General features: G+C 65.2%; 53 protein-coding genes and 1 riboswitch (2 of these 54 cut by a window edge). Of the genes, 14 read left to right on the top strand and 39 right to left on the bottom strand.

Features of this window, described 5'->3' with window-relative positions; all coding sequences use genetic code 11:
* The 3 genes from M9921_07125 to M9921_07115 all read right to left on the bottom strand — a co-directional run.
* Positions 1 to 129: the beginning of a DUF302 domain-containing protein gene (locus M9921_07125; GenBank protein MCO5296611.1), read on the bottom strand. The gene continues 339 nt to the left of window position 1, outside the view; 129 of the gene's 468 nt are visible here — the first part of the coding sequence; its start codon is at positions 127 to 129; the stop codon falls past the left edge of the window.
* A gap of 41 nt (positions 130 to 170) precedes the next feature.
* Positions 171 to 1,277 (bottom strand): hypothetical protein, encoded by a 1,107-nt coding sequence (locus tag M9921_07120; GenBank protein ID MCO5296610.1) that lies wholly within the window; start codon positions 1,275 to 1,277, stop codon positions 171 to 173.
* A gap of 491 nt (positions 1,278 to 1,768) precedes the next feature.
* A complete protein-coding gene (locus M9921_07115; GenBank protein MCO5296609.1) occupies positions 1,769 to 2,992 on the bottom strand; it encodes a hypothetical protein in 1,224 nt (407 codons plus the stop codon).
* Positions 2,993 to 3,337: 345 nt separating this feature from the next.
* Between M9921_07115 and M9921_07110 the strand changes: the two genes are divergently transcribed.
* The gene (locus M9921_07110; protein ID MCO5296608.1) at positions 3,338 to 5,854 is read left to right on the top strand and encodes a hypothetical protein; all 2,517 of its coding nucleotides are present in this window, start codon (positions 3,338 to 3,340) and stop codon (positions 5,852 to 5,854) included.
* 22 nt (positions 5,855 to 5,876) lie between these two features.
* Positions 5,877 to 7,331, top strand: a complete 1,455-nt coding sequence (locus M9921_07105) for a hypothetical protein (GenBank protein ID MCO5296607.1) — start codon at positions 5,877 to 5,879, stop codon at positions 7,329 to 7,331.
* Between the two features lie 7 nt (positions 7,332 to 7,338).
* On the opposite strand, the gene M9921_07100 is transcribed toward M9921_07105, so the two are convergent.
* The 10 genes from M9921_07100 to M9921_07055 form a co-directional block, all read right to left on the bottom strand.
* Positions 7,339 to 7,920 carry a hypothetical protein gene (locus tag M9921_07100; protein MCO5296606.1) on the bottom strand — a complete coding sequence of 194 codons (582 nt, stop codon included), beginning with the start codon at positions 7,918 to 7,920 and terminating at the stop codon, positions 7,339 to 7,341.
* 2 nt (positions 7,921 to 7,922) lie between these two features.
* On the bottom strand, positions 7,923 to 8,462 hold the full coding sequence (locus M9921_07095) for a DUF1697 domain-containing protein (protein MCO5296605.1): 540 nt from the start codon (positions 8,460 to 8,462) through the stop codon (positions 7,923 to 7,925).
* Between the two features lie 19 nt (positions 8,463 to 8,481).
* On the bottom strand, positions 8,482 to 9,024 hold the full coding sequence (locus M9921_07090) for a GNAT family N-acetyltransferase (GenBank protein ID MCO5296604.1): 543 nt from the start codon (positions 9,022 to 9,024) through the stop codon (positions 8,482 to 8,484).
* Position 9,025: 1 nt separating this feature from the next.
* Entirely contained in the window at positions 9,026 to 9,400 is a 375-nt protein-coding gene (locus tag M9921_07085) for a VOC family protein (protein ID MCO5296603.1), read from the bottom strand.
* 9 nt (positions 9,401 to 9,409) lie between these two features.
* Entirely contained in the window at positions 9,410 to 9,826 is a 417-nt protein-coding gene (locus M9921_07080) for a DUF1801 domain-containing protein (GenBank protein ID MCO5296602.1), read from the bottom strand.
* Between the two features lie 7 nt (positions 9,827 to 9,833).
* Positions 9,834 to 10,892, bottom strand: a complete 1,059-nt coding sequence (locus M9921_07075; GenBank protein MCO5296601.1) for a GNAT family N-acetyltransferase — start codon at positions 10,890 to 10,892, stop codon at positions 9,834 to 9,836.
* A gap of 5 nt (positions 10,893 to 10,897) precedes the next feature.
* Positions 10,898 to 11,284, bottom strand: coding sequence for a glyoxalase superfamily protein (locus tag M9921_07070; GenBank protein ID MCO5296600.1), 387 nt, complete (start codon positions 11,282 to 11,284; stop codon positions 10,898 to 10,900).
* Between the two features lie 246 nt (positions 11,285 to 11,530).
* Entirely contained in the window at positions 11,531 to 12,496 is a 966-nt protein-coding gene (locus M9921_07065; protein MCO5296599.1) for a hypothetical protein, read from the bottom strand.
* Positions 12,497 to 12,522: 26 nt separating this feature from the next.
* Positions 12,523 to 13,035 carry a class I SAM-dependent methyltransferase gene (locus M9921_07060; protein MCO5296598.1) on the bottom strand — a complete coding sequence of 171 codons (513 nt, stop codon included), beginning with the start codon at positions 13,033 to 13,035 and terminating at the stop codon, positions 12,523 to 12,525.
* A 54-nt stretch (positions 13,036 to 13,089) separates the two neighbouring features.
* On the bottom strand, positions 13,090 to 14,442 hold the full coding sequence (locus M9921_07055) for an FAD-binding oxidoreductase (GenBank protein MCO5296597.1): 1,353 nt from the start codon (positions 14,440 to 14,442) through the stop codon (positions 13,090 to 13,092).
* A gap of 127 nt (positions 14,443 to 14,569) precedes the next feature.
* Here M9921_07055 and M9921_07050 point away from each other — a divergent pair, with 127 nt between their 5' ends.
* Positions 14,570 to 15,400, top strand: coding sequence for a hypothetical protein (locus M9921_07050; protein MCO5296596.1), 831 nt, complete (start codon positions 14,570 to 14,572; stop codon positions 15,398 to 15,400).
* On the opposite strand, the gene M9921_07045 is transcribed toward M9921_07050, so the two are convergent.
* From M9921_07045 to M9921_07035, 3 genes are all read right to left on the bottom strand, one after another.
* A complete protein-coding gene (locus tag M9921_07045; protein MCO5296595.1) occupies positions 15,397 to 16,011 on the bottom strand; it encodes a hypothetical protein in 615 nt (204 codons plus the stop codon). The two genes, M9921_07050 and M9921_07045, sit on opposite strands and share 4 nt — an antisense overlap.
* Positions 16,012 to 16,176: 165 nt before the next feature.
* Positions 16,177 to 16,560 carry a DUF302 domain-containing protein gene (locus M9921_07040; GenBank protein ID MCO5296594.1) on the bottom strand — a complete coding sequence of 128 codons (384 nt, stop codon included), beginning with the start codon at positions 16,558 to 16,560 and terminating at the stop codon, positions 16,177 to 16,179.
* A gap of 90 nt (positions 16,561 to 16,650) precedes the next feature.
* Positions 16,651 to 17,352, bottom strand: coding sequence for a PEP-CTERM sorting domain-containing protein (locus M9921_07035; GenBank protein MCO5296593.1), 702 nt, complete (start codon positions 17,350 to 17,352; stop codon positions 16,651 to 16,653).
* Positions 17,353 to 17,662: 310 nt separating this feature from the next.
* Between M9921_07035 and M9921_07030 the strand changes: the two genes are divergently transcribed.
* Positions 17,663 to 18,733, top strand: coding sequence for an HD domain-containing protein (locus tag M9921_07030; protein MCO5296592.1), 1,071 nt, complete (start codon positions 17,663 to 17,665; stop codon positions 18,731 to 18,733).
* Positions 18,734 to 18,854: 121 nt separating this feature from the next.
* On the opposite strand, the gene mgtA is transcribed toward M9921_07030, so the two are convergent.
* The 8 genes from mgtA to uxuA form a co-directional block, all read right to left on the bottom strand.
* Positions 18,855 to 21,383 (bottom strand): magnesium-translocating P-type ATPase, encoded by a 2,529-nt coding sequence (mgtA, locus tag M9921_07025; protein MCO5296591.1) that lies wholly within the window; start codon positions 21,381 to 21,383, stop codon positions 18,855 to 18,857.
* Positions 21,384 to 21,555: 172 nt separating this feature from the next.
* On the bottom strand, positions 21,556 to 22,053 hold the full coding sequence (locus M9921_07020; GenBank protein MCO5296590.1) for a GNAT family N-acetyltransferase: 498 nt from the start codon (positions 22,051 to 22,053) through the stop codon (positions 21,556 to 21,558).
* Positions 21,987 to 23,591 (bottom strand): FMN-binding glutamate synthase family protein, encoded by a 1,605-nt coding sequence (locus M9921_07015; GenBank protein MCO5296589.1) that lies wholly within the window; start codon positions 23,589 to 23,591, stop codon positions 21,987 to 21,989. Before M9921_07015 ends, M9921_07020 begins: the two co-directional genes overlap by 67 nt.
* A gap of 13 nt (positions 23,592 to 23,604) precedes the next feature.
* On the bottom strand, positions 23,605 to 24,507 hold the full coding sequence (locus M9921_07010) for an aminoglycoside phosphotransferase family protein (GenBank protein ID MCO5296588.1): 903 nt from the start codon (positions 24,505 to 24,507) through the stop codon (positions 23,605 to 23,607).
* A 20-nt stretch (positions 24,508 to 24,527) separates the two neighbouring features.
* Positions 24,528 to 25,109: a TMEM175 family protein gene (locus M9921_07005; protein MCO5296587.1), complete on the bottom strand. Its 582-nt coding sequence runs from the start codon at positions 25,107 to 25,109 to the stop codon at positions 24,528 to 24,530.
* 41 nt (positions 25,110 to 25,150) lie between these two features.
* Positions 25,151 to 26,044: an endonuclease/exonuclease/phosphatase family protein gene (locus tag M9921_07000; protein MCO5296586.1), complete on the bottom strand. Its 894-nt coding sequence runs from the start codon at positions 26,042 to 26,044 to the stop codon at positions 25,151 to 25,153.
* 73 nt (positions 26,045 to 26,117) lie between these two features.
* Positions 26,118 to 26,399 carry a hypothetical protein gene (locus M9921_06995; GenBank protein MCO5296585.1) on the bottom strand — a complete coding sequence of 94 codons (282 nt, stop codon included), beginning with the start codon at positions 26,397 to 26,399 and terminating at the stop codon, positions 26,118 to 26,120.
* 483 nt (positions 26,400 to 26,882) lie between these two features.
* On the bottom strand, positions 26,883 to 28,040 hold the full coding sequence (uxuA, locus tag M9921_06990) for a mannonate dehydratase (protein MCO5296584.1): 1,158 nt from the start codon (positions 28,038 to 28,040) through the stop codon (positions 26,883 to 26,885).
* A 71-nt stretch (positions 28,041 to 28,111) separates the two neighbouring features.
* Between uxuA and M9921_06985 the strand changes: the two genes are divergently transcribed.
* The 3 genes from M9921_06985 to M9921_06975 are packed head-to-tail and all read left to right on the top strand — an operon-like array spanning position 28,112 to position 31,349.
* Positions 28,112 to 30,739, top strand: a complete 2,628-nt coding sequence (locus tag M9921_06985; GenBank protein MCO5296583.1) for a hypothetical protein — start codon at positions 28,112 to 28,114, stop codon at positions 30,737 to 30,739.
* Between the two features lie 35 nt (positions 30,740 to 30,774).
* Positions 30,775 to 31,008 (top strand): ribbon-helix-helix protein, CopG family, encoded by a 234-nt coding sequence (locus M9921_06980; protein MCO5296582.1) that lies wholly within the window; start codon positions 30,775 to 30,777, stop codon positions 31,006 to 31,008.
* Positions 31,005 to 31,349 (top strand): type II toxin-antitoxin system PemK/MazF family toxin, encoded by a 345-nt coding sequence (locus tag M9921_06975; protein ID MCO5296581.1) that lies wholly within the window; start codon positions 31,005 to 31,007, stop codon positions 31,347 to 31,349. The genes M9921_06980 and M9921_06975 overlap by 4 nt, the downstream gene beginning before the upstream one ends.
* A gap of 47 nt (positions 31,350 to 31,396) precedes the next feature.
* On the opposite strand, the gene M9921_06970 is transcribed toward M9921_06975, so the two are convergent.
* The 3 genes from M9921_06970 to M9921_06960 all read right to left on the bottom strand — a co-directional run bounded on the left by M9921_06970 (position 31,397) and on the right by M9921_06960 (position 33,167).
* On the bottom strand, positions 31,397 to 31,852 hold the full coding sequence (locus M9921_06970) for a YdeI/OmpD-associated family protein (protein MCO5296580.1): 456 nt from the start codon (positions 31,850 to 31,852) through the stop codon (positions 31,397 to 31,399).
* 51 nt (positions 31,853 to 31,903) lie between these two features.
* Positions 31,904 to 32,560, bottom strand: coding sequence for a DUF4272 domain-containing protein (locus tag M9921_06965; protein MCO5296579.1), 657 nt, complete (start codon positions 32,558 to 32,560; stop codon positions 31,904 to 31,906).
* A gap of 106 nt (positions 32,561 to 32,666) precedes the next feature.
* On the bottom strand, positions 32,667 to 33,167 hold the full coding sequence (locus M9921_06960; protein ID MCO5296578.1) for a hypothetical protein: 501 nt from the start codon (positions 33,165 to 33,167) through the stop codon (positions 32,667 to 32,669).
* A 194-nt stretch (positions 33,168 to 33,361) separates the two neighbouring features.
* Between M9921_06960 and M9921_06955 the strand changes: the two genes are divergently transcribed.
* Positions 33,362 to 34,150, top strand: a complete 789-nt coding sequence (locus M9921_06955; GenBank protein ID MCO5296577.1) for a class I SAM-dependent methyltransferase — start codon at positions 33,362 to 33,364, stop codon at positions 34,148 to 34,150.
* Here the strand turns inward: M9921_06955 and M9921_06950 are convergent.
* Positions 34,132 to 35,571, bottom strand: coding sequence for an FAD-binding oxidoreductase (locus M9921_06950; GenBank protein MCO5296576.1), 1,440 nt, complete (start codon positions 35,569 to 35,571; stop codon positions 34,132 to 34,134). The genes M9921_06955 and M9921_06950 overlap by 19 nt on opposite strands.
* An 84-nt stretch (positions 35,572 to 35,655) precedes the next feature.
* Complete coding sequence (locus tag M9921_06945; GenBank protein MCO5296575.1) at positions 35,656 to 36,216, bottom strand: hypothetical protein; 561 nt, start codon at positions 36,214 to 36,216, stop codon at positions 35,656 to 35,658.
* A gap of 15 nt (positions 36,217 to 36,231) precedes the next feature.
* Positions 36,232 to 36,308, top strand: a riboswitch (S-adenosyl-L-homocysteine riboswitch).
* Between the two features lie 18 nt (positions 36,309 to 36,326).
* Between M9921_06945 and ahcY the strand changes: the two genes are divergently transcribed.
* A complete protein-coding gene (gene ahcY, locus M9921_06940) occupies positions 36,327 to 37,733 on the top strand; it encodes an adenosylhomocysteinase (GenBank protein MCO5296574.1) in 1,407 nt (468 codons plus the stop codon).
* Between the two features lie 30 nt (positions 37,734 to 37,763).
* Here ahcY and M9921_06935 read toward each other — a convergent pair whose 3' ends face one another.
* Complete coding sequence (locus tag M9921_06935; protein MCO5296573.1) at positions 37,764 to 40,418, bottom strand: hypothetical protein; 2,655 nt, start codon at positions 40,416 to 40,418, stop codon at positions 37,764 to 37,766.
* 162 nt (positions 40,419 to 40,580) lie between these two features.
* On the opposite strand from M9921_06935, the gene M9921_06930 reads away from it, so the two are divergent.
* Positions 40,581 to 41,234 carry a class I SAM-dependent methyltransferase gene (locus M9921_06930; GenBank protein ID MCO5296572.1) on the top strand — a complete coding sequence of 218 codons (654 nt, stop codon included), beginning with the start codon at positions 40,581 to 40,583 and terminating at the stop codon, positions 41,232 to 41,234.
* On the opposite strand, the gene M9921_06925 is transcribed toward M9921_06930, so the two are convergent.
* The 3 genes from M9921_06925 to M9921_06915 all read right to left on the bottom strand — a co-directional run bounded on the left by M9921_06925 (position 41,231) and on the right by M9921_06915 (position 45,703).
* A complete protein-coding gene (locus tag M9921_06925) occupies positions 41,231 to 41,944 on the bottom strand; it encodes a ThuA domain-containing protein (protein MCO5296571.1) in 714 nt (237 codons plus the stop codon). The genes M9921_06930 and M9921_06925 overlap by 4 nt on opposite strands.
* 80 nt (positions 41,945 to 42,024) lie before the next feature.
* Positions 42,025 to 43,353: a DUF1552 domain-containing protein gene (locus tag M9921_06920; GenBank protein MCO5296570.1), complete on the bottom strand. Its 1,329-nt coding sequence runs from the start codon at positions 43,351 to 43,353 to the stop codon at positions 42,025 to 42,027.
* A gap of 22 nt (positions 43,354 to 43,375) precedes the next feature.
* The gene (locus M9921_06915) at positions 43,376 to 45,703 is read right to left on the bottom strand and encodes a DUF1592 domain-containing protein (GenBank protein MCO5296569.1); all 2,328 of its coding nucleotides are present in this window, start codon (positions 45,701 to 45,703) and stop codon (positions 43,376 to 43,378) included.
* Between the two features lie 82 nt (positions 45,704 to 45,785).
* Between M9921_06915 and M9921_06910 the strand changes: the two genes are divergently transcribed.
* On the top strand, positions 45,786 to 47,909 hold the full coding sequence (locus M9921_06910) for a tetratricopeptide repeat protein (GenBank protein MCO5296568.1): 2,124 nt from the start codon (positions 45,786 to 45,788) through the stop codon (positions 47,907 to 47,909).
* A 141-nt stretch (positions 47,910 to 48,050) separates the two neighbouring features.
* Positions 48,051 to 50,249 carry a hypothetical protein gene (locus M9921_06905; GenBank protein MCO5296567.1) on the top strand — a complete coding sequence of 733 codons (2,199 nt, stop codon included), beginning with the start codon at positions 48,051 to 48,053 and terminating at the stop codon, positions 50,247 to 50,249.
* A gap of 52 nt (positions 50,250 to 50,301) precedes the next feature.
* Here M9921_06905 and M9921_06900 read toward each other — a convergent pair whose 3' ends face one another.
* From M9921_06900 to M9921_06885, 4 genes are all read right to left on the bottom strand, one after another.
* The gene (locus M9921_06900; GenBank protein MCO5296566.1) at positions 50,302 to 50,658 is read right to left on the bottom strand and encodes a VOC family protein; all 357 of its coding nucleotides are present in this window, start codon (positions 50,656 to 50,658) and stop codon (positions 50,302 to 50,304) included.
* Positions 50,659 to 50,717: 59 nt separating this feature from the next.
* Positions 50,718 to 51,134: an AraC family transcriptional regulator gene (locus M9921_06895; GenBank protein MCO5296565.1), complete on the bottom strand. Its 417-nt coding sequence runs from the start codon at positions 51,132 to 51,134 to the stop codon at positions 50,718 to 50,720.
* 52 nt (positions 51,135 to 51,186) lie between these two features.
* Positions 51,187 to 53,736, bottom strand: a complete 2,550-nt coding sequence (locus M9921_06890) for a hypothetical protein (protein MCO5296564.1) — start codon at positions 53,734 to 53,736, stop codon at positions 51,187 to 51,189.
* A gap of 113 nt (positions 53,737 to 53,849) precedes the next feature.
* Positions 53,850 to 54,527 carry a peptidylprolyl isomerase gene (locus M9921_06885; protein MCO5296563.1) on the bottom strand — a complete coding sequence of 226 codons (678 nt, stop codon included), beginning with the start codon at positions 54,525 to 54,527 and terminating at the stop codon, positions 53,850 to 53,852.
* Between the two features lie 65 nt (positions 54,528 to 54,592).
* Here M9921_06885 and M9921_06880 point away from each other — a divergent pair, with 65 nt between their 5' ends.
* Positions 54,593 to 55,516, top strand: coding sequence for a hypothetical protein (locus M9921_06880; protein ID MCO5296562.1), 924 nt, complete (start codon positions 54,593 to 54,595; stop codon positions 55,514 to 55,516).
* 153 nt (positions 55,517 to 55,669) lie between these two features.
* Here the strand turns inward: M9921_06880 and M9921_06875 are convergent, their stop codons facing one another.
* Positions 55,670 to 55,942, bottom strand: a complete 273-nt coding sequence (locus M9921_06875; protein MCO5296561.1) for an acylphosphatase — start codon at positions 55,940 to 55,942, stop codon at positions 55,670 to 55,672.
* A complete protein-coding gene (locus M9921_06870; GenBank protein ID MCO5296560.1) occupies positions 55,939 to 56,802 on the bottom strand; it encodes a hypothetical protein in 864 nt (287 codons plus the stop codon). The genes M9921_06875 and M9921_06870 overlap by 4 nt, the downstream gene beginning before the upstream one ends.
* A 62-nt stretch (positions 56,803 to 56,864) precedes the next feature.
* Here M9921_06870 and M9921_06865 point away from each other — a divergent pair, with 62 nt between their 5' ends.
* Positions 56,865 to 57,125, top strand: the beginning of a protein-coding gene (locus tag M9921_06865) for a dipeptidase (GenBank protein MCO5296559.1). The gene runs 810 nt beyond the window's last position; the window shows 261 of its 1,071 coding nt (coding positions 1-261); it begins with the start codon at positions 56,865 to 56,867; its stop codon lies off the right edge, out of view.

Genomic DNA, 57,125 nt, shown 5'->3' with positions numbered 1-57,125 from the left:
GCGCTGAACCGTCTTCTCGAAGCTGTGCGGCGAGCGCACGTGAAGTTCGGGTCGCAAGGAGGCCTGTGGGGCCCAGCCGAACGACGGGGCGGCGAGAATGAGAAACGGCAAGAGCAGCGATCGATTCATCGACCTAGGCTACCAAACCGGCGGACAGGGCTGCGGGCGCCTCAGTACCAGGAGTAGAACAACCGCTCGGGGATGTCCCCCACGCCATAGGCGTCCTTCTGCAACACGCGGAGCGAGCCGTCCATCATGACGCGCATCACCGGTCCGGCATCGGTGGGATCCCCGTGGTCTTCCAATGTCGATGGGCTGATTGGGGTGAGCGCCCCCGGCATCGAGTGCTGGGACGGATCTCGAAGGTAGCAGTGTTGCTCGTTGGCCAGCAGGCCGAAATCGGGGTCGGCGCGGATCTCTTCCCAACTTCTTTCTGAGACCAAGGTGCGCTCGAACGAGCGGGCGTACGCATAGCTCACCCGGAACGGGGCGTAGTGCGCGTACTCGCGCTTTCGGAAGACGTAGAGATCGGCCGGGTAGCCGTCGGGGTTGCGGCGCGGACGGCTGTCTTTCGGGGATTGGAGTTGGCGCTCGTCGAGGTAGCCCGGGACGAGGTTGGGCAGGCTCTTCGGTGCCTCCCCGTCGTGATCGGCCTCGTAGAGGACGATCGCGCGGTACGTGGACGCGAGGTGCTGGCGATCGACGCGGAACGCCACCCTCCCGTCGACATAGTCGGCGGCGACCGGATAGGCAAACACGGCGCCCACCGCGCCCGCGGCGAGGGCGGCCATGACGAAGCGTCGGGGCCGCGAAAGCCAGACTTCCACGACCTCGAGGGCCGGCTCGAACAGGGTGAAGGTCAGGCCGGCTGCGGCGGCGATGGCCACGACCCGAATGACCCAGGGCCAGAATGCGAAATCGTGCAGCACGGTCGTCGGTGCAAAGGTGGCCCATCCGAACAGATATCCGGCAATAGCTCCAAGATAAGCAGGCACTCTCCTGGATGGCGCCACAAACGTGAGAATCGCAAACGCCACGAAGGGAACCCAGTAGAGGTGATAAAACGGGCTGATGTCAGCTGCGGGATCGGAATAGAGAATGCGCGGGTTTGCGAGAGTCCGCAACCTTTCAAAGGACTCTGGTTTGCGCAGCAGCAAATCGGCGAAGACCGTCTGCACCACCGTGGCAACGAAATGAAGTAATAGAATCGATACTGGGATGCGCAAGACGACCGACACGATCTTGCGTCGTGCGGCGAGGCCCTGTCCGTCGGTCAAACCCAATCCAACCCCCCGGGATTCCTGCGAGGAAACCCGAAGCTATTGTAACTCGGATTTTGCCGGGTGGAAGCACGAGAGGCGTTGATGCGCGGCCCGTCGCCCCCTTCGGGCCACGGCTTGAGCATTCGTCCGCGTGTCGCAGGGTTCGCACCTCTACTTCTCGGGCGGGGAGGGGCACCCTTCGATAGGTTTAGGGCCGCTTCGGGGGCAGCAGTCGGCCGTAGGGAACAGTTGGCAGGTCGTCATGTCCAACTGGCGTCCCTGTTGCCAACTCTCCGGGCAGCACCAGGACTCGCACACTCCCTTATATAAGTGAGGTCTGCCGGGCAATCCGCTGCAGTTCCCGTCGTAACACACTTCCACATGCACGGACATCTCCGAATAGGACCCGAGGCATAGCGGCTTCATCGGAAGGCCCGCCACCACCAGGGCCGACACGGAGGCCAGACAGGCGCCCGTGGCGATCAGTTTCAAATACGTTGTCATCACTACTCCTTTTCCAGGCGCACTCTTGACGCCTCAAGCTTGTCCAAGAACTTCTTCTGCCACTCGTCGCCGAACGTCCAGCCCTTCTCCTCCACCGCGATCGTCCCCGACTTGTCGGCCACCAGGAACGCCGGCGTCGTCGCGATCCAGTGCGGATCGGGAATCAGGCTGGCGAACGACTGGTAGGCCGGCGGCACGCGGTCCGTGAAATACACTTCGATGTCGACCTCGGGGTGGCGCCCCAAATACTCCAACACCCCGTGGCACAACCGGCACTCGGACATCGCGACGAAGATCAGCCGGGCGTGGCCGTTGGGCTGCAAACCCAGGTCCTGGATGCGGTAGCCCGCGAGACTGGGCGGGGGCGGCGCGTGGGGGGTCGCCGCACGGCCCTGCGAAGCGAACTGGGACGCCCCGATGGACGCCGCCAACGCCAACGCCAATCCAACCGCCGTGCGTCGGACACCCCACGCCCGGCTCGGGGCGACCCGCCGCAGACCGTGCGCCAGCGCAGAAACCGAAAGCGCCGCGTTCAGGCACGCGATCCCGGCGCACGGACCGCAATCGGTCCCCGTGACCAGAGCGGCGATCGACTGCCAGGCCAGCACCCCGGCCGCCAGCGGAGCGGCGACCCAAGCCGCGCCCGCGTCCCACCGGCGAGAGGCCAAGGCGATGCCGAGCGCTCCGTACAGACATGCCCCAAGAATGGAAACCGGCACGCCGGCCAGCCGCAGCGAAGGACACGTGGGGCAGGCCGTCATCCACTGGTACGCCGCAAGCCCCATCGCCGCCAAAGCGCCAAACCGCAGCATGGCCGTGCCAAAGCGAAGCCACACCCCCAACAAAACGCCTCCCAATACCGCCATGGGGATCTTGCTGGGCTCCGACGATCGGCGCTCCCGGTCCGCCCGAACCAGTGCGGCTCCAAGCGGATCTTTCCCCGAACCCAGGCGGTTGATCAGGCAGTTCGTCCCCTCGAACACCACGATCCCCCGCGCCTTTGCCTCGGCCTCGGACAGACCCACGCCCCCGAGCAAGGTTCTCACAAACTCCGTTTCGCCGCGCGTGTACCGGACGGCCGTGACTCCGTCCAACCGTGTGGCAAGGGCCAAATCCTCGCGGACCGGCCGCCACGAAGCGATCAAGTACTGAGTGGGATCCTGGCGGACCGAGACCGCCGCTTCCACGCGGCCTACAGTCCGAAAGAGCGCCACGCCACACGCCACAACGAGACAGAGTAGTACGAATACCACTCGTAAATTCACAAGATATCGATTGTCAAACCTAGAACAACTAGCCATGCCCACTCAATGAAACGTCAGGATCTCGAATGGTTCATGATATGAGAGCCTGATCCTCAATGGCCCTGTTGGGAAGCACAGGTTCAATCAAACCTGGCGATCCTAGGAGTGCCGCCCCTCTCAATGGGACCAAACTATCCCATTACTGTTACCTGTCAATCGAATAGTTGACGATGTCAAACCGGTGTGCCGGCCCCCTTTCCGCGGCGGCAAGTTAAGACTTGGTCCGGGGGTTTCCCCGATCAACAGCTCCGCGCTATGATGGGATCGATGCTCACCGCTTCCCTCCTCGCCCTCGCCACTCTCGCGCCCCAGGTCGGACCTCAAGGCGATTCCCCGGCGCTTCCCACGGGCCGGATCATCCATCCCGCCGGTTCGGTTCTGGAGGTACCCGGCCGACCGGTGGACCTCGCCCTGTCGCCCGACGGCTCGACCGTCTTCGTCAAGGACAACACCGGCTTGCGCATCCTCGACGCGAAGGGCTGGACCGAACGGCAAGCCCTGACATCCCCAGAAGGCACCTCGCTCACCGGCCTCGCCGTCTCGCGCTCAGGACGGCGCGTACTGCTCTCCTCGTCCGGAAACGCCGTGCACGAGTACGCGACGATCGACGGCACGACCTACCGACTGCTGCGCAGCTTTCAGGCAGCCGGCCCGAAAGGAGAAGGGGCCTCCTTTCCGTGCGGAATCGCCCTCTCGCCGGACGAGACCCTCGCCTACGTGTGCCTTTCGCGCAACAACACCCTCGGCGTACTCCGCCTGCGCGACGGCGAGTGGCTCGCGCAGATTCCCGTCGGCGTCGCGCCCTACGAGGTTGCCTTGGACGGCAACGTCGCCTACGTGACCAACCAGGGCGGCGACAAGCCGAAGGCGGGTGCACCGACAGCGCCCAGTGCGGGGACCGAGACCGAGGTGGACGAGCGCGGCATCGCCAAGGGAGGCTCCCTCTCCATCGTCGATCTCGAAGCTCGACGCGAAGTCGCCACCGTGCCGGTGGGCCTGCAACCCGCGGGGCTGGTGGCCCTTCCCGAGGAAGGACTGGTCCTCGTGGCCAACGCGAACGACGACTCCGTGAGCTGGGTCGATGTGCGGACGCGCAAGGAGCTTTCGCGGCTGATCACCAAGCCCGACTCCAAGCTGCCGTTCGGATCCATGCCCAACGCGCTGGCGCTCTCGAGCGACCATCGAACCCTCTATGTGGCGAACGCGGGCAACAACGCCGTCGCCGTCGTCGACCTGTCCAACGCTCGCCGACCCCAAATCCGAGGGTTCGTCCCTGCGGGCTGGTACCCGACGGCGCTCGCCGTCGACCAGCAAACACTGCTCGTGGCAAGCGCGAAAGGAGTCGGTTCACGAACGGTTCGGCGCAACCCCGAGGAGGGGTGGAACTCCCACGACCACAGCGGCACGGTCCAACGCATCGATCTCGCGGGAGACCTCCGAACCTGGACTCAAACGGTCAAGGCGGACCTGCACGTGCCGCAGATCCTCGCCTCCTACGAGCGACGATCCGCGGCCGGAATCGCAGCTAGCCCCGTCCCTCAGCGCCTGGGCGACCCGTCGGTCTTCAACCACGTGATCTATGTGATCAAGGAGAACCGCACGTACGACCAGATGTTCGGCGACATGCCCAAGGGCGATGGCATGGCCGCGCTCTGCACGTTCAAGGAGGAGAACGCACCGAACCACCGCGCGCTCGCCAACGAGTTCGTGCTGCTGGACAACTACTACTGCAACGGCGTGCTCTCGGCGGACGGCCACTCCTGGGCCACCGAGGGCAACGTAACCCCCTATCTCGAACGCGCGTTCGGCGGGTTTTCGCGCTCCTACACGTTCGGCGACGATCCGCTCACCTACTCGTCCACCGGATTCCTTTGGAACCACGTGCTGGCGGGCGGGCTCTCGTTCCGGAACTACGGCGAAATGGACTACGCCGAACCGCCCCAAGGAATGACCGGAAAGCAGGTGTGGGAGGAGTACGTGGCGGGCAAACGCACGGTCTTCTCCCAGAACATGGGCATCGAGCACCTGCGCCGCTACTCGTGCCGGGACTACCCCGGGTGGAACATGAACATCCCCGACCAGCTGCGCGTGGACCGGTTCCTCGAGGAGTTTCGCGAATTTGAGAAGGACGGCAAACTGCCCAACCTCCTCCTCGTCTACCTCCCGCAGGACCATCTGGGCGGCGCGGCCACCGCGCGTTCGAACATGGCCGACAACGACCTGGCCGTCGGCCGGCTGGTCGAAGCGGTCAGCAAGAGCCGTTTCTGGAAGGACACGGTGATCTTCATCAACGAGGACGATCCTCAGAACGGCTACGACCACGTGGACGGGCATCGCTCGATCTGCCTGGTGGCCAGCCCGTACACGAAGCGAGGCTCCGTGGTCAGCGAGTTCTACAACCAGACCGCGGTGCTACACACGATCCTGCAGATCTTTGGACTACCGCCCATGAACCAGCAGGACGCCTCGGCTCCCCTGATGACCACGTGCTTCACCGACACGCCGGATTTTCGCCCCTACACCGCGCGCCCCAACCAGGTCCCGCTCGATGAGTTCAAAAACCCGTCCACAATGTCCGCCCAGGAGCGCTACTGGGAGCGGATTCTCGCGAAGATCCCTCTGAACCGCACCGGCACCAAGACCCTGGAGGATATGGACAACCTCAACCGCATGATGTGGCACGCCATGCGCGGATACGACACGCCCTATCCCGCCGAATGGGCGGGCGCACATGGACGAGGATTGGCGAAACGGGGGCTCAAAGTCGTGGAAGACGGAGGCTGATCGGAGGCCATACTGGGACACCATGGCAGAGAACCCGAAGGCCCCCGACGAGAAGAAGCCCGAAACCTACCCCCTCGATACCGAATCCGAACCGATCGTCACCCACCACAAGATCGAGATCGACGGCAAGCCGTTCGAGTACACGGCGACCACAGGCATGTTGCCGCTCAAGAGCGACACCGGCGAGGTCGAAGCGGGGGTGTTCTTCGTGGCGTACCGCAAGAAGGGCGGGCGGTCCTCCAGGCCCCTCACGTTCTCGTTCAACGGCGGTCCGGGCTCCTCGTCCGTGTGGCTGCATCTGGGGGCCGTCGGTCCCAAGCGCGTGAAGATGTTGGAGGACGGCGGCCTCCCTCCTCCTCCCTACGAACTCGTGGACAATCCGCACACGTGGCTTCAGCACACCGACCTCGTGTTCATCGACCCGGTGGGCACCGGCTACAGCCGGCCCGCGAACAAGGAGTTGGGCGAGAAGTTCTGGGGCCTGAAGGGGGATGTCGAGTCCGTCGGCGAGTTCATCCGTCTCTTTCTGTCGCGCTACGAGCGGTGGGCTTCTCCGCTGTATCTCGTGGGCGAGAGCTACGGCACGACCCGCGCCGCCGGACTGGCGGGCCACCTGATCGATCTCGGCGTGGCGTTCAACGGCATCGTGCTGGTCTCGTCGATTCTGAATTTCCAAACAGCCCGATTCAACAAGGGCAACGACCTGCCGTACATCCTCTTCTTGCCCACCTACACCGCCACCGCCTGGTACCACGGCCGGCTGACGCAGGATCTCCAAACGGACCTCGCGGCGACTCTGAAAGAGGTCGAGGCGTGGGCGGCAGGCGAGTACACCCTGGCTCTGGCCAAGGGCGACACGCTGACCGATCGCGAGCGAACCTCCATCGCGAAGAAGCTCGCCCGCTACACGGGCCTCAGCGTGGATTACTGTCTGTCCACCGACCTGCGGATCAACATCCACAAGTTCTGCAAGGAGCTCATGCGCCACGAGCGCCGCACCGTCGGGCGCCTCGACAGCCGCTTCAAGGGCATCGATTCAGACGCCTCCGGCGAATCGCCCCAACACGATCCGGCGATGAGCGCGATCCGTCCGCCATACACGGCGATGTTCAACGACCACGTGCGGCGCGACCTCGGCTACAAGACCGACGCGCCCTATCACATCCTGGGTGGCGAGCGGAAGCTGTGGGAGGTCTGGGACTGGGGCAAGGCGGGCGACGGCCACCCGGACACGAGCGAGGCGCTTCGGGCGGCCTTCAGCAAGAACCCCTACATGCGCGTGTTCATCGCGTCAGGTTTCTACGACCTCGCCACGCCCTACTTCGCAACGCAGTACACCCTGGCGCACATGGGCCTCGACCCCTCGCTTCGGGACAACATCTCGACAGGCGAGTACGAGGCGGGGCACATGATGTACATCCACGAACCCTCCCTCGAACGGCTGCAAGAGGACGTGCGCAAGTTCTACCGGGGCTGACACGGGCTCAACCCGATTCGGCAAGGGGGGTGTACCGCGACCCGCCCGCGCCGAGTCGGCTCTCAAAGAGCACGAGTCGATCCAACGCGAACGACCATTTGGGGGGCTGAGGCGGGCTCGTGACCGAGCCCCCGGGGGCCAGCCTGGCGATCGTCACGTGCCAACGCATACCTCGCCGCAGTGTCCGGCGAAAGCGCTCCATCTCCGCATCTCCGAGCCGGCAAACGAGTTGGCACAAGGGATCGTCGGGAGACACGCGCCCGCCCATTCGATCCAGCAGCGCCCGCTCGACCTCCTCATCGGGCTTCAGCACCAGTGCCAGAGCGGACATCGAGAAGCGCTCGACCGGGCCTGAGGCCACCCCGATGGGCGCCCAAACGGTCTCGCGAACCAGGCCGGACAGAAAGGGGAGATCGGCATCCGACACGCTCGGATAGAACAGAAGCGTCACGTGCAGCCGCTCGGCGGGGACGAGCCGCGCCTCCGGCCCCAGCCCGGCGCCGACTGCCCATCGATGCACCTCGGCGGCGATGCCCGATGGGAGGGGGCACCCCACGAACAGCCGATGGCATCCGGAGGCGACGGCCATGGCTAATCGCCACCTAACATCGCCAACACTCTCTCGAGGGTCGGAAGCCCCCGCATCGTCGCCCGGTTCCCAAGAACCCTCTCGAGCACCGCGTTGGAGAACTTGGAATCGCTTTGCCGAGTCGCGCACAACCAGTAAAGCTCTCGCCCTCGGACGACCAAGCGATCGGCATCGGACTCAAGCCCCTCGAGTCGCGCTTGCACCTCGGGCTCGGGCTCCTCGTGCAAGAACGCGATCACGTAAGCGCCCGAGCCTTCGATCTCGGACGCCGAGAACGGGCACGCTGCGATGGCGCCCCTCAACTCCTCGGGCGTTCGCACAAAGGTGTCCGCCACCCAACCCACGGCGTCGTGAAGGGCCCTCTCGATCCTCACCTCGATTCGTTTGACGTTCGAGTCGTCGGTCTCGAACACGACGTTGCCGCTCGCGATGACCGTGCGCACATCCCGCAGTCCGAGCGACTCCAAGATCGCCTTCAGCCGAGCCATGGGCACGTTGCGCCCCCCCACGTTGATGGCTCGAAGGAACGCCGCGTACCTCATGTCCTATCATGCTCCGGAACTACGCCAGTTTCGCGAAGATCAGGGTGTCCGAGAGCGTTCCGTCGTTGGCCACCCGCTCGCGTCGGAGCGTCGCCTCGTGTTCGAACCCTGCCCTTGTCGCCACCCGCGCGCTGGCGACATTGTTCGCATCGCAACGAATCTCGAGGCGTCGGGCGCCCATCAGCCCCAATCCGAGAGCCGCCAGGGCGTTCACCGCTTCCACAACGTAGCCGTTTCCTTGGAGCGAGGATCGGCACCAGTAGCCGATCTCGTACGAGGGCACGTCGCGGTCCCTTGGGTGCAGGCCGGTTCCGAGCACAAACCGGCCGCTCTCGCGGAGGAAGCCGAGGACGATGTAGTTCTCGTCCGCTTCGAACTGCCGCTCGGACCGGGCCAGGAAGTCCAGCGTCTCCTCAAAGGTCTGGAGTTTCACCGCCCAGGGCATCCACGGGTGGAGCGCTTCGAAGGACTCCTCGATCGCCTCCTGAAGAGCCGGGGCGTGATCTGGCGACGGCGCCCGTAGCACCAGACGGTCGGTTTCGAACGGCAGTCCGGGACCCACGTCAGGAACGACCCTCCAACGAGTGGCCGATCATGATCCGATGTCCGTCTGGGGTTCGAATCCCGAACTCGCGCATGTCCCATGGCTTGTCCGCAATGCGTTGCGTGAACTCCACACCTTTCGCGCTCAGCGCTTCGAACCAAGCGTCCGCGTCGTCGACCTGCAAGTACGCGAAGTAGCTGTGGCACCCCAACTCATGGGCCGGCATATCGTCGGGGCACTCGCCCAACATGATCATCACCGAGTCAAGCTTCACGAAGATCCAGCCCGGCGGCTCCAAATGCACCTCGAAGCCCAACTTATCGACGTAGAACGCTGCCGACCGCTTGACGTCGTGGACCGCCAGCACGTAGTGGTTCTGAAGAATCGCCGCCATAAGTCCAGCCTAACCGTAAAGGGATCGGACGTGGGTGATCGAGGCCCTGATCAGGCGCTCCAGGACCTTGCGATCGACAGCCTCAAGCGACTTCACATAGAGGCAACCCTTGCCCGTCTTGTGCTTGCCGAGCTTCGCCATCAGCTCCCCGTGAGGCTCGAAGCCGCTCATGATGTAAAGCGTGAGGTCGTTCTTGCGCGGCGCGAATCCGGTCACGAACCAGTCGCCCTCGCGCCCGCTCGCGTACTTGTAGTGGTAGCTGCCGAACCCCACGATGCTCGTGCCCCACATCTTGGGCTTTTCCCCCGTGATGGCGCCCATCAGCTCGACGAGATCTCGACAATCCGCACGACGCCTCTCGTCCTCGATCGAATCGAGAAACGCTCCGACGCTGGCTTCATTCGGCTGGGTCTTCAGTTCGGCCATGCGGGACTTATACCCGTGCGAACACGCGCCAACCTGGCTTGGGGCCCACGGCACCGAGCTGCTTCATTCCCGCGGATTCGAGGATGGCCGCCTGCCGATCGGTTGCGGGAAACAGAGGTCGGTCGAACGCCCACTCGGATTCGAGCCACGTCTCCAAGACCTCGAGCAGATGGGATTCCAGCCCGTTGGCTTGGGCGTCGCTCCGAATCCAGAACCCCACTTGCACCGGCCGCTCCGCTCCAGCCGCCAGCGGCCAAAGGGGCGGAGGCAGGGGCTGGAGATACACGCACCCGAGGCAGGTCTCCCCTTCTGGGGCAACCACCGTGAAAGTGAACGCTTCGCGCGAAACGTGCTCCCGCTCGTGCCGCTCCAAGTCCTCGAGGTTCTCGCCGATCGTGAAGTCGTCGGCCGGCCACGGGCTGCGGCTCCACTCGCGCAGCATGGGCGCGCTGGCCATCACCGCCTCATAGTCCCGCACGACGTCCGACGCCAAAAGCGGCCGAAGCGCGAGGCGCCCTGTCCGCGTCTCGCCTGGCACGGACTGGTCGGGAGGGTAGAAAGCCCTTCGCAAGCGCTCCATCACCAGCTCGTCGCTCGTCTCCAAGCCTGAGGCGACGGGAAACTCGCGGCGCCCGACCACTCGGAACCCGTAGCGCTCGTAGAGCTTGCGGGCGCCGGGATTGTGCTCCCAGACCTCCAGCGTGATTCGCCCGGCTTCGCGCATCCCGGGATGGGCGAGGGCTGCTTCGAGCAACCTCGTGCCCAAGCCCTGGCGCTGGTGTTCCTGTCGGACGTAGAGCCGGTGGAGCACCCACTCCCGACCGTCGCGCGAGGACGCGCCGCACTGCACGTAACCAACCAGTCCCCCTCGCGATTGGGCAACCCAAACCACGGTCTCTGCGAGCCACCGCGCCACACACGCATCCGACAGGTGCGCATCGAGGTGCGCCTGCAGATCGGCGCCTTCGAAACTGTGTCCAAACGCCTGGGCATAGGTCGCCCGGGCAAGGTCCGCCAACGGCCGGACGTCGGCGTCTTCTGCAGCCCGAAGAACCGGTTCCAGCATCCCCGTCACTGGGCGGGTTCTTCGACCCGCACCGAGTTGCCGCTGGGGTCTTCCAACAAGAAGGCCCGAGCCCCCCACGGTTCGGTCTCGATCCCGCGCACCACTCCAGAGCTTCTTGCGCCGGAGTAGAGGCTCTCCACGTCGCGAACCTGCAGATAGAGGTAGCCCCGCCCCGCCCGCAGCCACTCCGGTTGCGGCCTCGGGTCTTCGTCCAGGATGAGGTGGACCTGCACGCCGTCGCGCTCCAAAACCGCGTAGTTGGGCGGCAGCTCGCCACCCTCCTTGAGCCATCGCAGCTCAAAGCCGAGGGCGCTCTTGTACCAGCCGGCCGCTTCCACCACGTCCGTGACGGGCATCACGGTCACCGTGCGGAGGATCGTCTCATCGGCCATCGCCCGACCCCCTTGGCTCCCGAACCATCACAAGCATCCGTCTTGAACGGTGTCTCCGAATGGACCACCCCAATGTGCCTTTGGCGAGCGTGTTGCTGACGACCGCGCCCGGTTGAACGTGGACGAGTCCATTGGCGTCGGTGGGCGCTCCGATATCGGTGTTGGCCATTTCCGCCCTTATACCCGGGGCCAAGCGGGGGATGAAGGGCTCCCGCTCAACGGGCCTGCAGAGTCGTCGTCCTCGTTTCACGCATTGTCCACCTCCCACTCTGCCGCCAGGCCAGGATCTCTAAGCTCTGCAAACCACGACAGGTGCTCGATCAGATCTAAGGGCATTCGAACGGCTACGAGGTGGGAAGTGTCGCCTCGCACGACCCGCACCGCTGCCTTTTGGTTCCCAGCATTCAGGGGATTCGGCAACGCCCCGATGAAGAGGAAACGATCCGGGCCAGAACCGACCGGGCGGCTCACAGACACATCTAAGAGGCGGCCTAGAGCCTCGTAACCTTCGACTCCAAGTCGAAATCGATACAGCTTGGGTTGCTCGTCGAAAAGTGCCCGCACGGTGGCAAGGAACACTCCATTGGACGCCTCAGCGCCCAGGATTTCAAGTCTCGCTCGCGCGCCCCACGATCGACTCGCCTTGGTTCTATTGGCCTGGATGCTCCTCCACAAACTCCTTGCGCGCGCGACTCGCGACTTCCGCTTCCAGTCTCCAGGATCAAAGGGCCTCCGAAGGTTCTCGCCCCAACGCGTGCTAACCTGGGATAGGAACCGATTTTCCTCGGCTCGACAGATGCGCTCGATTCGGAGTCGGTTCCTTTTCGTGTAGGGCAACCCTCTTGCATAGAGAGTCCCATGCGTCGCCTCGTGAATGATCGAAGAGGCATACATCGGCAAGAGCCATTCAGGTTGCCGCGCAACCTCGAACTTCGTGAAGTCGACATTGCAGATCCTCCCGGCAGTGTAACTCGCCAGACTAGACAGTTCGGTATCGACGATGTAGTCGAGTTCCCTTTGGATGCGCGCCATTCTCCGCGGGTCCGCTGATTCGACGAGATCAAGCGCGAGCTTCGTCCAAAAGACAAACTCGTCAGGACAACCGCCGCCGGCGATCAGCTGGCACAGTTTGATCCCGCGATATTCCACTGCCACCCCGCCCTCGACGAGCCACCTCTGAAACCTGGCGTGGAGCGAGCGAATCACACCCATTGCTGAATGCGAGTGTACTTTGGACCCTACAGCCTCTCTTCAAACTCCCGCGTAAGGTCCTGAAAGACCACCCCTTTGGGCATCGCATAGATCTCCTCCTCTTGATCGCAAAAGACGGAGGTCAGTGTGAGTACCACATGGTTCTGGATCCGACGGCGCGCACCCATCTTCCCTCCCAGCGGGATGTTGCGGGCCACCGATAGGTACGCGACACCACCGTCCGCGAGGAGCGCATCGACATCCGCAAAGAGTTTCTGGCGCGCAAATCGTGTGAGCACGTTCGCGACGTGGTTCACCACGATCGTATCGTAGGGGCCGGTAGGCGGCGTTGGGCGGTAGTACGGGTCGAACGCGCCCCAACCGTGAGCGTCCGCGTCGAACCCGTGACCGCACCCGTAGTCCAGTACCCGCCCGCGCACGAAACCCTGTTCAAGGAGCACACGGGCGGTCTTGCTAAGATCTGAGCGCCGAGCCGCCCCCCCGAGTTCTTTGAAGAACACATATCCACCCCGGCCCTTCGTTCGTTTCGCCTTGGCCATCACTGCACCTTCCGGCGAGGCCCCTCACCCCCGGCGGGGCGAGGGGCTCGCGTGTTACGCCGGTTGGATGTTCTGGTTCGTTCGGAACAGGTTCTCCGGGTCGTACTCGCGCTTCACCCTGGCGAGGCGATCGTAGTTCGCGCCGTAGGCCGCCTTCACCCGGTCCGTCTCTTCCTCGGTCAGGAAGTTGACGTACACTCCGCCGTCCGCATAGGGTTCGGCGGCCCTGAAGAACCCTCGGGCCCACGCGATGCACCGCTCGTCGTCTGCCGCCGCATCCCACCGTCCGTGCACGTTCATCACGTACTGTGCGTTGCGGTGCGGGTAGGCGGTCGCATCCACGGCGGGGGTTGCCGTCGCTCCTCCGATGCCTCCGAAGAAGATCTCGCACTGGGGCGAAGGCAGGTTCAAGATGGCGTCCACGACCTCGTCGAACAAGCCATCGGCGAGCGTCGCGAAGTTGTGCGACTTCCAGTAGTTGCGGGCGCCGGGCGTGAGCAACGGGTCGAAGGCCTGCTGCCAGTTCACGTACGGTTGCACTCCCACGAACGCGCCAACCGACGTCCCGAAACTGTGGAGCGGGGCGATCAGGCGCTCCCCCTCCTCGGGGTCTCCCATGTAAGCGAAGGCGAGCACGATCACTTCCGTGCCGTGCACCTCCTCGGGAAGGAACGGCAACGGAGGGGCCTGCCGCAACACGGTCCAAACAGAAAGTTCGTTCGGCGCGCCCGCGACGAAATCCCTGTACTGCTGGAGCACGGACTTCGCCTGCGCGATCGGATAGACGATCAATCCCGTGAGGATGTCCGGCCCGACTGGGTGCAACTCGAACTCGAACCGCGTGACCACGCCAAAGTTGCCACCTCCGCCGCGCAAGGCCCAGAAGAGGTCCGGATGGGCCTCGGCGCTCGCCCGCACCACCCTTCCGTCGGCGGTCACGACCTCTGCCGCGACAAGGTTGTCGACGGTCATCCCGTGTTTTCGGCTCAGCCAACCGAAGCCTCCGCCGAGGGTGAGCCCTGCGACGCCCGTCGTCGAATTGATGCCTACCGGCGTGGCCAAGCCATGCGCCAAGGTCGCGGCATCAAGGTTGCCCAGCGTCGCGCCCCCCTCGACTTCGGCTCGCCGGAGCGTTGGATCGACATGGACCCCGCGCATTTTGCTGAGGTCGACGACGAGCCCCTCGTCGCAAAGCGCGCTTCCCGCGATGTTGTGCCCGCCTCCGCGGACCGCCAGCGCCAACCCGTGTCGGCGTGCGAAATCAACCGCTTGAACGACGTCGGCCGTGCCGCTGCACCGCACGATGACCGCGGGCCGTTTGTCGATCATGGCGTTCCAAATCGTTCGCGCTTCGTCGTAGGTTGAATCGCCCGGTTGAATCACCTCTCCGGCGATCTCGCCTTTCAACGAACGAATGTCATTTCCTTCCAATAGCATGGGGATCTCCTCCAATCAGAGTCTGATGGCAGTGTAGGAGGTCGACCCCGGTAAATCAATGGGGGCCAGGAAATATGCTCCGATCCCATAATGGGAAATGTCCCCACCCCTGCTCATCGTCGATGGCGACAACCTGGCCCACCGCGCCTACCACTCCACACCCAAATCGGTGGCGGGCAAGGACGGCGAACCCCTCAACGCGATCGTCGGGTGGGTCAGCATGCTGCAGCGCGTTTGGAGCGAAGAGCGACCGCGCGGAGTGTTCGTAGCCTGGGACACGCTGGGAGTAGACACCTACCGCAGCGCGCTGTGGCCCCCCTACCAAACCGGGCGCGAGTTCGAACCGTCCATCGTCCATCAACTCGGGCAACTTCCCGATCTGTGCCGCGCCTTTGGGTTCGGAGTCGGCAAAGCGGCGGGATATGAGGCGGACGATCTGATCGCCGCGGCCGCAGCCGCCGAGGTGGACGCCGGCGGGTCGTGCCTCGTCTTCACGATGGACAAGGACGCCTACCAACTGGTCACCGACCAGGTGACGGTGCTCGCTCCGAAACGCGGCACCCCCGTGTTGGACCGTATCGATCCCGCCGGAGTCGTCCGGCGCTTCGGCGTCTTGCCTGAGCAGGTGCCCGACTTCAAGGCGCTCTGCGGCGACCCCTCGGACAAGATCCCCGGCATCCGCGGCATAGGACCAAAAGGCGCGGCGTCTCTCCTCCTTCAGCACGGAACGCTGGAAGGGGTGATCGCGAACTGGTCCCGACCCGAAGATGCCGAACGCGCGCTGCTTTTCCGCGAGGTCGTCAGGATGCGCTCCGAAGTCGCCGTGTCCCTTCCAAACAAGGGGCCCGACTGGCGCTCGGGCGCGCAAGCGCTGCGGGCTCTCGGAGCCGACCGAATCGCGGACCGAGTGGAGGCCTTGGAAGACTAAGCCGACCGACGGCGGGCGATGCGTCGCCGCATCACCGGGATCACCAACGCCGCGAAGGCAAGGGTGCACGGCTCGGGTACCGGTGCCGAAGTGCCCGTGTAAAACTGGCCGAAAAACTCATTGTCGATTCCACCGATCGTCTCGCGGACCTGGACACGGTCGAACGCCGCGTCGGCCCAAACTCCAACAAACTCAGCCGAGTCGTTCGGCCGGGCAAACTGAAAAGAGTCGACAGTCGAGGCCCCGTTCAAAAGGGTCACCGTAAAGGTCGACTCCACAAAGGTCGCGTTGACGTTGGGATCGTTCTCGGGCTCGACGAAATCGAAGCCGAAGGAGTAGACCAGGCCGGAGTTGACCGTGACGTTGAACTCCTCGGTGCCGCTGATGGCCAACTCGTGGTCGGCAAGACGGGTCGTCCACTCGTCGACGATGAAGTTGGAGGCGCCACCGGCCAAGGCAAAGCTCAGCGATCCACTCGAGAAGCCCGCTGAAGTCAGCGTCGACGAAGGAATCGTCGTCGCGGCCGACGCACCGGTGTCGTTGAGGAAGTCCGTCTTGTTGCTGTAGAGGCTCAGGGCCGCCGAAGCCGGCACCGCACAAGCCAAGACCATGCTTGCGCAAACCAAAACCCTCCCAACTCGACAACGTTCAGTTCCCATTTCTTTCAAGCTCCAAACGGTCGCCATTCGCCGACCAACCAAAGTCTCCTCCAATTCTAAATGAACTGCACCGCCCTGTAAAGGGCTGGGACCTGGCAAAAATGATAGGTTCTTCCCCTATTTGGCCTCGTCCACCATCTGAATCGTCTGCTCCTCAACTTCGCGTGCGACCGTCGCCAACGCGGGATCGTCGGACAACGCGGCGAGCATGGCCACCGGCTTGATCAGCCCGATCTTGGTCCGTCCCCCCTCGGAAAACACCGAAATTCGGCACGGCAGGGCCATGTTGATCCGCATGTCCGCCGCCAACACCTTCGACGCCTGCACCGGGTTGCACACCTCGAAGACCCGGCACTCTTCGGCGAACTCCACGCCCTTGCCCCGCAAGGTGTTCCCGAGGTCATGGACGTGGAGCACCCCGAACCCGTGGCGCTTCACGGCGGCATCCAGATCGGCGGCCGCTTGCTCGAACGACTTCTCCGAATCGACGATGTAGTACATGGCACCCCCATTCTGGACGAGCACGACCACCCAAAAACCAAATGGGCCGCCCCCCAAAAGGGGGACGGCCCGACAGGCGCGAGGTCGACCTTACTTGCGGCGGCGACGGGCGCCGATCGCAGCGAGGCCGAGGCCGAGGGCGAGCATGCTGGCAGGCTCGGGAACGGGCGTCGCATCGACGTTGAGCGTCGGGTGCGGGGCGCCTGTGTTCGTGTACCCCGTGTACGTGGCGGCCACCCCATCCTCGCCTGGGGTCACCAGGAGGCGGATCGTCCCTCCACCATTGATCTGCGAGACGAGGTACGCCTTCGATGACGCGTCCAGCGTCAACGAGTAGGACAGCAGGTCTCCCAACGTCCCGGGCGTGTAGGTCCCGCTTCCCAACGCGTGGAGCGGGTTGAGCTGATTGCCGACGCCGTCGGGCAGCGATCCCGCGTCAAAGATCAGCGGGCTCGACCCGGGCTGGATGTCCACGCCGGTCGCTTCGGTGAGCCAGAAATTCACGTTCCCGGCGGCCGAGAATCCGGCGGGGGCATCGTAGAGGTCCAGGCTCAAAGCCGTCACGTCGGACACCGAACCGCCGATGCCCAGATCGTTGGCGTTGAAGTCCAAGACGCCGAAGCTCGCAAACGTCCCGTTGTTGTTGCCTTCGATGTTGAGGAAGGCCTTCCCGCTTGATCCGCCGCGTGGCCCCGCGGGTTGGACCGTGGCGTTGTCGAAAGCCTCGGCCGAGTACTGGGCCTGAGCGGCGCAAGCCGCGATGGCAAGTAGTGGAATCCAGATGGTCTTCATGCTTCTCCTCCTTTTTGCGCGGGATGCCCGCTGGATTGAAACATACCCAGCACCATTGCTAAGGGGGCGTTATGGCGGATGCCGTCCCGCTGGGCACCCGGCTCAAAAGCCAGTAAATTTGCCAGGGTGACGGGTTAGTTCCCGGGATATCCGGGAATGTTCTTTCCAAGAACGATGTCCCGATCCACGTGCCAAACGCCCTTCTTGTCGCGGAGCGGGGTGGCGAGTCCGCGGCTCTCCCTCGGTATCTGGACCCTCCCTACCGATAATGACTTTGGACTCGGCGCCAACCGAGCAAGACGACGTTCAAATGAAACACCTTCTTACGGCCGAGTTCCTGGAACGGGCCCTCGACCACTGCGAACTCGGTATCGTCGTCACCGATCTCGATGGATCCATCCTCTCGGTCAGCGAGAAGACCCTGGAGTTGACGGGCTATCTCGGCAAGGAGCTGATCGGCGCTTCGCCCCGCACCTTCAAAAGCGGACACACCTCCGAAACGGTCTACCAGAACCTCTGGAACACCATCCGGACGGGGCACACCTGGAAGGGCGCCCTGCTGAACCGTCACAAGGACGGCTCGCTTTTCCTCGATCGCGAGACCATCCTCTCGGGAGTGTTGCCCTCCGGCAAGGCCTGCTTCGTCGCCCTGCACCAGAGCGCGAATACCGAGATGGAGCTCAGGGTGAAGATGGCCAAGACCGAGGCCAACCTCGCCAACGCCCTCGGGAAAATCGACCAGGCCAAATCAACCATCGAGTCGCTCGTGACCCAGACCAACCGCCAACTCGGCTGCACCGCCAACGCGCTGAACGCCGCGGTGGAGGCAAGGGACACCTACACGGCGGGACACGGCGCTCGGACCGCGTTGATGATGGACCTCGTCGGAGCCAAACTCGACCTCTTCACCCGCTACTCGCGCGACGCCATCCGCATCGGAGCGACGCTCCACGACATCGGCAAGGTCGGCATCCCCGACACCATTCTGTGGAAACGCGGCCCCCTGACGGAGCCCGAGTACGAGGTGGTGAAGACCCATCCCGTGATCGGTTTCGACATCCTCAAACCCGTTTACATCCAAGAGGAAGTGCTGCGCATCGTGCGCAGCCACCACGAGCGCTTGGACGGCTCGGGCTACCCCGACGGCCTCAAGAGCCACGCGATCCCGGACTACGTCAAGGCGTTTTCCGTGTGTGACTGCTACGACGCGATGACGTCCACCCGCGGCTACCGGCCCGCGATGTCGCCAGAGGACGCGTTCTCCATCCTGGTCGACGAGGCGCTCTTGGGACGCCTCGACATGTCGGCTGTCAAGGCGTTGAAGCGCCTCTACGCCGATGGGGTCCTCAACGACCTGAACGACCTCTGCAACGCCGCGTGACGTTCGGCGGCGTTCCTCGTTCAGTAGCCAATCGACCGCGTCGTCGCGCCGTTCGAAGGTGCGCATGCTCCCCGAGACGAACCAGGAACCCACCTTCCAACGCCGATAGGGCCCGTCTCCTTCAACGGCCCGAGCGCCGATAGAACCAGCGCTTGGCCAACTCGGCACTCGCCACGTAGCCCACCACGATCCCTCCCATCAGGAGAAGGAAATCCCAAGAAAGCGGGACGAGGCCGAAGAGGCTTCCGAGGGGAGTGAAGGGCAGCGCGGCCGTACCAAGGGCCACGCACACCGTCGCGGCCAGCAGGGGGCGGGATGGACGGCTGGCGACCATCGGCCCGCGCGTTCTCACCACGAGGACGATCAGCGTCGCCGAGACCACGGACTCCACGAACCAACCCGTGCGAAACTCGCTCGGACCCGCGTGGAGCAACCCGATCAGCACGCCAAAAGTGAGGTAGTCGAACACGGAGCTGACAAACCCGAAGGTGAGCATGAAGCGCCGGATGAAGGCAATGTTCCAGCGGTGCGGACGCTCCAACCAATCGGAGTCCACGCGGTCCGTCGCAATCGTGAGTTCGGGAGCGTCCGTGAGCAGGTTGGTCAACAACACCTGCTTGGGCAGAAGCGGAAGGAATGGCAGCAGCAGCGAGGCGCCCGCCATGCTGAACATGTTGCCAAAATTCGCACTCGTGGCCATGAAGACGTACTTCAGCGTGTTGGCGAACGTCGCCCGTCCTTCCCGCACCCCCTCCATGAGGACGGCCATGTCGCGCTCCAGCAGCACGATGTCCGCGGCGTCCTTCGCGACGTCCACCGCTTCCTGAACGGAGATGCCGACGTCGGCCGCATGCAGTGCCGGCGCATCGTTGATCCCGTCCCCCATGTAGCCCACCACGTTGCCCGCCTTGCGAAGGGCGCGGATGATGCGCTCCTTCTGGTTGGGCTCGATCTCGGCGAATACATCGGTGGCCTGGGCGCGTGCAGGAAGGGCGTCGTCGCTCAATCGCTGCAGTTCGGCGCCGGTCAACACCCGGGGCTCCCTCAATCCCACCTGGGACGCGACGTGGCCCGCCACCAGCGCGTTGTCGCCCGTGATCATCTTGAGCCCGACCCCCAGCGATTCCAACCCCCGAATCGTCGAATCGATGCCCTCCTTGGGCGGGTCGGCAAGCGCGAGCATCCCCAGAAACGTCATCTCGGATTCGGAGTGACGATCGATGGGGATTGAAGTGGCCATCGTCTTGATCGCGACTCCGAGGGTCCGGAAGCCGCTGGCGCTCAAGGAGGCGAACGCCGACTCGGCCTGGGGCCTGGCGACCGCCATGGAAAGCACGCTCCCATCAGAGCCGAGGGCCGTCGTGCACACGTCGAGCACGTTCGCCAAGGCCCCCTTGGTGACCAACACGACCTCTCCCCCATGGTCGGCCAAGACACTCAGACGTTTGCGCTCGAAGTCGTAAGGAACCTCGTCGAGCTTCATCCAGCCGTCCAGGGGACGCGCCAGGTCGGACCGAATGGCCTCGTCGATCGGATTGGCGAACGCGGTCTCGAAGGACGCGTTCACGAAGGCGTGCAGTTTGACTGTGTCGGAGTCGTTCCCTTGGGCATCGAGACCCGCATGGACCCGAACGCGCCCTTGGGTCAGCGTCCCGGTCTTGTCGGAGCACAGCACGTTCATGCTCCCGAAGTTCTCGATCGCGGCCAGCCGCTTGACGATCACCTGGTGGTCGGCCATCCGACGCGCCCCCCGCGCGAGGTTGACGCTGATGATCGCAGGAAGCAGTTGGGGGGTGAGCCCGACGGCCAGCGCGAGGGAGAACAGAAACGATTCGAGAACGGGGCGCCGCAGGTACACGTTGAACGCGAAGATCGCAACCACCATGAGCAGGGTCAACTGCATCAGCAGGTACCCGAACTTCCGCACTCCTGTCTCAAACTCCGTCTCTTGCGGGCGCACGCGGAGCCTCTCCGCGATCGCTCCGAACTGGGTGGACCGACCCGTGAGGACCACCACGGCCCGGCCGCTGCCGCTCACCACATGGGTTCCCAGAAAGAGGGCGCAGTCGCGCGCCGCCGGCGGTGCTTCGGCCGGCACGACGCCCGGGCTCTTGTCCTGCGGATAGCTCTCCCCCGTCAGCGCGGCCTCGTTGACGAAGAGGTCCTGCTCCTCGAGCAGCCTGCAGTCCGCGGGAATGCCCGATCCCGCGGTCAGCAGCACGACATCGCCCGGCACGATCTGCTCCACCGGAAGCTCTTTTTCAAGTCCGTCGCGGACGACACGGACCTTCAGCGCAACCTCGGCCAGGAGCTTTTCGACCGCGGTCGCCGCGCCTCGCTCTTGCCAGAACCCCAACAGACCGCTGATGAGCACGATGCCCAGGATGATCGCGCCATCGGCGACGTCTCTGAGGCTGAACGAGAGGACCGCCGCCACGATGAGGATGAGGACGATCGGGCTCGTGAACTGGCGCAGAAGCAGCGCGGGCACGTCCGAGCGCCGGCGCTCGCCAAGCACGTTCGGCCCGATCGCCTCGAGCCTATTCGCCGCCTCGGCCGCGGTCAGTCCCGTCCGCGAACTGGCGAGTCGGTCCAGGAGGTCGGATTCCGAGAGGCTCCAGAAGCGTTCGAGGCCGGAGGGTGCGCTCATCGTCGGGGTTAAGGCGCAGTGTACGCCCAAGCCCGCAGCCGTAGGTCGCCATCGCCTGTTGCACGTGGGACGCCTCGGTCGTTCCGGGAACGAACCGGTGACTCGGCGCGAGGATTTCAGCCGATCCGGTTCATGTGCTCCGGCACTTTCGCGGTGAGGGGCCCGGACCTTCCTACGCAGGGCTCCCGGGGAGGACCCTTTCCTGGTGCTCGTAGTTCCTCAAAGCCATCCCCACGCATCGACGGAAACCCCTCGACTCGTAGAAAGCAGCCACGTCCTCGTCGCACAGGACATCGACGGCGTAGTGGCCCTCCAGGGTCTGGGTCATGCGCCGTAGAAGCTCCGAGCCGATGCCGCGGCCCTTGTACTCGGGAAGCACCTCCAAGAGGGGGATGTGGGCATAGAACCCACCGTCCGAGAGGGCGTTCACGAAGCCGACGCAACGATCGCCGTCCATCGCCAGCCAGACCGCGTGGCTTCCGCGGAGGATCTCCAGATGCGCGGCCGGATCCGGGTGCTTGGGCCATCCGGCAAAAAAGCCGGACAACTGCGAAGGTCTCAAATAGGAAAGCTCGTCGGTGTAGGAGATGCCCATGGGTCTGTTCAGCGGCGGGCCGCCGCCGGGATTCGGAATCGTTCGGAAGAGGCGCTGCGCCACAGCGGACCCCATCGCCCGGGGGGCCCTTCCTCCAAGAGCGCGCCGGGCGCGAGGGAAAGGAAGAGCTCCGCATAGCTGCGGACCGTGGTGCCGTCGATGCGCCGCATCAGCAGATCGGGCCCGAGCTGCGCAGGGCCTTCCAGGCCCATGGCTGCCACCAATTGCATCAGGTCTGCAACCGTGTTGCGCTGGAAATTGCAGACGCGCCGCGCCTTGTCCTCGACGACCAGCCCTCTCACGCGGCGTGGATCCTGCGTGGTGACTCCCACGGGGCACGTGTTGGTTTGGCACCGCTGGGCCTGAATGCAACCAAGCGCGAACATCATGGCCCTCGCGGCGTTGCAGTAGTCGGCACCCTGAGCGAGGCGCTTGGCCATCTCGAACGCCGAGGAGACCTTGCCGCTGCAGCCGAGCCGGATCTGGTCTCGCAGTCCCACGCCGACCAGCGCGTTGTGGACGAATTGCAGGCCCTCCGTCAGAGGGGTCCCCACATGGTCCTCGAACTCGAGGGGGGCGGCTCCGGTTCCTCCCTCCCCACCATCCACGATGATGAAATCGGGGGTGCACTCCATCTCCAACATCGCCTTGCAAATGCCGAGAAACTCCGACTCGTCGCCAACGCAAAGTTTGAAGCCGGTCGGCTTACCCCCGCTGGCTTCCCGCAAAGTGCGCACGAACTCGATCAGTCCGCGCGGGGTGTCGAACGCAGTGTGGTACGGGGGCGAAACGCACTTCTCCCCTTCCGGCACCCCGCGGATCTCGGCGATTTCGCGGGTCACCTTGGACGCGGGCATCACCCCTCCCAGACCCGGCTTGGCGCCTTGCGAGAGCTTGATCGAGATGCACTTCACCGACTGGGCGGCCGCTTTGTCGCGGAACCGCTCGAGGTCGAACTCCCCCTGGTTCGTGCGGCATCCGAAGTAACCGCTTCCGATCTCCCAGACGAGGTCTCCCCCAGGCTCGAGGTGGTACTTCGTCAATCCTCCCTCGCCCGTGTCGTGCGCGAACCCCCCAAGCCTTGCGCCCTTGTTGAGCGCGAGGATCGCGTTGCTGCTGAGGGCGCCAAAACTCATCGCCGAGACGTTGAGCAACGCCATCGAGTACGGCTGCTTGCACTCCGTCCCGCCCACCTCGACGCGCGGCGGCGCCTCTTGCGGTGAAACGGGAGCGAGCGAATGGGCGAACCACTCGTAACCGATGGCGTAGACGTCGAGTTCGGTCCCGAACGCTTTCTCCTCGTTCACGTCCTTGGCCCGCTCGTAGACAAGGGCGCGCGCATCGCGATCGAAGGGGCGTCCATCGAGGTCGCTTTCGACGAAGTACTGCTGCATCTCCGGCCGGATGTCCTCGAAGAACCACCTGAGATGCGACACGATCGGGTAGTTCCGCTGGAGGCTGTGGCGCGTTTGAAAGAGATCCCGAACGCCCAAAAGGGTCAGGAGCGCGAACGGGGCGAAGCCGGTGAACCAGGCCGAGGACACCCAGAGGGCCAAACCGCCCGTGACGACCGTGCCGCCAATCGCCACAATCAATCCGAGGTAACGGGACATGCCTTGCTGAATTCTACGGGATCGAGCAAAGGAGTTCCGCGGTGCCAAGACCCGAACGCCACTCCCGGTCACCGTCCTCGAAGCTCCACCAGACCGAGAGCACGGCCTGGCACGCCGCCCATCGGGCGATCCGAACGGGGTCGAGATCCAAGATCTCGGCGAACTGCGCGATGCGTCGCCGGGTCCGTTCTTTCGCGCCGGGCTGCTGCGCGAAGCCGGGAGGATTGCGAAGCCACGCGCCCGGCTCGTAGGCGGGCTCGCCCTCCACGCCCTTGGGATCGATGGCGAGCCAAGGGGCGCGTCCCGCCGAAAGCACGTTCTCATGATGCAGGTCGCCATGAAGTAGACGGGCGGGCGCCTGCTCTGCCAGAAGCTCCCTGCCCATGGTTTCGGCCGCTTCCACCAAAGCGGTCGGAAACGGACCGGTACCTCCTTCGAATCGGCGGCGGAGACGGTCGAACCCGCCAAACCAATCCTCGATGGTGGGAAAGGCACCGCCCAACGGCGGCGCACGGTGGAGATCCCGCATCACCTGGGCGGCGGCTACCGTCGCCTCCGCGTCGTCGAGGGTTGTAAGGGACGCGCCGGGCACGAGTCGCTCCAGGAGCAGCGCACCGAGCCCCTCGTCGGCATCCAACAGACGCACCGCACCGTGTCCGCCATAGACCCGAAGAGCACCCACTTCGGTTCTGAGTTCCCTGCAGGGCACCCCGAGCTTCACCACGACCGGCTCGCCTCCGCGCTCGGCGCCCGCCACGTAGTTGTAGGAGAGGTTTGGGAACGCGCGAATTCGCACCAGCCCCCAGTGTGCGCACACACGTTCCAGGAGCGAGGGGAAGGTCTCCAGCCACTGCCGACCCTCCGCTCCGAAGGTCGCCTCGATTCTGCCAACAAACGCATCGTCCAGACCGTGCACGCGAGCAGGATTCCTCAAGGTCAGGCGTCGTCCGTCAGGGCCCGCTCGATCCGCCGATCCGGGACGAGCCACATGAGGGCGACGATCACGTACAGCGCGATCGATCCCCAATGCCAGACCCACGCGAGCCCGATCGCCACGAGGTACAGGATCGGCGACACCTTGCCCTTCCAGTCCTTCCCCACGGCCGCTTTCAACAGCGAATCCGGACCCTGCGCCTTGATGATCTGGTGTTGGAGGAGGAAGTACGCGATGGCGGCCATAAACAGGACGATGCCGTACACGCCGGCCGGCGCCGCGGAAAAGTGGTTCTCGCCCATCCACCCCGTGGTGAACGGCACGAGGGACAACCAGAACAGCAAGTGCAAATTCGCCCAAAGCATCGGTCCGGAGACCTTGCGCGTGGTCTGAAGCATGTGGTGGTGGTTGTTCCAGTAGATCGCCAGGTACACGAAACTCAGCAGGTAGCTGAGGAACACCGGCAGCAACGGCGCCAGTGCCTCGAGTTCGACGCCGTGCGGCACCTTCAACTCGAGCACCATGATCGTGATGATGATGGCGATCACCCCGTCGCTGAACGCCTCGAGACGGTTCTTTTCCATGAGTCCCCCGCCCTCATTGTGACGTGTGTGATCCGAGGTGCCTAGAGCCGAAAGTCGACCACCAGAGGCAGGTGGTCCGAACCGACTGCGGAGCCGACATTGGCATCCCGAATCTCGACCCCCTTGGAGACGAGGCAGAAGTCGATCGGGATACCCAGCCAAATCCTCATGGCTGGCCACGTTGGGTGGACGCCCCTGCCCAGCGAGCTGTCCCGCAGGCCGGTGCTCTTCGCCAATTCGTCGAAGGCCGAGGACCACGGCGTCATGTTCAGGTCTCCCACAAGGAGCGTTGGGCCGGTCTCGCCCCGTAGCCTCGAAGCAATGGCTGCGAGTTGCTCGTTGCGCAACCTCGCCGTGTCTGCATGAAGCGGTGGGAGAGGATGCGTGCCGACGAGCGTGACCGCGTGGCCGTTCACCGAACTGTAGGCGATCACGGAAGGCACCCCCGACTCGCCGACGAACGCGACTTCACCCTTCAGGAATGGGTGGCGACTCAGGAGTGCGATGCCGAAATTGTCACCCCGCGGCTCGACGAGTTGGTACGGGTAGTCCCCTTTGAGGCCCTCGAGCGCCCTCACCCACGCGACGTCGATCTCCATAAGCAGGACGAAGTCGGGATGGCGGTCGCGAAGAAACCCTTCGACCAGGTCGTACCGGTCGTTCTCGGTATTGACATTGAGCGACACGATCCGAAGAGTCTCGGCCTTCTCGTTCCCCGTGGGTTTGACTGGCCAATAGTAGGGCATCACCGCAACAAGATTCAGCAAGCACCCAAGGCCGTAGAGGGCCGCCCAGCGAAACCGTCGCGTCCCAAGCACTGCAACGAGCGCTCCAAACAAGATCGCAAGGTAGTGCATGCGGAACGCCGAGAGGAGATCGAGGGCCCACATCCACTTCCCCGCATAGCCGAGCAACGTGGCAACGCACACAAGCACCCCCGTGACATGCAGGAGAGTCCACAGCAGACTCCCTCGCTTCTTTGGTTTGCTTAAGCTGCGTGCTTCGGGCTCAGGCGTCATTTGCTGTCTCCGGGGCGCCACTCTCCTCGCGCCACGCCGCGAGGCCCCGATGCGCCCGGAGATGCTCCCGCCCCTTCGCCGAAACCAACAGCCTCGCGCCGCGTCCGGGCTCGTTGCAATGCTCGAGAAAGCCGCGATCGTGCGCCTCCTCCCAGACCGGCAGGCGCGGGCACGACGTTCGCCACGCCTCGACCGTTTCGGCGTAGGGCCTCGAGTGCGGCCCGATCCACTCGAGGAGGTCGAGCACCAGGTCTTCCACCGGGTCTGCCATGGATCTGCTCAGCCGACGCCCACGATCCACCGGTAGATCACGTAGATCCAGTTCAGCAACCCATGCCAGATCGCCCATCCGATCGAGTGGTTGATCGACCAGGAGACCTGCACGGCCACGGCGACGCCGACCGACGTCACGAGGGAGATTCCTGCGCCCGCGGAACTACGACGCCCAAAGGAGGCTCGGTATTCGCTTTCCATCGTTGGGAGTACGGTCGCAGACCCCATCGCGTTGACCGCCAGCCGTCAAGGGGAGTCCCCCAAGATTCGGCGCATCATCTCAACGTAGGGTGTGTGCGAGTCGATCTTCCACTCCCCACCCTCGCGGATCAGGTCCACCTCCCCGCCGTGCCCCTCCAACCCCCAGAGGTTCCAGTGGTGATCTGGGGCCAAGAGACAGAGCCCGTCCCCGACTCGCGCAACCAGAGCGTGGCCAAGAGGCTGAGGACGAGGCTGGTCTTGGCGAGGAGAGGGATCGGCTTCACCGGCTGGCCAGCCCCATTTCCAAGCCCCTTAGCTCGGCGAGACCCTTGAGGCGGCCGATGGCGGAGTAGCCGGGGGTGGCGCGCTTGTGGAGGTCGTCAAGCATCTGGAGGCCGTGGTCGGGCCGCATTGGCAACGGCTCGCCCCGACGGCGCATGATCTCCAACACCGCGCGCATCACGGCAGCCATGTCCGTGTCGCCCTCCAGATGGCCGGATTCGCAGAAACCACCCTCCCCGTCGCGCCTCGTGTTGCGAAGGTGAAGGAAGTGGACGTGCGAGCCGAGGCGCCCCAGCATGGCCGGCACGTCGTTGTCGGGCCGAACGCCAAGCGACCCCGTGCAGAAGCACAGCCCATTGCTGGGCGAGGGCGCGGCATCCAAGATCCAGGCCAGATCCGCTTCGGTGCTCACGACGCGGGGCAGACCGAACACGGGAAACGGCGGATCGTCGGGGTGGATCGCCAGACGCACACCGTTCTCCTCCGCCGTAGGCACCACGTCTCGCAGAAACAGCCCGAGATTCTCCCTAAGGGCGGCCGCATCGATGTCCGCGTACGAGGCCATGGCCTGACGCACCCCGTCGAGGGTGAACGGCTCGTCGCTTCCCGGCAAACCCATGAGGACCGTCGCGGTCAAACGGTCCCGCTGGAGTTGCGACAGCCGGTTTGCCTTCTCAACCTCTTCGGGCGAGTAATCCCCCTCCGCCCCAGGGCGCCCGAACACGTACAGATCGAACGCGGCGAGGTGGGAGCGGTCGAAGCGCAGCGTGTTGCTGCCGTCGGCGAGCGGGCTCTCCACGTCCGTGCGCAGCCAATCGAACACGGGCATGAAGTTGTACGTGACCACGCTCACTCCGCACTTGGCAAGGTTCTCCAGGCTCGTGCGGTAACGGTCGATGTACCGAGGGCGCTCGCCGTCGCGTCGCTTGATGGCGTCGTGCACGGGCAGACTCTCGACGACCCGCCACTCCAGTCCGGCGGCTTCGATCAAAGCCCGGCGCTCGAGGATGGCGTCGACGCTCCACACCTCGCCCACCGGCACCTGGTGCAGCGCCGTGACCACGCCTTGGCACCCCGCCTGCCGGATGTCCCGAAGCGACACCGAATCGCCCGGCCCGTACCAACGCATGTTCTTGTGTGTGAGGAACTCAGCCACGGTTCTTTGGCCCCGAGGCGACGGTACCCCACCCCCTTGCTTCCCGCCTCGAAGCGGACTAACATCGATCCATGAGATCGGTCCTCGCCATCCTCCTTGCGTTCGGCGCCGCAGCCCTCGGGTCCGCTCAGACCTACGACGCCTCGCTGTTCGGCGGTCTGAGCTACCGGCTCGTGGGGCCGTTCAGGGCGGGCCGGTGCCTTGCATGCTGCGGCGTGCCCGGACAACCCGAGCGCTACTACTTCGGGGCGGTCGGCGGCGGGGTGTGGGAGACGCGCAATTCGGGTCGCACGTGGTGGCCGGTCTGCGACGAGATGGGGGTCGCCTCGATCGGCGCCCTTGCGGTTGCGCCCAGCGATCCCAACGTGATCTACGTGGGTACGGGCGAGGCGGACATGCGGAGCGACATCCAGCAGGGCGACGGCATGCTCAAGTCCACGGACGGCGGCGACAGTTGGACGCGCATCGGCCTCGAGGACACCCGCCAGATCGGCAAGATCCTCGTGGACCCGCGGGACGCCGACACCGTCTACGTCGCGGCCCTCGGCCACCCTTACGGCCCCAACGAACAGCGCGGCGTCTTCAAGTCCACCGACGGCGGAAAGAGCTGGCGCAAGGTGCTGTTCAAGGACGCCGACACGGGCGCGATCGACCTCGCGATGGACCCGAGCGATCCGAACACCATCCTCGCAACGCTCTGGCAAACTCGTAGGCCGCCGTGGTCCATCTACCCGCCCAGCAGCGGGCCCGGCAGCGGCCTGTACCGCACCACCGACGCCGGCAAGACCTGGACGCGGATCGAGGGCCATGGCCTGCCTGCGTTCTTCGGGCACATGGGCATCGCGTTCTCGCCCGCGAAGCCCGACCGTGTGTACGCCGTCGTGGACACGAACGCCAAAGAGGGCGGCGGCATCTTCGTGTCCGAGGATAAGGGGCTGAACTGGTCCCTGGCAACCTCCGACTCCCGGTTGTGGGGCCGCGGCTGGTACTTCGGAGGCATCACGCCCGACCCGAAGGACCCCGAGATGGTGTACGTGATGAACACGGGGATGTACCGCTCCACCGACGGCGGCAAGCACTTCCTCCCCATCAAGGGCTCGCCGGGGGGCGACGACTACCAGTCCCTCTGGATCAACCCGGACGATCCGAACCGGATGATCGTTGCGAGCGACCAGGGAACGGTCGTGAGCGTGGACCGGGGGAACACGTGGAGCAGCTGGTTGAACCAGCCCACGGGCCAGTTCTATCACGTGATCGCGGACACACGGTTCCCTTACTGGGTGTACGGCGCGCAGCAGGATTCCGGTGCGATGGCCCTGCCCAGCCGCTCGAATCACGACAACATCTCGATGCGCGACTGGCGTCCGATGGCCGCCGGGGGCGAAAGCGGCACGATCGCAGTGGATCGGCTCCACCCCGGCACGGTGATCGACGATGGCGGCACCATCGAACGGCTCGCGGACGGCTGGCACATGACCGTGAACCCGACCGCCGGCAAAGAGGGCGGACCTTGGCGCAAGACGTGGACCCTCCCGATCGCCGCATCCCCGCTCGACCCGAAGGTGTTCTACACCAGCCACCAGCGCGTGTTTCGAAGCGGCGACGGCGGCCGGAGCTGGCAGACGATCAGCCCGGACCTCACGCGCGAGACGAACACCGTGCCAGCGAACCTGGATGCCCCGACCGCCGCGGATCACGACGGCTCGCCCCGGCGCGGGGTCGTGTACTGGCTCGCACCTTCGCCCGTCGCGAAGGGCCAGATCTGGGCCGGCACCGACGACGGGCTGATCTGGATCACCCGCGACGAGGGCAAGAGTTGGCAGAACGTGACCCCTCCCCAACTCACCCCATGGAGCAAGGTAGGCATCATCGACGCGTCCCCCTTCGACGCGCAGACCGCGTACGCCGCCATCGATCGGCACCGGCTGGACGACAACCGGCCCTACATTTATCGCACGCACGACGGCGGGAAGACGTGGACCCTCACCACGAAGGGTCTTCCGTCGGACCAGTGGGTGAACGTGGTGCGCGAGGACCCGATCCGAAAGGGGCTCCTCTACGCAGGCACGGAGCGGGGCGTGTTCGCGTCGTTCGACGACGGCGGGTCGTGGCAGCCCTTGCAGCTCAACCTGCCGCCGGCCTCGGTGCGCGACCTCGTGTTTGCGGGCGCAGACATCGTGGTGGGAACGCACGGACGCGCGGTCTGGATCCTCGACGACGCGTCCCCTCTGAGGCAGATGTCTCCGCAAACGGCCTCGACGCCGGTGGTGTTGTTCCAACCCTCGCCTGCCGTGCTGTTCGTCCGGGGTCCCGGGTTCGACGACGGCACGCCGCTTCCCATCGAGGAACCGCGTTGCGAGAACCCGCCGAACGGTGCGATCCTCGACTACGCGCTTGCTCGAGCCGCGGGGGTGGTGGAGCTGACGATCACCGACTCCTCAGGCAAGGAGGTCCGCAGGTTCTCAAGCACCGACAAGCCGAGACCGCCCAACGCGAGCACCCTCACGATCGCGCCTTACTGGGTGAAGCCCACGCTTCCGCTCTCCGCCGAAGCCGGCGCCCACCGGATCGTGTGGGATTTCGGGGGACGAGGGGTTTCGGTCGCGCCGGGCGAGTACACGGTGACGCTCACGGTCGACGGCAAGTCGGTGACGCAGAAGCTGAGCGTCGTGCCGGATCCGCGCGAGCCGAAGGGGTAGGCAATCCGCCAGTCATACCGTGGTATAACTAGAGTATGAAAACGGCGATCTCGCTGCCGGACGAGTTGTTTGCCGCGGCGGACCGGCTTGCCAAGCGGCTTGGAAAATCGCGCAGTGCGCTCTACGCGCAGGCGATCGAGGAGTACGTCGCCCGGCACCGCGCGGACCGGGTGACGGAACGCCTCAACGCGGTGTACGACGCGCAACCGGGCGCCCTCGACCCTCGGCTCGCGCGCGCCCAGCGCACGGCTGTCGAAGGGGATTGGTGAGTCGGCGGGGAGAGATCTGGTGGGCCGATCTCGGCGAGCCCCGTGGGTCCGGGCCGGGGTTTCGCCGCCCGGTCTTGATCGTGCAGGACGATGCGTTCAACGCGAGCCGCATTGCAACCACGATCGCCGTGGTGCTGACCTCGAATCTGGCCCTGAGCGCGGCGCCGGGCAACGTGCTCCTGCCCAAACGGGCGACGGGCTTGCCGCGCGATTCGGTCGCCAACGTGTCCCAGGTCGTTACGATCGACAAGGCCGTGCTCGTCGAACGGGCCGGCTCTTTGGGCAGGGCTCGACTCGGCGCCGTGGAGCAGGGGTTGCGCCTGGCGCTGGGTCTTTCCTAGTGTCTTGCTGGCGGATGGGCGCCCGTGTGGACCGGCGCCTTCGGGACCTACTCCTCGTCCGCCAATCCCTTCACTGCCCGCTCGATGCGAAGCGCGCGCGTCTCGGATCGCTTCGCCCCTTCGACCGCCTCGACGGTCTCGCGCTGATGGGTGAAGCTGAGTTCGTTCCAGCGCGTCCACGCGCCGGGGGCCGTTTTCAGCGCGTCCGCAAGGTCTCTCGGAGGCTCGACCGTTCGCGATTCGGTGTCGAGTTCGATGCGGACGTCGAGGCTCTCGCCTCCTGCCAGGCCCGCGGCCTCCCGGTTGCTCCGGCGCAGGGGGATGAACGTCTCGCCGCCCATCGACGCGATCGTGCTACGGAACGTGAAGCCGTTCAGGGTCACCTTCACGGGCGCCCGCACCTTGCCGAAGAGCTCCTTCGGGTCGAACCCGACGGGAATCGCGCACGTCGCCCCATCGGACAGGAGCGTGACATGGACGGTGATACACGGGTTTGCGGCCACTCAGTCACGATACAGCATCGACGGCAGCCACAACCGATTGTCGCCCGTTCCTCAAGTGTCGGTGGACACGACGTCCCACTCCTGCTCGCCGTAGCGGATCAGCCAGTTGAGGGCGTGGTGGCGCTCTTGGACGACTCCCGGATCCAACCCTCCGGGCGGTTTCTTACCGTGCCTTGCGGCATGGCGCACCTCCCAGTGCAGCCGGTAGATCAGGTCCGCGGCGTCGAGGATTTCGGTCTTGGACCTGAGGGTCAATCCCTGGACGAAGGGCCAGGGCGACGCGTCGGGTGGCGGAAAACGACCGACGATGATGCCACTGTCCACTTGCTCCCTGGGAATCGGAAGCTCCTCGAAGAGTCCCGCGGCCCACATCAAGACGAACAGCGCCTCGCTGCGCCACGAGGCGTCGATGTTGGCGCGCTCGTCCGGCTCGGCCCTTGCAAGGAGAGAGGTCTCTTGCGGGGTCAGGTGCTCCCAGAGCTCGTGCTCCTCAAGGTACTCGCGCCAGAACGTGTTCCTGACGTCCTCGGCGGCACCCGCAACGCAGAAGAGGCACACGATGCGCGCCCCCACCTCCTCGGCGGCCCGCAGCGAGGTCTCCTCCTCCGACTCGATGCCCGGCAACGCGGACCGAAACGCGATCCCCTCTTCGGCCATCAGAGCCTCGCTCAGAAGCCTACGCTTCTCCGACGGGTCGAGGCTGCTCATGCTAATCGATCGTGCGAGGCCCGTCGCACTTCCAATCGGATTCGAGAGGTTGATTCGGCATCTCGCCTCAAGTTTGGCTCAGCCGTGACCCTTCCAACCGAGCGAATCAGTCCCCTCGAAGCCGAGTTCCTAGCCGCTCAAAGGAGCAGTCGAGCATCCGGTACAACACCCAAACGAACAAGGGATTCATCACCGCGACTGTCCCGCCGGCCCAGACGCCCGCCTCCGGCACGCCCTGCCGTAACGTAGCGGCAATGCCAATCACGGTCAAGCTTAAACTGATCCCAATGATCCCTGTGATCAGCAAGGGTGGAAGCAACAGGATCGTGAAGCGCTCGAGAAACGACTCGCCCCCGAAAGATTGGTTCGTTTCGAAACACCGCTTGAAACCGTGGTAGGCGAGGATCGCCGCAAGGACCTGGCAGGTCGATCCAACCAAGGCAACCTCGGCCGGCGTGTGCTGACCAAACGCGGGTCGCACCAGATAGCTGAGGCCGCCCAACGCGCCCAGAACGGAAGGGATGATGGCGTAGCGTGCTTTGTCCCAGGGTCCCAGTTCCCCGTTTGCCAGGACGGACTCGAGCTTGCGTGACGAGAATAGGATCATGTTGGTCTTCCTCCGCCGCGGATCGGCGCCCTAAATGTGCCAATCCATTCACCGCCCACTCGATTCGCCGGGGGCGCGTCTCGACCCTCTTCGGCCGGTCCACAGCGTGACGCGACTGGTGATACAGGGGTTTACTGTCACCCTGCCTCGATACAGCGTCGAGGACGGTAGGCGAAAGCCGTATGCTCTCAGAAGTGTTCCCAAAATCGACGGCGGAGACGGTCCTCCTCGGGCTGTGGTTGACCGCATGCGATGGCAAGCCGCTGCCAACGGACCTTGTTGACTACACCGACAGGATGCTGGCCGCCATGCGCAACCCGGCGCGATGGCTGTTCAGGAATCGAGCCATTCGGTGGATGGTCCACCGAGGTGAGAACCGGGGAATACCCGGCGTGTGCGCCCACTACGGCGCACGCAAGGTGCGGATCCAGCAACTGGTCGACGAGATCAACCCTGCAGTCTTGGTGGTCCTCGGTGCCGGGCTGGACGGCCTTGCCTATATGCAGGCCTCGCGCCGAACCGTTGCAGAGTTGGACCGGGGGGAGTTGCAGTCGAGGAAGCGGAGCCTTCTCGCTCAACTTCCCGCCAAGCCCATCACGTTCGTCGCGGCGGACTTGCCCGCGGGCGACAATCTCCCGCGCTTCGACAAACCAACGACCTACGTTGCCGAGGGTGTCTTCATGTACCTCACCGAGTCGGAGGTCGAGCAGGTCCTGGCGGAACTACCCAGCGGCAGCACGCTGATCTTCACGTTTGTCGGCCTCGACGACCAGGGGCATCCTTCGATGAGCGCAAACCAGGCAAAGATCGACCGGATGTTGGAAGCAATGAACGAGCCGTTTCGCTGGGGAATCCGCCCGGAGCAGGTCGAAGCTTTCCTTAACAAGAACGGCTTTGCCCTCGCCTCGGTATCCGGCGTGGGCTGCGCGGAAGTCGATGGGATGATCCACGGCGAGTGGATCGCTCATTCGACCAAGCGATGAATTCGTCGATACCAGTTCGAGGTGAACAGGTCCGCCGGATCTCGTCTCTTCTTCTCCGCCAGGAACTCGGGCAGTCGGGGATAGGAGGTGAGCACCTGCTCTTTGGAAGCCCAGCCGTGATAGGTGAGGTAGTAGCTTCCGCCAAATGACTGGGCGGCATCGATGAGCATCCTGAACTGGTCTCGGGCTAGCACCAGACCTTCCGGGGAGTGATCGAGGTGGAGATTGAAGATGATGCAGGCCCAGGGCTGGGTCGCCCAAGCGAGCACAGTCTCGTTCTCCGCCTCGATTAGCCGGATCGTTCCGTAGATGACCTTTGCCTTGAGGCGCCGGAGTTCGGTCCTGGCCACAGCCAGAAAGGCCTCAAGGTCCTTTCGGGGCACGTACAGCTCAGAAATCATCTCGCTGCCCTTGCACGCTGCTCCCAGCACGCGATCCAGTTTCTTGTGGTAGCCGTCGAGATACGGTGCCATCTGGTGCTCATCCGACCAGTAGATCTGGTCGTTCGTGGCGCGATAAAACCTCGCGTAAAGCTCGAAGCCTTGGGTCGGGTCTTCGTGTGCCAGTCGAACCAAGTGGTGGAACGCCCGGCTTGGGATGCCTTTCTGCGCGGCGGGAATCGGGGTTTCCTCGGCCACCGGCTCGTAGGTCGAGAAAACACCCTTCCGCAAGTAGTCTTCGGAAGCAGGATCGATGGCGAACTGAAAGTCGCCGTACTCGTAGCCGCTCGCGATCTTCTCGTCGAACGCGCCGAGGATCCCTTCGGAGGGTCGAATCTCGACGTTGCGGCGAAGCTTGTGCCGCTTGACCAGCCTCAATTCAACCTGGGTTACGATGCCAAAGAGCCCATAGCCGCCCACCGCATAGTTGAAGAGCGGATTGGAACGGTCGATTCGGCTCGGCTCGCCCTCGGGGCCGACCAACGTGAGGCTCTCAATGTCGTCGACGAAGGGTCGAAACGTCAATCCTCGGCTGTGGATGTTCGAGGAAAGGCTTCCCGCCAGGCTCATCCGGTCGCCGCCCGTCTGCTTCTGGCGGAAGGTCCAGCCCGGCTTTGTGTTGGACGGCATGGACTTCAAATGGGCCAACAGCTCGGGCCACTGGGTGCCCGCCTCGACACTCAAGAGCCCGGTCTCGGGATTGAGGCTGTGGACGCGGTTGAGTCGACGGGAGTCGAGGAGGATGTCGGCCGTCGAGAACTGCTGGCCCCCCATGCTGTGCCTTCCCCCGGCCACCGATAGGCTCCTGCCTTCCCTGGCCAGTCGGCGGACGAGCGAGGCCGCCTCCTCGACGTTCTTCGGCTGGACGACCCGATCGACTTTCGTCGCGTTCAGGGCCGAGTGGATGTCGTTGACCGTGGCGCCGCGAAATGTCCTTTCGAACCAGCCGCTCAGAAGATGCATGTCCTCGAAGGGACGCATCCAGGCGTTGGGCCGTTGCAGGCGTCCGGCAGATGTTCCCAGGGGTTCGGCTTTGGCCGGCCAACCCCAAGGTCGGGTGGGCACTCAAACACCCGCGACGCGGCAGCTCTCCCCAAAGGGCTTTCCCGATAGAAGGCGCGGATGCTTGAGCGCCTTCGCATAGTGCTCAGGGCGAGCAAAAGGCCAGACGAGCCATTCATTGCGCTCCGGTTTGGGCCAAAGGCCGAACCGACGCCCCGTCAACCCATCGAGCAGACGTCTCAGAAGGTCGGCCATGAAACACTCCGGCGGCGCCCACTCGTACTCAAAGTCCGTATGCAGGAACACGATGCAGCGCATCAAATTGAGTCTCTGCCCTCCGGTCAGGCGCAACGGGTGCGAGCGGAAGTCGTCGTAATGCAGCCAAGCCGCAGAGAAGATCGCATCCAAGGCGCGATCGGTCGTTGCCCAATCCTCGAGGTCGTCGAACTCTAGGTTGTCGATGCGTCCGGACAACAAACGTCGCAACCCCTCGGCCAGTCTGTCCCTCGCTTCTCGATCAACCATGACGAACCCCGCGTGCTTCTTGACACCCTGGGATCCGCCCCTCACCCCAGCCCAGAGATGCAAGGGGCTGTGCTCCCCTACGGGCGCCAGCAACTGCATGCCATAATAACACCAACCACGGAGGAGCGCTGCAGTCCTCGACCAGGCTCCGTGGGAGGCCTACCGTGGCCTGGCAACGGCGCTCGCGACTGCCCATAGGAGGCACTAGCTTGCAAACCGTTCAGACTCAAGACTTCCACGTCGCCGACCTCTCCCTCGCGCCCTGGGGCCGCAAGGAGATGTCCATCGCCGAAACCGAGATGCCCGGCCTCATGGCCATCCGCGAGGAGTTCGCGAAATCCAAACCCCTCGTCGGCGCGCGCATCGCCGGATCGCTCCACATGACGATCCAGACCGCCGTGCTCATCGAAACCCTCACGGCCCTCGGCGCCGAGGTGCGCTGGGCGTCGTGCAACATCTACTCGACGCAGGACCACGCCGCCGCCGCCATCGCCGCCACCGGCGTGCCCGTGTTCGCCACCAAGGGCGAGAGCCTCGACGAGTACTGGGAGTACACGCACCAGATCATGGAGTGGGCCGATGGGTCCACCCCGAACATGATCCTCGACGACGGCGGCGACGCCACCCTGCTCGTCATGCTCGGCGCGGATGCCGAGAAGGATGCGAGCGTCCTGAACAACCCCTCCAGCGAGGAGGAGGTCGCGCTGTTCAACTCCATCAAGAAGCGCCTGGCGAGCACCCCCGGCTACTACAGCCACATCAAGGAAGCCATTCGAGGCGTCAGCGAGGAGACCACCACGGGCGTGAAACGCTTGTACCGGCTCCAGAAAGAGGGCAAGCTGCCCTTCCCGTGCTTCAACGTCAACGACAGCGTCACCAAGTCGAAGTTCGACAACCTCTACGGGTGCCGCGAGTCGCTCGTGGACGGCATCAAGCGCGCCACCGACGTGATGGTCGCGGGCAAGATCGCGGTCGTCTGCGGCTACGGCGACGTCGGCAAGGGTTGCGCGCAGGCGCTCAAGGCGCTCTCCGCCCAGGTGTGGGTCACCGAAGTGGACCCCATCTGCGCGCTGCAAGCCGCCATGGAGGGCTACAAGGTCGTCACCATGGAACAAGCCGCGCCGCTCGCCGACATCTTCGTCACCGCCACGGGCAACTACCACGTGATTACGCACGACCATATGGCCGCCATGAAGAACGAGGCGATCGTGTGCAACATCGGCCACTTCGACAACGAGATCGACGTCGCGTCGCTCGAGAAGTACGAGTGGGACGAGATCAAGCCCCAAGTCGACCACATCACGTTCCCCGACGGCAAGAAGATCACGCTGCTCGCCAAGGGCCGCCTCGTGAACCTCGGGTGCGCCACCGGCCACCCGTCGTACGTGATGTCCAGCTCGTTCGCGAACCAGGTGCTCGCACAGATCGAACTGTGGACCAAGAGGGGCGAGTACGCGCCCGGCGTGTACGTGCTGCCGAAGCTGCTGGACGAGAAAGTGGCCAGGTTGCAGCTCGTGAAGTTGAACGTAACGCTCACGGAACTCACCGAGTATCAGGCGAACTACATCGGCGTGGACGTCGAAGGGCCGTACAAAGCCGAGATGTATCGGTATTGAGGATTGTGTGTCGAGGGGAGGACGCTCCCCTCAACCCCCTCCCCCATACGCCGTCACGTAGAACTGCTCCACGAGCTTCGCGACCAGCGCGGTCCAACCAGTCTGGTGCGAGGCTCCGAGACCCCTGCCCGTGTCTCCGTGGAAGTACTCGTTGAACCACAGGTGGTTGCGCCACTCGGGACGGGCGTACACCGCTTCCCCGCCCCAGTAAGGCCGCTGGCCGTCCGAATCCAAGAACAGGGCGAGCAGGCGCCGCTCCAACTCCTTGGCGACCTCGTCGAGCGACACGAGATGGCCCGACCCCGTGGGCATCTCCACCTGGAAAGCGTCGCCGTGATAGTAGTGCAGCCGCTGCAGCGCCTCGATGATCAGGAAGTTCAGCGGAAACCACACCGGACCCCGCCAGTTCGAGTTCCCGCCGAACGTGCCGACGCGCGACTCGCCGGGTTCGTAATCCACCGAAGCCGTCTCGCCACCCAAACGTAACTCGAAGGGGTGCTCGGCGTGCGCCTTCGAAAGCGAACGGATGCCGTAGGGCGAGAGGAACTCGTCCTCGTCGAGCATTCGAGCCAGGATGCGGCGCAGCTTCTTCTCGTCCACCACGCTCAGCAGCCGGCGGTCGTTCTGCCCCGGAACGACGAAGGACGCCACGTTGCCCATCAGATCCGGTAGGTGCCTCTGAAACCACTCGAGCCGCTCGCTGCACACCGGAAGCCGCTCCAGCCGATCCGCCTCCAAAGTGGTCGAGGCGAAGAGCGGGATCAACCCCACGATCGATCGAATCCGGAGCTGGGTGTGAGCCCCGTCAGGTCGCGCCAGCACGTCGTAGAAGAAACCGTCGTCCTCGTCCCACAGGCCCGTGCCGGACCCCAACTTGTTCATCGCCTCGGCGATGTAGAGGAAGTGGTCGAGGAACTTCGCAGCCAAATCCTCGTAAGCCGCGTCGCTCTCGGCAAGCTCGACCGCGATCGTGAACATGTCGAGGCAGTACATCGCCATCCAGCTCGTGCCGTCGGCCTGCTCGACGAAGCTCCCGTCGGAAAGCGCCGCGTTGCGGTCGAACACCCCGATGTTGTCCAGCCCCAAAAAGCCACCTTCGAAGACGTTGTTGCCACCCTGGTCCTTCTGGTTCACCCACCACGTGAAGTTCAGCAGCAGCTTGAGGAACATGCGCTCGAGGAACTCGCGGTCGCCCACCCCCGTGATGCGGCGGTCGATCGTGTAGACCCGCCACGCCGCCCACGCGTGCACCGGCGGATTCGCATCGCCGAATGCCCACTCGTACGCGGGCATCTGCCCGTTGGGGTGGAGATATGCCTCCTCCACCAGGCGGGTGAGTTGGAACTTGCCGAACGCGGGATCCACCAGCGCGTACGCGACGCTCTGGAACGCCAGATCCCACGCCGCGAACCACGAGAACTCCCACTTGTCGGGGACCGAAAGCACGTCGTCGGCGTGCAGGTGCCGCCAGTCGGAATCTCGACCCTTGAGACGGCTGGCCGGAGGGGGAGGCGCCGTGGGGTCGCCGTCGAGCCAGCGGTGCACGACGAAACGGTAGTGCTGCTTGCTCCAAAGCAAGCCCGCGACCGCGCTCCGCTGAACCCGCGCGGGATCCTCCGGCACGTGCGGACCCAAGGCCGCGTAGAACGCGTCCGCCTCTTTCTTCCTCGTGGCGAAGAGCGCGTCCAGGTCGTCCGCTTTCGGGGCGGGCTCCATGGCGAAACCCAGAGTCGCCCGAACCCTCTGGGACTCTCCCGGCTTCAGCGACACGCGGATGAGCGCCGCCACCTTCGTGCCTTCTCCGTCAGGGCAGACCGCGGTCTCGTCCCCGTCCACGACCGTCGCGTGGAAGGCATCTTTCACATAGGGGGTCGCGTTGGGTTCGCCGAACAGCCGCTCGGCATTGCTCTCGTTCTCGGTGAACAGGAGCGTCGGTTCCCCCTCGCACCACCACGTCATGGCTCCGTAACGCGGATGCTCCGCCTTCACCGTGCCCGGCTCGGTTTGGCGCAGCTTGGGGCGGGGCGCGTCCTCGCTCCAAGACCACGTGTTGCGGAACCACAGATGCGGCATCACGACCAGCTCCGCGGTATCGGGACCGCGGTTGGTGACCGTCAGGCGCATGGCGATGGCGTCCGGGGACTGCTTCGCGTACTCGACCTCGACGTCGAAGTAGCGCTCCTCGTCGAACACTCCGGTGTCCGCCAACTCGTACTCGGGTTCGTCCACCGGGCGCTTGCCGTTGACTTCGACCAGCTCATCATAGGGGAAGGCCGCCTGCGGGTACTTGTAGAGGGCGCGCATGTAGGCGTGGGAGGGCAGCCCGTCCTCGTGGAAGTAGCACTCCTTGACATCCTCTCCGTGGTTGCCTTGCGCGTTGGTGAGCCCGAAGAGGCGCTCCTTGAGGATGGGGTCCTTCCCGTTCCAAAGCGCGAAGGAGAGGCACAGCAGGCCGTGGCGATCGCAGAAGCCGAACAGCCCGTCCTCGCCCCAGCGGTAGGCGCGGGAGCGCGCGTGGTCGTGCGGGAAGTAGTCCCACGCAGAGCCGTCCGCCGAGTAATCCTCGCGCACGGTTCCCCACTGCCGGTCGGACAAATAGGGGCCCCACCGGTGCCAGGGCGCGTGGGGGCTCCGATTCTCGTCCAGCCGAGCGGCCTCGGGGTTGGGGTTGGTGTCGGGAGCCATGGCGCGTTGCTTCGAGTGTAGCGCGCGGGGGGAGGGTTGCACGCAAAGGACGCAAAGGGCGCTAGGGTTTCACGCAGAGGCGCCGAGGCGCGGGGGGAGTTGCAGGCAAAGGACGCTATGTGCGCGATGGGGGTCTGCGGGGGAAGGGATAGACTGGCGCTCATGCAGCCGACGTCTTTGGACGGGGTTCCGCTTTACTACAAGGGCCCGCGGCCCGAGGTGGCGGCGTTTGTTCCCCGGGACGCCGGGCGCATCCTGGATGTGGGGTGTGGCGCGGGCGTGTTCGGCCAAACCCTTCGCCTGGAGCGCGGGGCGGAAGTCTGGGGCATCGAGATGAACCCTGACATGGAACCTCACGCAGCCGCGCGCCTCGACAAAGTGCTGATCGGCGACTGCCGCCTCCTCATGCCTACCCTTGAGGCCGCCTCGTTCGACGCCGTCGTCTTCGCCGACGTCTTGGAGCACCTGGCCGAACCTGCAGCGACCTTACGGGACGCCGCGCGACTTCTGGCGCCCGGAGGATGCGTGGTCGCCTCGTTGCCCAACCTCCGTTATTGGGAGGCGCTGGCCCACATTGTCTGGGAGGGCGACTTCCGGTACCGCGAGGAGGGCATCTTCGACCGCACCCACCTGCGGTTCTTCACGAAGAAGAGCATCCCGCGACTGTTCGAGGAGGCCGACTTCTCGGTCGTTTCACTGCAAGGGGTGAACGCCAACTACGGGCGCAAGCTCAAACTGCTGAACCTGCTCACGGGCAACCGTTTCGAGGACTCGAAGTACTGGCAGTTCGTGGTGGTGGCGAAGCCGAAGGGTTAGGCTTTGTGGAGGACCCAGAGGAGGCCGCCCTCGAGGTGCTTCTGGAAATCCGGCTCCGCGTACGACTCCTTCGTGTGGCCGCCGCCCGTGTAGAACGAACGCCCGCCGTCCACTTCGCGGCACCAGGCCGTGGGGTGGTTGTCGCCCATCTTGCTGCCCTGGTAGCTCGAGTTGTCGAGCTTGAGCAGGATGCGCGCGTCCGCCGGAGGGAGGGCGCGGAAGTCGTACCACTCGTCGGTGCGCGTCCACACCGCGGGCAAGTGCTTCGTCGACGGATGCTCGTGGTCCACGACCTCGATCTTCGCCTGCTGGATCGCGGGGTGCGACAGGAACCAGGCGCCCACCAGATCCCGGTACCATGGCCAGTCGTATTCGGTGTCCGCCGCGGCGTGGATGCCCATGTACCCTCCGCCCATGCCCACAAACCGCCGCAAGGCCAGTTGCTGCGCCTCATCGAGGATGTCGCCCGTCGTGCTCAAGAACACCACGGCGCCAAATCGTTTCAAGTTTTCATGCGTGAACTTGGTGGAATCCTCGGTGGCCTCGACCTCGATGCCGTGGGCTTTGGCCAGCGCCGTCACTTCGGCGACCCCCGTGGGAATCGAGTCGTGGCGGTACCCCAGGGTCCGGCTCATGATCAGGATGCGGTTGGGCAGCGCGGGCTGCGCTTGGGGGGTGGTCGCGAAGACCAGTGCGGCGAGAAGGACCATGCGTCTAGTATATCGGGACTCGGGAATCGGGACTCGGGAATCGGGACTCGGGAATCGGGAATCGGGACTCGACTCAGCGCTCAAAGCAACTCGCTTAACTTCCCCGTCGCGTCCCCTAGCGTCTCGCCATGGACTCCCATGCGGTCCAGAAGCGACACGAACAGGTTGTTCATCGGCGTTCCGTTCGGGTACCGGATGTGGCGACCCTGCGCGATCGTCCCCCCGCCTCGGCCGAACAGCAGAATCGGGAGATCGTCGTGGTTGTGCCGGTCCCCGTCGCTGATCCCTCCGCCGTACACGAGCATCGTGTTGTCGAGCATCGTGCCACCCGGCTCCTCGATCTTTGCCATCCGGTTCAACACGTAGGCGAGCTGCTCGACGTGGAATCGGTCGATTTGCCGCTTCTTCTCGAGCTTCTCCTCGTTCTTCCCGTGGTGGGAGATGTCGTGGTGGCCCTCGGGAACCCCGATCAGCGCGTAGCTTCGGTTGCTGCCCTCGTTGGCGAACATGAACGTGCAGATGCGCGTGAGGTCCGCCTGGAACGCGAGCACCATCATATCGCCCATCAGCCGCAGGTGCTCGCCGTAATCGCGCGGGGTGCCTTGCGGGCGCGCCGCTCCGGCGGGAACACCGTGGTCCCCTTCCGCGCGGGCAATCCGGCGCTCGATCTCGCGGACGCTCTCGAAGTACTCCTCCATCTTCTGCTGGTCGCGCGCGCCGAGCTGCCCTTTGAGCTTCGAGGCCTCGTCGCGCACGAAGTCCAGCACGCTCAGGCGGTACCGGTCGCGGCGTCGCTTCGCCTCCTCGGCCTCGTCGGCGCTGCCGCCGCCGAACAGCCGCTCGAACACCAGACGCGGATTCGTCTCCTTGGCGACGGGGGTCGATTCCGAGCGCCACGCGATGCTCGACGAGTACGCACAGCTGTAACCCGAGTCGCAATCGCCCACCAGGGCGCCTCGCTCGCACCCCAGCTCCAGCGAGGGAAAACGCGTCTTGTCCCCCACGCGCTGCGCCGCAAGCTGGTCCGCCGAGATGCCTACATGGATGTCGGCGCCCGAGGTCTTCTTCGGATGCACGCCCGTCAGCCACGCCGCGGCCGACCGCGCGTGGTCGCCCGGCCCGTCCCCCAACGCGAACGCCCCCTTCTGCGTCAGACCCGTCAGCACGGACATCGAGTCCCGCACCGGGGCGAGGGGGGCCAGCGTCGATGGCAATTCGAAGCCCGAGCCCACGGACGCCGGCGTCCAGTGCCCCATGTTCACCCCGTTCGGCACGAACAGGAACGCCATCCGGTTGGGGCGCACCACCGGGGTCTGCGCCAGTGCGGACAAGGGCAGCATCCGCTCCAGGACCGGCAACGCGATCGCCGTCCCCAATCCACGCAAGGCCGTGCGCCGTGTGATCTTCATCTTGCTGTAGTGTACGACGGGTTCATCCCCGACGCTTCAGGAACGGGTCGCTTTCGACCACCGCCTCCACGATCGAGGAGAAGCGGTAGCCGCTCTTCTTGGCGTGCTCCGCGATGGTGTCGACGTGGCAGCGGTCGGTCAGGGTCAACCCGCGCCCGAGGGCGTAGACCAGCATCTTCTCGGCAAACGTCTTGACGAACTGCTCCTTGCGCGCCAGGAGGATCTTCCGGAGTTGGGCGGGTCCGTTGAACTTCGTGCCATCGGGCAGCACGCCCGTCGCGTCCACGGGCGCGGGGCCCTCCCGGTCACGCCACTGGCCCACCGCGTCGAAGTTCTCGAGGCCGAAGCCCAGCGGGTCCATCCGGGCGTGGCACGACGCGCACATGGGATTCTCGCGGTGCTTCTCGAGCAACTGGCGCATCGTGGCGCCCTTCACGGCCTCCGACTCCTTGAGGTCGCTGACTCCCGGCGGCGGTGGGGGAGGGGGCGTCCCGAGGATCTGCTCGAGAATCCACTTTCCGCGCTTCACCGGCGAGGTGCGCGTCGGGTTCGACGTGACGGTGAGCACGCTTGCCTGGGTCAACACCCCCGCGCGCCGCTTCCCGTCGAGCGCCACCCGTACGAACGCGGGCCCCTGGACGCCGGGGATCCCATAATGCTTGGCCAGCAGCCCGTTGACGTAGGTGAATTTGCCATCCAGAAACTCCAGCACGCTGCGGTCCTGGCGCTGGATCTCCTGGAAGAAGAGCAGGGTTTCCCGGCGCATGGCGTCGCGCATCTCCGGCCCGAAGGTCGGGAACTGATCCTTGTTGGGAGCGACGATCTGCAGCTTGCGAAGCTGCAGCCACTGTTCGGCGAAGTTCTGTCCCAAAGCCTCGGATTTGGGGTCCTTCAGCATCCGGCCAAGCTCCTGTCGCCGCACGTCGGGGCGAAGCAGTTCCCCGCTCGCGGCCAGCGCCTCCAACCGGGCGTCCGGCATCGAGCTCCACAGGAAGTACGCCATGCGCGAGGCGAGTTCGTACGCGTTCAGCTCCCTCACCTCGCCCGCGCGGTCTGCATCCAGTTCGACGCGGAACAGGAACTGCGGGGACGCGAGCACGGCCTCCACGCCAAGTTGCAGGCCGCGCTCGTACGGCTCGCCTTCGCGCTGGGCCATAAGGGCGATGCGCACAAGCTTGTCCACCTCGTCGGCGGTCGCCGGCCTGCGGAACGCCCGGGACGCGAAGGCCTGCAGCACGCGCCGCGTCGCCTCCTCGCGCGAAAGTTCTCCTGAAGGAACCGCGGTGACGATGCGCACGTGCGACGGCGGCAGTTGCGGCGCCGCCCCCGCCGGACCCACCACCTCGATCGAGTCCACCGCGAGGTTTCGGTCGCGATCGGCCGGGTTCGCGGCATCGGGCTTGTAGTAGTCGTTCAGAAACGCGGCGCCGATCCGATGGCGCCCGGATGCCAACTCCACGGGCACCTCGTAGAACTGGGGTTTGGCGCGGACGGCGAGCACGTCGAACCGCGCCAACTCGCGCCCATCGAGCAGGATCGCCATCCGCGCCGGGTCGGGGCCCGCCTGCTGTCCGTAGGCGCGCACGCGGATGCGGTACGCGCCGCCTTTGGGGAACTCCCGCACGCCATAGACTTCGGCGTTGGTGAACATCACCCGTTCGCCCGAGGGAAGCGGGTTCACGCCCGCGTCGAAGCGCAGATCGTCGCCCTCGAACACTGTGCTGCGATTCTCGGGGACCACGATCGCCTTCTGGGCGATCGTCTCGGCCGCCGCGAGGTACTTCTCCATCAGGAGGGGGGAGAGCGAGAGCACGTCGCCGATGTTGTCGAACCCCTCGCCCACGTCGTCCGACGGGAAGTCGCCCGCCAAGCCCAGATCGAGGCCCACCAGGTCGCGGATCGTGTTGTCGTACTCCGCCCGGTTGAGACGACGGATCGTCACCCGCCCGGGGTCGGGTCGAAGGCAGTCCGTCAGCACAGCTTCGATCGCATCGGCGGCCGCCTCGCGTTGTTTGGAATCGGGCTGGGCCGCGCCCACCGGGGGCATCCTCCCCGAGCGCAGGTTCTCGGCCGCACGGGCCCACACGCCGGGATTGGCCCGAAGGTCCTCCTCGGACTTGGCCGCGGCGAGATTGGCTCCGCCCGCAGGCGTCGATCCCGCGTGGCAGGGGAAGCAGTACTTGGCGATCATCGGTGCGGCCTCTTTCGCGAAGCGCGCCGGCGGAGGCGTCTGCTTTTGGCGCGCGTCCGCAACGTCCGACCCGGCGCCCAGCGCCAGGCAGGCCAGCGCGGCGCAGGGCAACGCCCAGCGTGAAACTCCGCCTCGTCCAGCCCCCATGATCGGCCTCATTTCATCGACTCCTCCATTGATTGTACGTGAGGGGCCCGCCACACGCCGGGCGATAATGGCGTTTGGAACCCCATCGGCGACCATGAGCCTCATCCCGATCCCCACGGCACGCGACGGCACGCCACCTCCCCCCAAGACGGAGGTGGCGAAGTCGCGTCGAGCCAAATGGCGCGCGCTGAGTCTGATCCTCGTTCACGCGGCGATCGCGATCCACATCGCCCACTGGGCGCAGACGGGGCGTTCGCTCACTCCCTTGGAACCGAGCGAATCGATGCAGACGCTCGAACAAGGGCTGCTCAACGCAGGCTTCATCTTCTTCGTCCTCATGATCGCCTCGACGCTCGTGCTCGGGCGCTTCTTCTGCGGGTGGGCGTGCCACCTCGTGGCCTACCAGGACCTGTGCGGGTCCCTGCTCAAGCGCGTGGGCGTTCGGCCCAAACCCTTCCGCTCGCGCCTTCTGGCCTTCGTTCCCCTGTTTGCGGCTCTCTACATGTTCGCGTGGCCGCAGGTGCTCCGGATTTGGGAGGGGCGGCCCGCCCCGGCCTGGGTCTTCCACCTCACCACGGACCGCTTCTGGCAAACGTTCCCGGGCCCGTTCGTATCGATCCTCACATTCCTCGTGTGCGGCTTCGCCGTCGTGTGGCTCGTGGGCAACAAGGGGTTCTGCACCTACGGTTGCCCGTACGGCGCGTTCTTCTCCCAGGCGGACCGCTTCGCGCCGGGCAAGATCCGCGTGACCGACGCCTGCGAAGGCTGCGGCCACTGCACCGCCGTGTGCTCGTCCAACGTGCGGGTGCACGAGGAGGTTCGGGCTTACGGCATGGTCGTCGATCCGGGGTGCATGAAGTGCATGGACTGCGTGGACGTGTGTCCAAACAAGGCGCTCTACTTCGGGTTCGGCAAGCCGTCCGTCGCCCGCGGCAAGGTCCCCAGGGCACCGGTGAAGGTCTATGACTTCTCGTGGCCGGAAGAGATCGGGTTGGCCGTGCTCTTCCTCGGTTGCCTGTACGCGCTGCGCGGACTCTACGACCTCGTGCCGTTCCTGCTCGCCCTTGGCGCCTCTGCATTCGCTTCCTTCGGGTTGCTGATGGTCGCCCGCACGTTCTACTCCCCGCGCGTTCGCCTCCAACGTTGGCAGCTTCGGGATGCGTCGGGCGTGCGGCCCGCAGGCTGGTGGACGCGCGCGGTGGGGTTCGCCGCGATCGCGTTTCTGGTGCACTCGGCGATGGTCCAGTACCACGTGAGAGAAGGCGCGGCCCTGCATGCCCAGGCGGTCGGTTCCCTCGACGCCGGGGGGCCGTCGGACGTCGCCCCCAAGACCATGAGGATCGCCGAAACGGCCTTGGGCCATCTCGAGTGGGTTTCGCGTTACGGCCTGGTCGCGATGGGCCGCAACGAAGCGATGATCGGGAATCTCCAACGCAGGCTCGGGCGTCCCGGCTTGGCCCTTCCGCACCTTCAAACGGCGGCTCGACTCATGCGAGGAAACGCAGAGGTCCAGCGCGCGCTGGCAAGGGCCCTCGGGGAGCTGGGGCGGTTCGAGGAGGCCGAGCGTGCGCTCCGCAAGGCCGTCTCCGACGAGCCGACGTGGGAACCGGCGCGTCGCGATCTTGCCGCCTTGTCCACCAGTCTGGGAAACCACCGGCAGGCGGCAGAACAGTGGGACTACCTCGCCACGAGGCACCCGGACGACGCGAACCTGCGCATCAACTTCGCCCTCGCATTGGCCGCCTTGGGGAAACTCAACGCAGCCGCCACCTCCGCCCGCGAGGCCGTTCGTCTCGATCCCCAATCGGTGCAAGGCCGCCACACGCTCGCGATCATCCTGGCCGAGGCGGGCGACCACAACGCGGCGATCGCAGCCGAGCGCGAAGCCGTTCGACTGGCCCCCGAATTCGTCGAGGGCCACGTGGTGCTCAGCCGTCTGCTGCTCGACGCGGGCCAGGGTGCGGACGCCCTCGAGCAAGCGAACATGGCCCGAAAGCTCGATCCGTTCGCGCCCGAAGTGCTGGACGCCTGGGGCCGCGCCGTCTCCGAAAGCGGGCGTTTAGAGTCCACACTGCGGGACCTCGTCCGCGCCTCGGCCGACGACGACGGCGCATGGGCTGCCGCGGAAACGCTGTACCGGATCAAGGGCGATGTCCGAACGGCCGACGCCCTGGCGCGCCGACTCCAGAACCGTCGCGGAGGGGCGCCGGCTCCCTAGCCAAAGGCGATTCGCCTTGGCAGATCGCAAGATCCGGGTTACACTATCAGGGTCGCAAAGGGGGGTCTCTGCGAGCGCCGGGGGGATTCCGCACGGGTCTGGGTCCTTCTTTCGGCATTTGAAAGGCAGGTTGTTACTCATATGAAATTTCGTTTTGCATGCGGCCTGGCCGCGACTGCGCTCCTGCTGGGCGCGACGACCGCGCAAGCCACGGAGACGTGGCGTGTGACGGGAGGAACCACGACGCTCGAACTCGCTCCCGGAATTCTGGAAGCGATCGGGCTGGACGTCGTGCAAGCCCGCACTACGGCCAAGGCCAAGTGGGACATGCCCGACGGTTTGGGCTTCGCACTCGGCGAATCGACGCTCCTGTTCGAAATCGAGAACCACCAGTTCCGGCAGTTCGAATCGGGCAGACTGACGAACACGGGCGGATTCGGATTGCGGTCCGGAAGGCGAACCTTCGCCCTCAACGGCTTCGAGATCCAGCCGAAGGCCGCGTTGCCCCAGATGGGATTGGCGCTCGAGGGCGGCAAGGGCTCGATCAGCCTCGACATCAACCATGCCAAGGTCGGCTGGAACCCTGAGAAGAACCAGCTTCTGATCGGGTATGCGGACCTCGTCATCAACGCGGCGTCGGCCAAGGCCATGGGCCGGCCCGAACTCGCCGGGCAGTTGATCGGCCAGGCCACGATCGAGGCTGACGCGAAGTGGAGCGGGGGCGACAGCCCCAAGCCCTTCCGCGGTGGGCCTCCGCGCGGTGGTGAGGAGGATGTCCCCCTCGACGTTTCGATCGTGGAGTTGTACGGCCTGACTTCCTACGGGCACCAAGGGTCGTACCCGAACGGCATGAACGGCCTCTCGATGGCCACGACGTCGTGCAACCCGGGCAACGCGAACATCCCCTGGTACCAGGCGATGGACACCCGCCACCCCGTGATCGCCATGCAGATGTACCGCATCTATCAGGGTCGCTTCGAGCAGATCGGCCAGTCGTGGCTGAAGCACGGCTTCTACGCCCTGAACAGCAACCAGTGCGGCACGTGCCAGAACCCGGGCACCGGAAGCCTCCTCGGCGTCAACTGCTCGGACACGTACAGCGCGGGCAACAACGCCAGCCAAACGTGGCTCGGCGGGCGCGACGAGGTCAACCCGTTTACCGGCATTTGGGACTGCAACAACTCGTGGTTCTCGAACTACCAGCCGGATTGTACGCGCCGCAATTCGGGAAGCGGCCTCTCCTCGATCGACCACCGGCTGCAAGTCCGGGATGCCGATCTCGGCGTGGCCGGGGCCCAGTATTTCTACGAGGCGTACTACATCTCGCGCGACGAGACGATCGACAAGTACAACAACATCGCCTCGCGCTCCATCAACTCGATGAACTGGACCGGCTCGCAGTGGAGCTTCGTGACGTCTTCGGAGCCGTTGCGTCCCGGACCCGCCATCACCCGATGGGGCGACATGAACGCGATCGCCACCCCTCGCGACGAGGGTGACGCGATTCTCGCGGTCAAAACCACGGACCTCGGCGGCGGCAACTACCGATACGATTACGCGCTTTACGTGCACGACATCGATCGGCAGATCCGCGAGTTCTCGATCCCGGTGCTCGACTCCACGGCGGTCACCAACGTCGGATTCCGAGACATCGATCAAGACAGCGGCAACGACTGGACCTCGACCAAGGCGAACGACAAGATCACGTGGTCGACAGGCACCTTCGGGCAGGCGGGAGCCAACCCGCTCAAGTACGGCACGGTCTTCAACTTCTGGTTCGAGTGCGCGACGCCGCCGGCGAGCACCGTAGGCGAGATCGGGTTGTTCAAATCCGGCTCGCTGCCGGGCCTTACCGTCGACACCAAGGGGCCTCAGACGACGGCCCCGCCCTCGGCGCTGCGAATGGTGAACGGCCGGTTGTTCAGCGGCACGGTCGCGAGTGTCGTCAGCTCCGACGACCATTACGCCGTGCTCGAACTCAACCCGGCTCAGGAGACGATCTACGATCAGATCCTCATCGAGATGGAGGGTACGTCGCCGCTCCAATCGCCGGGCCACTTCGAGCTGCAGCTGGAAGCGGGCATCCAGATCGGCGGCACGAACCAGAAGGTCTACCTGTACGACTTCGTGGACAACCGGTGGGTCTTGAAGGACACACGGTTCGGCACGCTGGGCGACACGACCATGAACGTCGTGGTCACAGGAGCCGAGGCCGCTCGGTACGTGGAACCCGGCACCGGGAAGATCAAGGCTCGCGTCGGCTTCAACCTCGTTGCAGCGGACCTCAACATCGTCTGGCGGACGCGCATCGACCGCCTGGCATGGCTGATCAAGCCCTGAGCCGGCACGCGTGGCGCCCCCGTCGAACTAGCTTCGGCGGGGGCGCTCTTGTTTACCGTTCCGCCGAGTACTCGACCAGACCCACGGCGTTCCCGTCGGGGTCCGTGAACGCTCCCGACCAGCCGACTCCCGGCACCGGGGACTTCGGACTTCGGACCGCTCCGCCCGCGGCGAGGGCCTTGCCAAGCGTCTCCTCGACCGATTCGACCTCGAACCACACCGAAGGAGAATCTCCCGCGCCCACCTTGTCGGTCTTGATCAGCCCGCCGATGTGGCCCGCATCCGTGCCGAAGACCACCATTTCGGGTCCGTAAGCAGCGAACTTCCAATCGAAGATCTGCGCGTAGAACGCCTGCGATCGCTCGAGATCGGTGGAGTTGAATTCGATGTGGCAAACGTGGTGAGACATGGGACCTCCCTGCGCACGGCCGCGCGGCGCAATGGACGCATTGTGCGCGACGTGGAGGGCTAAGCCGTTGTCCGGGGTTGCGACTTTCGCACCGATCCTGGCGACCGGCCATAGCTGCGGCGGAAGAGCCGGCAGAACGAACCCACGCTTGAAAACCCCACGGCGAAACACGCTTCCGTCACGCTGCACCCGGTCTCGCTGAGGAGGCGATGGGCTGCTTCAAGACGCATCCGCCTCAGCGCCGCGTGCGGGGTCTCTCCGCAAGCGCGCTTGAACACGCGCTGGAAGTGCCAGGGGGAAAGGCCCGCGGCATGGGAAAGCGTCCGGAGCGACACCCCCTCCCCGGCCCGCTCCGCCAACTCGGCGCGCGCCTGTTCGATGCACCTCCAGAGATCCACGCGGGTCGCGTGGCGCGCCGCTCCGACACGGCTCGCGCCCAGGGCGGCCGCACAGGGGAGGTGCCGTTCGTTGGACATGGATCTCGTGGTCCTCGGGGCCCCTTCGCGGGGGCCCCGGAAGACCTGTCACCTAGTGGCAAATGAGCCGCTTCACGACGAAGTGGTCCACCCCGGCCTCGGTGATCGAGTTGTTCGGGTTGTCCGACGTGGAGAACCGAACGCGCACCGTCGCGGACGGCGTCACGAAGTCGCTCACCGCGAACGAACGGGGGATCCAAGCGTTCTCCGCACCGGCGAAGAGCACCGTCTCGACCGGCGTCCAAGACGCCCCGTTGTCGTTCGAGACCTCGACGGTCAACGCGTCGTCGCCGTCGTCGTTGAAGAACCACCGGCGATACTCGATGATCGCGTTGCTTCCCGCCAGATCGATGACCGGCGAGATCAGCCGGGTGGGGCCCCCGTCGACGTCGGCATCGCCCACCGCTCCTCCGATGGCGCCCTGTCCCGTGAAGTAGCAGAGCGAACCGGGGTCGCTGGAATCCGAACCCGGATTCGCCGGGAGGCCGTTGAGGCTCGTCCCCCGCGGAGCGTCGCGCACCCATGCGCCCGTCGAAACGGCGATGTTCTCCACGGACCAACCCAGATTCGATTGGAACGTGTCCTCGAACTGGACCAGGATGTCCTCGGCGACCACGAATTGAATCGGCTGATCGGCTCCAGCCCGCGGGTACGTCGTCACCCTGTTCTGGGTGTCCCGCGCCTCCAAGTAGTACCGAACCGAGGTCCCGCACGGCGGAATCGGAATCGCCGTGTAGAACTGATGGGGATGCCCAGGCACCGGCACCAACGACCTCGATGTGAAGGCGCCGCCGTTCTTCGACGTCCACACCTTGACGGCCCCCGGGTCGACCGTGCCCACGTTGTCCTGAACCAGGACCCGCACGACGTAGGTGGGGGTCACCTCCTCGCGGCCCGGGCTTCTCGGCTTGATGAGGAACTCGGGAAGGCCCTGCGGTGCGATCTGGACCCACTCCAACTCGGGCGCGTCGAGGTTCTTCGCCCCGAAACCGTCGGCAATCTCCTGGTAGTGCGGCGTCCCGTTGTAGATGTTGTTGTCGTCGTCGTCGAGCGTCAGCACGTCGATCGTGATGCCCGGGTTGATTCCCGACGGGCGCAGCAAGATGCTGTCCAGCCACCAGCTCCGCAGCATCGGCAACGACGCGGCATGGCCGATCGTCTGGTCGAGTTCGAGGATCGTCATCCAGAAGGCGCCCGAGATCACCTGGCCGCAAAGGTGCACTTCCCCGGAGCAGGGGTAATTCACCGTGTTGATCGCATTGCGCAGGGGACCCGTGCCCTGGCCTCGGAAATCAAGCCCGAGTTCGGGGGTATCGCCGACCATGCACGCAGACACGTCGGCCACGCCTTCGTGGTAGTCCCCGGCAGCGCTGGGGTGGCCGCGATCGATGATGAAGTGACCGTACTCATGCCAAACCACCGAACTGTAGGCTGTGTTTGGACACCCGCCACCCGCTCGGAAGAAGTTGATCGCCGAACCGTTGTAGTTCGCGTTGCACGTGTTGTTCACGTTGACGTTGGTGGTCAACGAAATGTCGATTCCCGGGTACGTCGGGTGGACCGCCTTCGCCAGATTGTGGATGCGCTCGGCCTGCGTGAAACCGTTGAGCTGAGCCGTGTCGAATTCAACGGGAGCGGCATTCAGCACGATGTTCGCGGGCCCCGGCGGGGTCACGTTGACGCCGCCAGTCAGGGCGGCGCCACCGGAGTTCGCAGCGGACGACCAACGCCCGACCGGCCTCCCGGTCACCGTCACCGGCGCCGTGCCGCCGTTCGGCAACACGAAATCGCCGTTGCCGTCCGCGTAGCCGGCACTGCCTCCGGTGATGTTCACACCGGCGCCGGGAACGGGCATCAGCGCCGGCGGGTTGTTGGGTTGGTCGGGCTTCAACCCCGGGGTGTACTTGCCCGAGACGTTGCCCAACACATCCGTGCGGAAGATCCGGTTTCGCCACTCGAGCACCTCGCCCGTCATGGCATCGACGAAGATCTGGTATTTCTGCTGGTCCTTCAGCTCGACCGAGTCGCCCGTGAGCGTCCACGCAAGGCGCGTTTCGGTCTCGTGCGGGTAGGCCACGAGCGAAGGTTGGCTGAACGCCTTGAGCTTGCGGTTCAGGCGCGAGACCTTCCCCACCACCCCGATCGCCGGGACCTTGGGTTCGGTCGTCATCGAGCGCACGATCTGCGTTCCCGAACTGGCAAGCACGATGGGAAACTCCGCCTCGCTCCTGACCATCAGGGTGAGGTAGCCGCGGTCGACGGGCACGTCGCCGACCATCTGTCGGTAGTAGACGGCCGTGAAACGCCCGCCCGCCAGGGATTGCGTTCCTTCGAAGGCGAACGTGGAGTCCCCGGGTGCGAACAGCTCGTGGTAGCGAACCAAGAACCGTGTGGCGGAATCGCGCGGCGACGTCCCGTATCCAAACGGCACCCCGTACACCCGGCTGACCTTCCCGCCGAGCTTCAAAGTTCGGACGCTGGGCACCTCGATCTTCAGGTTGGCCTCGGCGATCGCCTGTTTTGCCGCCACATCGGCGGGCATTTGCGCGAGCACGGCACTGGACAGCAGCCACGGCATCGCGCAAAGAAGCGCTCTCTTCATCAAAATCATCCCTCCTCCCTATTGGCGGGCGCAGCCCACCGAAAGACACTCACAGTGTCCCTCGAAATGGTAGAGGGTGCCAACCCCGACGAAGTTCGCGCCGGGGCGGCGGACTATTTGAGCGGCCAGGTTTCGATGCGGATCGACTCGATGATCGCCGGGTTCTCCGCCAGCGGATTGTCATTCCCGTCGCGGGGCAGGGCCACGATCTTGTCCACCACGTCCATGCCTTCGACGACGGAGCCAAAGGCGCTGTACTCGCCGTCGAGGCTCGGATACGCGGCAACCATGATGAAGAACTGGCTTCCCGCCGAATCGGGATCTCTCGAGCGCGCCATGCTGAGCACGCCGCGCACATGCTTGATGTCGTTGAACTCGGCCTTGATCGCGTAGCCCGGCCCGCCGGTCCCGTGAAGGCTCCGATCCGCCTCGCGCGAGTTGGGATCCCCGCCCTGGATCATGAAGTCGGGAATCACGCGGTGGAACTTCGTGCCGTCGTAGAACTTCTTGCGCGCCAGGTCCTTGAAGTTCTTCACGTGCCCCGGAGCCTTGTCGGGAAAGAACTGGACCACGATGCGGCCGAGGTTGGTTTGGATCACGCCCACCTCGTCGCCGTCCTTGGGTTTGGCGGCCTGCTCGTCCTGCGACGATTCATCGGGCGCGGGGGTTTGAACGGCCGGCGCCGTCGCTTCGGGACTCTTTTCGAGGGTGGTCGCGGTCCCCGCCCCCTCCTCGCAACCGACGACGAGCATGCCCAACGCAACGGCAAGGGCCACGGAAATCTTTCGCATACACCCATTATCCTTGACGGGGGGTGCAACTTGATCGGCCGTTGCCGTACTCTAATGCGACGACTATGAACAAAACCGTGCCCTTCGTTCTCGCGGCGGCCCTTCTGGCCATTGCCGCCTTCACTCCTCAAGGTGGGTCTGGCGCCTTGGCGGCGAACAACGCCGCGCTGGCCAAGGCCCCGGCGCTTCGCCTCGTCCTTTCGGTCCAGCCGATTCCTGGAGTTGCCAGCGAGCACAAACTGGTCCTCGCGAAGCCTTCCACGGCCCGATGGGAGGCCCCTGGCACCCAAACCGCCACCGACGGCAAGACACTCTGGACGGTCGACACCGCCAAGAACGAGTACACGGAGGAGCCCGCCCCCGAAGGCGAGACCGCCAAGCTGATGTCCAACGATCTTCTCTGGGCGTGGGGCGGCTTCTTCGGGGGCGATCCCTTCAAAGGCGCCACCAACGTCCAGACGGGGGCGAAGCGCACGATCAAAGGGATCGCCGTCACGGAAATCACCTTCACCACCGCGGCCCCGGATTCGCGGCCGGTGACCGCGTACCTCGACGCCAAAACGGGATTGGTGCGCGGCTTCTCGATCAAGACCGCCGGTTCCGAGACCCTGGTGATCGCCACGCAGCTCGAGGTTCTGTCCTCTGCGGACGCCGTCGGGGCCTTCACGCCTCCCGCGGGCGCCACCAAGGTGGAAAAGCCCGCCGCGAGCGCGCTCACCTTCGCGGACGTTTCGCCGATCCTGACCAAGCGATGCCTGCCCTGTCACAGCGCGCAGTCTCGTGCCGGCCGGGTGGACGTGACGAACTACCAGGCGCTGGTGGCATCGGGCCGCGGCCGCAACATCGTCCCCGGCAAGCCCGACGAGAGCCGACTCGTTCTCTTGATTCGCGGCACAATGCAGCCCCGGATGCCCCAGGGCGGACCGCCCATGCCCGACGACGAGGTCCAGAAGATCGCCGACTGGATCGCCGGCGGCGCGAAAGAGTAGGCGTTCGCGAGCCCGGTGCTGCGACGGGACTGAACCTCATCCAGCGGTTGTCTGCTCGAGAGTTGGACGACCGCTGGTTCTACCGTTACGCCGGCCACCTGGAACACGAGGACCAGGGGATGATGCGCGCGATTTGAGATCCGCGCCTGACGTCTACCGCGTGGCCCCGATGACGAATCCGTTGGCTGGGTCCGCGTCCACAGGTCGCGAAACGACGCGGTCCACTCGGCCGGGACCCCGCGCCAGCTTCCGTTCGAGAGCGGCAAGGACCGACGGATCGCCGTGGACCGCCAGCAGCTCCACCGCCCCGTCGATCGTGTTCCAAACCTCGCCGGCGATCCCAAGAACCGCAGCCTCCCGGACCACGAAGGCCCGAAAGCCCACGCCTTGCACCCTGCCTTCGACGCGAATTCGTGCCGCCGTCACGCGGCGGACACCGGCTGTGGTCGGACCGAGGCCTGCTCGGCGACCAAGGCTGGGACGGGAGTGCCCACGTGCGCGCGGATGTTCCGCCCCTTGAACACGCCTCCGATCCTGCTGCCGACGCGTCCGGCGAGGTTGGCCAGCTCGATCGCCGCACCGATGGTCGGCAACGCGGCGCCGTTCACCAGGGCCGCCGCGCTTCCGCCCTGCCGAACCTGGGCAAGCAGGTTGTCCGCCCTTTCCAGCTCCCCCCTTTGCAGCAGGCGGCTCGTGGAGTCGAGGTTGAGATCGCGGGCGACGTCCTGAAGCGTCCGGCGAATCTCGGGATCGGACAGGTCGAGGCTCTTCCCTTCCTCCAGGTTCTGCGAGAGCCGCTCGAGGATGGGTTGGGCCGTGTCGTTCGACCACACCTTCTCCAGGTCGACCTCTCCCCCGATCTTCCCCGTGTTATCGCGCGTGAAGGCGTACGCCGCCTCGGCGTCGTCGATCTCGGCGCACAAGACGATCTCCGACCCGTCGACGCCCCACGTGCGCTCGAGACGCAGGGCGAGCCGCGCCGGGGTGTTCGCGAGCGCGGACAGCGCGCCCGCACTCCGGGACAGGGTCACGGTCCCGCTGGCTGGGGCCCCTCGCCGAATTAAAACCGTGCCGTCCGGCGCCTTCACGTCCTCGGCGACCATCAGCGGAACGACCGTGCCCACCGCCGTTCCCCCAGAATCGAGCTTTTGGAGCAGGATGAGGGACACCGGGGTTCCCGCTGCGAGCGCGACGGGCTTCGGAGCCGGTGGAGACACCTTGGCGGGTTGGCCGCAGCCGACCAACGCGGCGGCAACGGCCAGCAAGGCGATGTTTGTCGCTTTCACGCCCTTTCTAACGCGCGAACGGGCCCATTCGTGTCTGTGGTGAAATCTGCCAATCTGTCCCCGTGCTCGTCTTCGATGGCCACAACGACACCCTGCTCAAGCTGTTCCATCCGGATCGGGCGACGGGACGCTCCTTCTTCGAACGTTCGGAGGAGGGGCACCTCGACCTCCCGCGCGCCGTGGAGGGGGGCTTGTTCGGCGGGCTGTTCGCCATCTTCGCCCCGAATCCCGAGTTCACGTACGGTCCGACCGGCAACGTGCCGCTGATACGGACGGCCGATGGATACGAGGTTCCGCTCGAAGGTCCCTACCCTTTCGAAAGG

Source organism: Fimbriimonadaceae bacterium (assembly GCA_023957775.1).
GTDB lineage: Bacteria > Armatimonadota > Fimbriimonadia > Fimbriimonadales > Fimbriimonadaceae > JAMLGR01.
Note: the sequence above shows the minus strand (reverse complement) of the source record. Positions and strands in the feature narration are given on the sequence as shown.

Bases quoted from the DNA above. Each gene is read 5' to 3' on its own strand.
- M9921_06965 (MCO5296579.1), bottom strand. From the start codon at position 32,560: ATGAGCAGCCTCGACCCGTCGGAGAAGCGTAGGCTTCTGAGCGAGGCT.
- mgtA (MCO5296591.1), bottom strand. From the start codon at position 21,383: ATGAGCGCACCCTCCGGCCTCGAACGCTTCTGGAGCCTCTCGGAATCC.
- M9921_07005 (MCO5296587.1), bottom strand. From the start codon at position 25,109: ATGGAAAAGAACCGTCTCGAGGCGTTCAGCGACGGGGTGATCGCCATC.
- M9921_06885 (MCO5296563.1), bottom strand. From the start codon at position 54,527: ATGCGAAAGATTTCCGTGGCCCTTGCCGTTGCGTTGGGCATGCTCGTC.
- M9921_06915 (MCO5296569.1), bottom strand. From the start codon at position 45,703: ATGAGGCCGATCATGGGGGCTGGACGAGGCGGAGTTTCACGCTGGGCG.
- M9921_06945 (MCO5296575.1), bottom strand. From the start codon at position 36,216: ATGCAGTTGCTGGCGCCCGTAGGGGAGCACAGCCCCTTGCATCTCTGG.
- M9921_06925 (MCO5296571.1), bottom strand. From the start codon at position 41,944: ATGGTCCTTCTCGCCGCACTGGTCTTCGCGACCACCCCCCAAGCGCAG.
- M9921_07015 (MCO5296589.1), bottom strand. From the start codon at position 23,591: ATGTCCCGTTACCTCGGATTGATTGTGGCGATTGGCGGCACGGTCGTC.
- M9921_06985 (MCO5296583.1), top strand. From the start codon at position 28,112: ATGAGATCGGTCCTCGCCATCCTCCTTGCGTTCGGCGCCGCAGCCCTC.
- M9921_06935 (MCO5296573.1), bottom strand. From the start codon at position 40,418: ATGGCTCCCGACACCAACCCCAACCCCGAGGCCGCTCGGCTGGACGAG.
- M9921_06930 (MCO5296572.1), top strand. From the start codon at position 40,581: ATGCAGCCGACGTCTTTGGACGGGGTTCCGCTTTACTACAAGGGCCCG.
- M9921_07020 (MCO5296590.1), bottom strand. From the start codon at position 22,053: ATGGGGTCCGCTGTGGCGCAGCGCCTCTTCCGAACGATTCCGAATCCC.
- M9921_07050 (MCO5296596.1), top strand. From the start codon at position 14,570: ATGTCCCCACCCCTGCTCATCGTCGATGGCGACAACCTGGCCCACCGC.
- M9921_07040 (MCO5296594.1), bottom strand. From the start codon at position 16,560: ATGTACTACATCGTCGATTCGGAGAAGTCGTTCGAGCAAGCGGCCGCC.
- M9921_07030 (MCO5296592.1), top strand. From the start codon at position 17,663: ATGAAACACCTTCTTACGGCCGAGTTCCTGGAACGGGCCCTCGACCAC.
- M9921_07110 (MCO5296608.1), top strand. From the start codon at position 3,338: ATGCTCACCGCTTCCCTCCTCGCCCTCGCCACTCTCGCGCCCCAGGTC.
- M9921_06920 (MCO5296570.1), bottom strand. From the start codon at position 43,353: ATGAAGATCACACGGCGCACGGCCTTGCGTGGATTGGGGACGGCGATC.
- M9921_07065 (MCO5296599.1), bottom strand. From the start codon at position 12,496: ATGGGTGTGATTCGCTCGCTCCACGCCAGGTTTCAGAGGTGGCTCGTC.
- M9921_07035 (MCO5296593.1), bottom strand. From the start codon at position 17,352: ATGAAGACCATCTGGATTCCACTACTTGCCATCGCGGCTTGCGCCGCT.
- M9921_06895 (MCO5296565.1), bottom strand. From the start codon at position 51,134: ATGTCCAACGAACGGCACCTCCCCTGTGCGGCCGCCCTGGGCGCGAGC.
- M9921_07085 (MCO5296603.1), bottom strand. From the start codon at position 9,400: ATGGCGGCGATTCTTCAGAACCACTACGTGCTGGCGGTCCACGACGTC.
- M9921_06995 (MCO5296585.1), bottom strand. From the start codon at position 26,399: ATGGCAGACCCGGTGGAAGACCTGGTGCTCGACCTCCTCGAGTGGATC.
- M9921_06910 (MCO5296568.1), top strand. From the start codon at position 45,786: ATGAGCCTCATCCCGATCCCCACGGCACGCGACGGCACGCCACCTCCC.
- M9921_07095 (MCO5296605.1), bottom strand. From the start codon at position 8,462: ATGAGGTACGCGGCGTTCCTTCGAGCCATCAACGTGGGGGGGCGCAAC.
- M9921_06900 (MCO5296566.1), bottom strand. From the start codon at position 50,658: ATGTCTCACCACGTTTGCCACATCGAATTCAACTCCACCGATCTCGAG.
- M9921_07045 (MCO5296595.1), bottom strand. From the start codon at position 16,011: ATGGTCTTGGCTTGTGCGGTGCCGGCTTCGGCGGCCCTGAGCCTCTAC.
- M9921_06890 (MCO5296564.1), bottom strand. From the start codon at position 53,736: ATGAAGAGAGCGCTTCTTTGCGCGATGCCGTGGCTGCTGTCCAGTGCC.
- M9921_07070 (MCO5296600.1), bottom strand. From the start codon at position 11,284: ATGGCCGATGAGACGATCCTCCGCACGGTGACCGTGATGCCCGTCACG.
- M9921_07075 (MCO5296601.1), bottom strand. From the start codon at position 10,892: ATGCTGGAACCGGTTCTTCGGGCTGCAGAAGACGCCGACGTCCGGCCG.
- M9921_07100 (MCO5296606.1), bottom strand. From the start codon at position 7,920: ATGGCCGTCGCCTCCGGATGCCATCGGCTGTTCGTGGGGTGCCCCCTC.
- M9921_07060 (MCO5296598.1), bottom strand. From the start codon at position 13,035: ATGGCCAAGGCGAAACGAACGAAGGGCCGGGGTGGATATGTGTTCTTC.
- M9921_06980 (MCO5296582.1), top strand. From the start codon at position 30,775: ATGAAAACGGCGATCTCGCTGCCGGACGAGTTGTTTGCCGCGGCGGAC.
- M9921_06960 (MCO5296578.1), bottom strand. From the start codon at position 33,167: ATGATCCTATTCTCGTCACGCAAGCTCGAGTCCGTCCTGGCAAACGGG.
- M9921_06905 (MCO5296567.1), top strand. From the start codon at position 48,051: ATGAAATTTCGTTTTGCATGCGGCCTGGCCGCGACTGCGCTCCTGCTG.
- M9921_07105 (MCO5296607.1), top strand. From the start codon at position 5,877: ATGGCAGAGAACCCGAAGGCCCCCGACGAGAAGAAGCCCGAAACCTAC.
- M9921_06950 (MCO5296576.1), bottom strand. From the start codon at position 35,571: ATGCGTCCCTTCGAGGACATGCATCTTCTGAGCGGCTGGTTCGAAAGG.
- M9921_06880 (MCO5296562.1), top strand. From the start codon at position 54,593: ATGAACAAAACCGTGCCCTTCGTTCTCGCGGCGGCCCTTCTGGCCATT.
- M9921_07080 (MCO5296602.1), bottom strand. From the start codon at position 9,826: ATGGCCGAACTGAAGACCCAGCCGAATGAAGCCAGCGTCGGAGCGTTT.